Below are 50,614 nucleotides of genomic sequence, written 5' to 3'. Positions count from 1 at the left end.
GATTCCGAGTTGCAGGCTCATTCAACTGTTCGGGCTTCGGGTCAGAGTGAGAGGTGGATGGCGACTATGCTCCCACTCGTGCTCTAGGGCACCGCCGGCATCCAGTCTGCCATCCACCGCTCTCACACCTTGATTTTAAGAGGTCCTGAAGACACAAGCCGGCGTTGCCGGCGATGAGGCCGACACTGACAAAAGCCTTTTGGAGCCGAACACCTCAACACCCCTCGAACCGCGCCCCCCGCTTTTCAATGAACGCCTGCATCCCTTCCTTCTGGTCCCGCGACGCAAACAACAACGCATTGGCCTTGCGCTCCAACGCCAGCGCCGACTCCAGCGATGCATCCATCCCCGCCAGGATCACTTCTTTGATCTGCTCCACCGCCAACGCCGGCAGCGCAGCGATGCTCACCGCGAGTTCCAGGGCATGGGCCTGCACCCGGTCGTCGTCCACCAGGTCACTGACCAACCCCGCTACCCAGGCTTCCTCCGCCGTGATCGGCTGCCCGGTCAGGGCCATGCGCATGGCCTTGACCTTGCCCACCGCCCGCAGCAACCGCTGGGTCCCGCCGATCCCCGGCATGATACCGATGCGCACCTCCGGCTGGCAGAACCGCGCCGATTTCCCGGCGACGATCAGGTCGGCATGCATCGCCAGCTCGCATCCGCCGCCATAGGCATAGCCGCACACCGCGGCGATCACCGGCTTGGGACAGTGCTGGATCGGCGCCCAGACCCGCTCGGTATGCCGCTGCACGATGTCGATCGGGCCGACCCCGGCCATGCTGGTGATGTCACCGCCGGCGGCGAACACCTTGTCGCCCCCGGTGAGGACGATGCAGCGCACTTCGGGATCGCTGCCCAGCTCGCTGAAGCGCTGCGACAGCAAGGCCTGCAGCTCCAGGCTCAGGGCGTTGCTCGCCTGCGGCCGATGAAGGCGCAGCAGGGCCACGCCAGGGGCCGGAAACTCCAGCAACAGGGGGGAAAGGTCGGTAGCGGACATAAGCCTTCTCGCGCGTGAAAGTGCCATGCAGTGTCGATCGGCGAAGGTGCCGATTCATCGTCCGTTCAGACGAAGTTTGCCCGCCCCGATGCCCCTAGAGTGAGCCTCGTCAGTCGAACGAGGAACACATGATGGGGCAGCAACAGGGTCTTGATTACACGGGCAAGGTGGTCCTGGTCACGGGGGGGACCAAGGGTATCGGCGCGGGGATCGCGCAGGCCTATCTGGACGCCGGCGCCGAGGTCATCGTCTGCGCCCGCAACGCCCCCGAGCATCTGCCGGCCAGCGGCGGGCGCCGCGCGGCGTTCCGCGTGGTCGACGTGCGCGATGCCGAGTCGCTGCAGGCGCTGTTCGACGGCATCCAGCGCGATTTCGGCCGCCTCGATGTACTGGTCAACAACGCCGGCGGCGCCCCGGCGGCGGATGCGGCCACGGCGTCGCCACGGTTTCACGAGAGCATCATCCGCCTCAACCTGATCGCCCCGCTGAACGTCGCCCAGCACGCCAACCGGCTGATGCAGGCGCAGGCGCAGGGCGGCTGCATCGTCTTCATCGGCAGCGTGGCGGCCCAGCGGCCGTCGCCGGGTACCGCCGCCTATGGCGCGGCCAAGGCCGGGGTGCTGGCGCTGGTCACTTCGCTGGCGGTGGAGTGGGCGCCCAAGGTGCGCGTGGTCACCGTCAGCCCCGGCCTGGTCCTCACCGACCAGGCCCACCTGCACTACGGCAGCGAAGCCGGCATCGCCGCGGTCGGCGCCGGCATTCCCGCCGGGCGCATGGCCGATGCGGCGGATATCGCCAACGCCTGCCTGTTCATCGCTTCACCCCTGGCCAGCTACGCCAGCGGCTGCAACCTGCTGCTGCACGGCGGTGGCGAGCGCCCCAGCTTCCTCGCCGCGGCGCAGGCCTGATCGACCCCACGGCGGCGCCGTCGGGTGGCCGCCCTCACTTTGCAGGAGACGACTGTGGCTGATCCACAATTGCTGTCCGACGTGCGCGCCCTGGTGGGGCGCGAATACGGTCGGGTATATGCCTGGGACGAAGTCAACGCGCCGATGATCCGCCAGTGGTGCGAGATCATGGGCCTGGACAACCCCCTCTACACCGATTCCGCCGCGGCCCTGCAAGGGCCGCACGACGGCATCGTGGCGCCGCCGGCGATGCTCCAGGTGTGGACCATGGAAGGCCTGCACGCCAACAACTACCCGCCGGGCTCCACCGACGAAAACCCCTATGAAGTGCTCAAGCTGATCGAGGGCTACGGCTACGCCTCGGTGGTGGCGGTGAACTCCGAGCTGACCTTCAGGCGCCCGGTGCACCTTGGCGAGCGCCTGTACTACACCACCCGCCTGGACGCGGTGGGCGACGAGAAGACCACCGCCCTGGGCACCGGCTTCTTCGTCACCCTGGTGATGAGCCATTTCGTCGAGAAGCCGGACGGCGACGAGCCGGTGGGCGAGCTGCTGTTTCGCGTGTTCAAGTTCCGCCCGGCCAATGCGCAGGCGGCGGGCAAGCCGCCTGCGGCCCTGGAGAAACCCAGGCGGCCATTGCCGGGCGTCAGCGACGACACCCGCTTCTTCTGGGAAGGCTGTGCCGAGAACAAGTTGCTGATCCAGCGCTGCACCGCCTGTTCGACCCTGCGTCATCCGCCGGCACCGGTGTGCATCCAGTGCCATGGCTTCGACTGGGACACGGTGCAGGCCAGCGGTCGTGGCAGCCTGTATTCCTTCGTGGTCATGCATTACCCGGAGGTGCCGCCGTTCGATCACCCCAACCCGATCGGCCTGATCGAGCTGGAGGAGGGCGTGCGCCTGATCGCCGGGTTGACCGGGGTCAAGCGCGACGAACTGAAAATCGGCCAGCGCCTGCAGGTGCAGTTCCAGGTCTTCGACGAGCAGCAGACCCTGCCGCTGTTCCGTCCCGTGGCCGACGGGGAGTAAGCGCCCATGGATTTCGAATTGAGTGAAGACCAGCGCGCCATCGAGCAGATGGCCGACAGTCTGTTCGTCGACCACTGTGACGACGATGCGTTGCGCAAATGGGATCTGCGCGATGAGCCGCTGATGGCCGCGCTGTGGGATCTGTGCCGGGAAACCGGCCTGCACGCCCTGGCGATTCCCGAAGCGCATGGCGGCAGCGGCCTGGGCATGACCGAACTGATGCTGGTGCTGCAGGCCCAGGGCCGCGGGTTGGGCCAGGTGCCGCTGTGGCGTCATCAACTGGTGGCGGCGACCCTGGCGACCTTCGCCGCCGATGAATACGCGGCCTGGATCGAGCAGGCCGCCAGTGGCCAGACCCTGCTCAGCCTGTCCCTGGACGGCGTGCATGCCGCCCGTGGTATCGAGTTGCAGGCCACGCCGAATGGCGCCGACTGGGTGCTGGACGGCCGTGTCGCCGCGGTGCCGCTGGCGGTGCAGTCCGGCGCGGCGCTGGTGCCGGTGCTGCTGCACGGTCAGCCACGCCTGTGCCTGCTCGACCTCAAGTCGCCCACTGTGCAACTGACCCCGGCGGTGATGACCCACGGCGAAGCCGTCGCCGATGTGCGGGTGGAAGGCTATCGCCTCGGCCACCTGCTGCCGGTCAGTGCCCTCGACTGGCTGGAACCCCGCGCCATCGCCGCCCTGGCGGCGCTGCAACTGGGGGTCAGCGAGGAGCAGATCCGTCGCACCGTGGCCTATGTCAGCGAGCGTGAGCAGTTCCAGCGGCGCATCGGCAGTTTCCAGGCGGTGCAGATGAGCATGGCCGATGCCCATATCGCCCTCGAAACCCTGCGCAGCACCCTGTGGCAACTGTGCTATCGCCTCGATGCCGGGCTGCCGGCGCCCTCGGAAGCGCTGGCCACGGCCTGGCTGGCCTGCGAGGCCGGGCACCGCATCGGCCATATCGCGCAGCACGTGCATGGCGGCATCGGCGTCGACCTGACCTACCCGATCCACCGTTTTCTCTACTGGAGCCGCGCCCTGGGCCTTGCCCTCGGCGGTTCGGCGGCGTGCCTGGAACGTCTCGGCGACTGGCTGAGCGATAACGACAAGCTGGGATGGAAATATGACCTTGAAGAACACCAAGCGCTTTGAAGACGTGCGTCCCGGCGAAGTCCTGCCGGAGCTGGCGGTGCCGATCAGCGTGGCCCTGATCGCCGGCGGTGCCATCGCCACCCGCGACTACTTTCCCGGCCACCACGACCTGGAGGCGGCCCGCGAACTGGGTTCGCCCCATGTGTTCATGAACATTCTCACCACCAATGGCCTGGTGCAGCGCTTCGTCGAAGCCTGGGCGGGACCGCTGGCGCGCTTCGCGTCACTGAAGATCAAGCTCGGCGTGCCCAATTATCCGGGCGACTGCATGACCTTCAGCGGCAGCGTCAGTGGCCTCGACCCTGAGACCCGGACGGTGGAAGTGACCCTCGGCGGCAGGAATTCCATGGGCAACCACGTGACCGGCACGGTTGCGCTGGTGCTGCCTTAATTCTGCCCGGCCAGCTCCCACAGGGGCCGTGTCGCACAGCCGGTCATGTGCTGTTTCATTAGAGGAAAGACCTGATGAGTCAATCGTCGATTTCCGGGCGCGCCGCCATTGTCGGTCTGGGCGCGACCGAGTTTTCCAAGAATTCCGGACGCACCGAGCTGCGCCTGGCCATGGAGGCCACCCTCGAGGCCCTGCGCGATGCCGGCATTGATCCGTCCGAGGTGGAGGGCTTCAGTTCCTATTCGGTGGACAAGGTCCCGGAGTACGAGATCGCCCGCCTGCTGGGGTGCAAGGAGGTCAAGTTCTTCTCCCAGGTGCCCCATGGTGGCGGCGCCGCCTGCGGCCCGGTGATGCACGCGGCGATGGCCGTGGCCACCGGCGTGGCCAAGGTGGTGGTGGTCTACCGGGCGATGAACGAGCGCTCCTGGTACCGCTTCGGCACCGGCACCTATGGCTTCGCCTCGACGCCGATCTTCGAGAACGTCAACTACGGCTGGTACATGCCCCACGGTTTCCACACCCCGGCGGCCTGGGTCGGCATGTTCGCCCAGCGCTACATGCACACCTACGGCGCTACCTCCGAGGACTTCGGCCGGGTCGCGGTAGCGGTGCGTGATTTCGCCGCGAGCAACCCCAAGGCGTTCTTCCATGGCAAGCCGATCACCCTCGAAGAGCACCAGGCCTCGCGCTGGATCTGCGAGCCGCTGCACCTGCTCGACTGCTGCCAGGAGTCCGATGGCGCGGTGGCCATGGTCATCACCTCGGCCGAGCGTGCCCGCGACCTGAAGCAGAAGCCGGTGACCATCAAGGCCGGCGCCCAGGGCATCGCCAGCGGCCAGCAGATCATGACCTCGTTCTACCGCGACGACATCACCGGCCTGCCGGAGATGGGCGTGGTCGCCAGGGAGCTGTATCGCCAGTCGGGCCTGGGCCCGGAGGCGCTGCAGACCGCGGTGATCTACGACCATTTCACCCCGTTCGTGCTGCCGCAACTGGAGGAGTTCGGTTTCGCCAGGCGCGGCGAGGCCAAGGAGTTCATCCGCGCCGGCCACCACGCCCGCGGCGGCAAGCTGCCGATCAACACCCATGGCGGGCAGTTGGGCGAAGCCTATATCCACGGCATGAACGGCATCGCCGAAGCGGTGCGCCAGGTGCGCGGCACGGCGGTGAACCAGGTGGCCGATGTGGAGAACGTGCTGGTCACCGCCGGTACCGGCGTGCCCACCAGCGGCCTGATTCTCGGCGTGGCCTAAGGAGCCTTTCATGTTCGTCGACCTCACCCCCGAACAACATGCCCTGCGCCGCCAGGTGCGGGATTACTTCCAGGCCCTGATGACCCCCGAGCTGCGCGAGCAGTTGCGCGGCAAGGAGGGCGGCGAGCTGTTCCGCCAGACCATCCGCCAGATGGGCCGCGACGGCTGGCTGGCGGTGGGCTGGCCCAAGGCCCATGGCGGCCAGGGCTACGCCGCCACCGAGCAGTTGATCTTCTTCGAAGAGGCCAATATCGCCGGGGCGCCGTTGCCTTTCGTGACCATCAGCACGGTGGGCCCGGCGCTGATGGAGCATGGCAGCGCGGCGCAGAAGGAGCGCTTCCTGCCGGGCATCGCCGCTGGCGAGATCATGTTCGCCATCGGCTATTCCGAGCCGGATGCCGGCAGCGATCTGGCGGTGCTGAAGACCAGCGCGCGCCTGGACGGCGAGCACTTCGTGGTCAACGGCAACAAGCTGTGGACCTCGGGCGCCGAATCGGCCGACTTCATCTGGCTGGCGGCGCGCACCGACCCGCAACAGGCGCGGCACAAGGGCGTGTCGATCCTGATCCTCGACACCTCGCTGCCGGGTTTCTCCAGCACGCTGATCCCGACCACCAGCAACCCCACCGCGGCCACCTACTACGACAACGTGCGGGTACCGCGGGACATGCTGGTGGGCGAGCTGCACGGTGGCTGGAAGCTGATCACCGCGCAGCTCAACCATGAGCGCCTGGGCCTGGGCTCCTGGTCGGACAAGGTCGCCGGGCTGTTCCGCCGCATCTACCTGTGGGCCAGGGCCCGCGATGAGCAGGGCCGCCGGGCCATGGACAAGGCCTGGGTACGCAGTTCGCTGGCCGAGTGCTACGCGCGCCTGGAGGCCATGCGCCTGATCAACCTGCGCATCGCCGCCAACCTGGAGCACGACCGCATGGACGTGGCGCTGAGTTCGACCACCAAGGTCTACGGCTCGGAGTCGGCCATCGAGATCCTCCGCCGCCTGGCCGCGGTGATCGGCGCCAACGGCTCGCTGAGGGCGGGCTCGGCGGCGAGCGCCTTGCACGGTGAACTGGAATACGAGCTGCGGGCGTCGGTCACGGTGACCTTCGGTGGTGGCACCAACGAGATCCAGCGCGAGCTGATCGCCCAGTTCGGCCTGGGGATGCCGCGGACCCAGCGCTGAAAACCTATTGGCGCCAACGCTTCTGTAGGAGCTGGCTTGTCGTGTGACGAACCACTGCGAAGGACCGCATAGCGGTCCCAGACTTCACTGCTATCGGGGACCGCTGCGCGGTCCTTTCGCGGTGGTTCGTCACACGACAAGCCACGCTCCTACAAGGGCCGGCTCGCGCATTTCAATAACAACAAGGAACACCTCATGAGCACAATCGAGCAATTCCGGCACGACACCCGTGCCTGGCTGGAGGCCAACTGTCCGCCGTCGATGCGCACCGCGATGGGCGAGGGCGATGTGGTCTGGGGTGCCAGCCAGCCGCGCTTTCCCGGCGCGGACGCGAAGCTGTGGTTCGAACGCATGCGCGACAAGCGCTGGTTCTGCCCGGAGTGGCCGGAAGAATACGGCGGCGCCGGACTGGACGCCGAACAGCTGGCGGTTCTGGAAAGCGAGATGCGCCGCCTGAAATGCCGGCCACCGCAGATCAACCTGGGCATCTGGATGCTCGGCCCGGTACTGCTGGCCTATGGCAGCGAGGAACAGAAACGCAGCCTGCTGCCCCCCATGGCCCGTGGCGAGACGCGCTGGTGCCAGGGCTTTTCCGAACCGAATGCCGGCTCCGACCTGGCCAGCCTGAAGATGGCCGCGCGCGATGCCGGTGACCATTTCGTGGTGGACGGCAGCAAGATCTGGACCTCCTACGGCGACCAGTCCGACTGGATGTACGCGCTGGTGCGCACCGATTTCTCCGCGCCCAGGCACGAAGGCATCAGCCTGATCGTTCTGGACATGCGCAGCCCCGGCGTGAAGGCGGTGCCGATCGACCTGATCAGTGGCAAGTCGGCCTTCTGCCAGGTGTTCTTCGATGGCGTGAAGGTGCCCAAGAGCCAGTTGATCGGCCCGCTCAACGGCGGCTGGAACCTCGGCAAGTACCTGCTGCAGCACGAACGCAAGGCCATGTCCAAGTTCGGCGAGATCAGCCTGCCGTCGCATTTCGATCTGCCGGCGCTGGTCCGCGAGTATCTGCCCGCGCCACAGGGGCAGGGCGAACTGGCCCTGCGTGCCCGCGCGACGGCCTGCGCCATGAATGAACACGCCTACGACCTCACCGTGCAGCGCATGGGCGAGGAGGCCCGGCAGGGCGATGACGTCAGCGCGCTGATGGCGATCATGAAACTGGTGCACACCGAGCAGGAGCGGGACAAGTTCGAAGTGTTGCTGGACCTGCTCGGCGGTCACGCCTTCGGCTGGCAGAGCGCGGCCTTCAGCGAGCAGCAACTGGCGGTGACCCGCGGCTGGCTCAACAGCTACGCCCTGACCATCTCCGGCGGCGCCTCGGAAATTCAGCTCAATGTCATCGCCAAGCGGGTGCTTGGCCTGCCCGACGGAAAAAAAGGAGCGACCGCATGAACCTGCGTTACAGCGAAGAACAGCGCCTGCTGGCCGACAGTGCGCGGGACTTTCTCGCCGCCCGCGGCCCGGTGGCGGCGCAGCGCAGATTGCGCGACGAGGGCTCGGCGAGCGGCTTCGATGGCCAGCTCTGGCAGGACGCGGTGAATCTCGGCTGGAGCGCCATCGCCTTTCCCGAGGAACTGGGCGGCCTGGCGTTCGGCTGCATGGGCCTGGGACCGGTATTCGAGGCCATGGGGCACAACCTCACGGCCACGCCGCTGCTGTCCAGCGTCGTGCTCGGTGGTTCGCTGCTGCATCTGGCCGGCACTGCCGAGCAACAGGCGCGCTGGTTGCCGGGGTTGATCGCGGGCGGCCTGCGCCTGGCCCTGGCGGTGGACGAGCGGGCACGGCACAACCCGCTGGGGACCAGCCTCAAGGCGCAGGCCGAGGGCGATGGCTATCGCCTCGATGGCGACAAGTACTGGGTGGTGGATGGCAACGGCGCGGATGCCTACGTTGTCGCCGCGCGGACTTCCGGCACGCCCGGGGACGAGCAGGGCATCAGCCTGTTCCTGGTTCCCGCCGATACGCCGGGCCTGAGTGTCAGTGCCTTGCCGCTGATCGACTCGCGCAACTGCGCGCGCCTGCAGTTGCAGCAGGTGAAGCTGACCCGCGCGGCCTTGCTGGGCGAGGAAGGCCAGGGCTGGGCGGTGCTGGATGCGGTGCTCGATCGCGGTCGCGCGTGCCTGGCGGCGGAGTTGCTGGGCATCGCCGACAACCTGTTGCAGACCACCCTGGAGTACCTGCGCACGCGGGTCCAGTTCGATACCCCGATCGGCGCGTTCCAGGCCCTGCAGCACCGGGCGGCGCGGCTGTTCGTCGATCTGGCGCTGACCCGCAGCGCGGTGATGGCCGGGTTGTCGGCGCTGGATGACGAGCGCCTCGATACGGCGCAGCGCCGGCGCCTGGTCAGCCTGGCGAAGTGGAAGGCGGGGGACACGGCGATCAAGGTGGCCAACGAGGCGGTGCAGATGCATGGCGGGATTGGTGTCACCGATGAGCTGGATGTCGGGTTGTACCTGAAGCGCGTGCGGGTGGCGCAGGCGTGCCTGGGCGACCGGGATTTCCATTGCGAGCGCTATGAGGCCCTCGAGGCCTGATGACCCGCGCGCGCCCCCTGTAGGAGCGCGGCTTGCCCGCGAATGGACTGCGAAGCAGTCCCAATCGAGTTGCCACCTATTTGGGACTGCTGCGCAGTCCTTTCGCGGGCAAGCCACGCTCCTACAGGGGGGCGCGCCAATCCGTTTCATGGAGACACGAGCACATGAGCATCGAACACTGGCGCAGCGCCTGGCGGCAACTCACTGCCGCGGGTGCGCCGTTTGAAGTAGTGACCCCGGAGCAGGGCGGTCCACGCCAGTTCCGCCACGCCCCGCGAACCCTGCAGGAAGTCATCGAGTCGGCCCGCGTCCACGCCGACCGCGAGTTCCTCGTCTGGCAGGAGCAGCGCCTGAGCTTCAGCGATTTCTTCGACCAGGTGGACCGCCTGGCCGGTCAGTTGCTGGCCCGCTTCGGTCTGCAGCCGGGCGAGCGGGTGGCCATCGCCCTGCGCAACCAGCCGGCCTGGCTGGTGGCCTTCGCCGCCGTGCAGCGCTGCGGCGCGGTCTGCGTGCCGCTCAACAGCTGGGGCCTGCGCGACGAGTTGCTGCACGGCCTGGAAGACAGCGGCGCGGCCTTGCTGTTCTGCGACGAGGCGCGCCTGAACCTGCTGCGGGAGGACCTGACGGCGCGGCAACGGACCACCCTGGTGGTCGGCCTGTCGTCAGCCGCCGGTCTGCCGGACTGCTGCTTCAGCTACGAGGAACTGCTCGCCGCCGAACCTCTGGCCGCGCCGCAGGTGAGCGTGGACGCCGACGCCCCGGCGCTGATCCTCTACACCTCCGGCACCACCAGCCGGGCCAAGGGCGCGCTGTCCACGCACCGGGCGATCTGCCAGGCGCTGACTGCCCTGGATTTCCAGGGTGCGTTCTGCGCCATGAGCTCGCCGCAGCGGGTCGGCAAGGTGATCGCCAGCGGCTTCGCCCCGACCACCCTGATGGCGGTGCCGCTGTTCCATGTCAGTGGGCTGCACGCGCAGTTTCTCTCGGCACTGCGCGGCGGACGGCGCCTGGTGCTGATGTACAAGTGGGACGTGGACACGGCCATCGACCTGATCCGCGACGAGCGCTGCACCCAGTTCAACGGTGCGCCGGTGATGATGCAGCAGTTGCTCGCCTCGCCGCGCTTCGCCGGGGCGGACACGGCGAGCCTGTTCGGCCTGGGCCTGGGCGGCGGTGCGTCGTCCGCCGGGTTGCTGGCGGCCATGGCCGAGCGCAAGCCGGACGTGATCGGCGGCAGCGGCTATGGCCTCACCGAGAGCAACGGCATCGGCGCGGCGATCGGCGGTGAGCCGTTCCTGTACAGGCCGGCGAGCTGCGGCTGGCCGTTGCCGATCGTCGATGTGCGCATCGGCGACAGCCCCGCGCGCGCCGTGCCGGCCGGCACGGAGGGGATCGTCTGGCTGCGTTCGCCGACCCTGATGAACGCCTACTGGAACCTGCCCGAGGCCAGCGCCGAGAGCTTGCACGATGGCTGGTTGAATACCGGCGATCTCGGCTACCTCGACGACGAGGGTTTTCTCTGCATCAGCGGGCGGGTCAAGGAGCTGATCAACCGTGGCGGCGAGAAGATCTCGGCGGCGCAGATCGAGGCCTGTGTCGGCGACATGCCGGGGGTGGAGGAGGTGGCGGTGTTCGCCGTGCCGGACCCGGAACTGGGTGAGGCGGTGGCGCTGGTGATCCAGGGGCAGCGGCTGCCCACGGAGGACGAGGCGCGGGCCTTCGTGGCCGCCCGGTTGGCCGGGTACAAGGTGCCGGCCCATGTGTTCCGGGTCAGCGAGGCGTTGCCGAGGAATGCGACCGGGAAGGTGCTCAAGGATGTGTTGAGGCAGCGGCTTCTGGGGTGATCACACCCTTGCTATCGCTGGCTTGCCAGCGATAGCAGCACCACAGGTCCCACGACAGCAACCCGAATTCTTAGTCTTTCCGGACGATGTTTCCCCCACTGGAAAATCAACAATGGGGTCACACCCGAAAGCCTTATCAGCGAAGGAGGCAATACATGAAAACAACAAGAACAGGTGTCATGCTCGCGGTCGCTCTGGCCCTCAATACCCTGGCAGTCGCTGGCGCATGCGCCGCTGTATCGCCCGAAGAAGCCGCCCGCCTGGGCAAGGACCTGAACTGCGTCGGCGGCGAGCTGGCCGGCAATGCCGCAGGCACCATCCCGCCCTATACCGGCAAGTACCTGGGCGAAGTGCCGGGCTGGAACCATGTGAAATTCTCCGGCGACCAGCCGGTCGATCCCTACGCCGACGAGAAGCCGATCCTGGTGATCACCGCGGCCAACATGAGCCAGTACGAGGCGCACCTGAGCGACGGGCAGAAGGCCCTGCTGAAGAAGTACCCGACCAGCTACAAGATGAACGTCTACCCCGGCCACCGCGATTTCCGCTACCCGGACTACGTGTGCAAGCGTGCCATGGACAATGCCCTGAGCGCGAAGCTGGTCAACGACGGCCTGGGCATCGAGGGCCTTGGCCAGGTGCCGTTCCCGATTCCGAAGAGCGGCATGGAAGTGTTGTGGAACCACCAGTTGCCGGCCCGCGCCTACACCGAGGAAAAGATCTCCGACCTCGCCTCGGTTCTGCCCAACGGCAGCATCGGCTGGGGCCGCGCCCATGCGCGCAACCTGTCGCAGGCCAACTCGCCGAGCGTGGAGCCGAAGACCGAGGACGGCATCCAGGCCATGAGCTACAACACCACGCTCAAGCCAGCCCGTGACAACGGCGTGATCAGCATTTCCCACGAGCCGTACAACTTCGCCACCTCGGCACGCCAGGCCTGGTCCTACAGCCCGTCCACCCGCCGCGTGCGGCAGATGCCGGGCTACGGTTACGACCAGCCGATGATCGGCACCAACGGCACCATGACCGTGGACGAGGACCGCCTGTTCAACGGCGCCCCCGAGCGCTACACCTGGAAGCTGCTGGGCAAGCGCGAGATCTATGTGCCGGCCAATGCCTTCAGGCCCAACTCGGCGAAGTACAGCTACGCCGAGATCCTCACCCCCAACCACCCCAATCCCGAGGTGATGCGCTACGAGCTGCGCCGCGTCTGGGTGGTGGAGGCGGATCTCAAGGAAGGCTTCCGGCATGTCTACGGCAAGCGCGTGCTGTTCATCGACGAGGACACCTGGAACGCGGTGATGGCCGACAACTACGATGCCCGCGGGCAACTGTGGAAACACGCCATGATCAACTACTACTACCACCCCGACATGAGCGGCTGGCAGGCCGGCTCGCAGTTCTTCATGGACCTCAACTCCGGGCAGTACACCGGCTATGGCATGACCAACGAGGCGAAGAAGGGGCCGATCCTCAACGAAGGCAAGTACACCCCGGACATGTACACCGCCGACGCGGCGAGGGCGGTCGGGCGCTGATCCGGTATCGCTGAACCTCGGCACGCCCCGCGCACCTGATATTTTTGTCAGTTGTGCGGGGCGTTCGCGCTGATTAACGTTTCCCCCATCCGCTTTTCCAACCCTGTGGTGTCCACGCCGATCCGGCGCCGCCGAAGGAGCCTGTGCATGAAGCGCAACTGGAAGGAACTGGGTGAAATCTGGTCGGGGCGTGCGTTGCAGCAAGGCGAGCAGGTCACCGTGAACGTGTTCGACAAGGCGCTGGGGACGTTGCTCGAGCAGTTCACCTTTCGCCCCAAGCGTGAGGAGCATCGGCCGCAGATGATCTGGGTCGCGGACCTGTGCCGTCATCTCAACCATCACTCGACACTGATCCGCGCGGGGGTGGAGGACGAGAGCGGTGAATGGGACGTCCTCGAGAGCGGCTACCGCAACAAGTACTGGAACATCACCTCCCGCGAGCTGGTGGTGATCAGCACCGTGCCGCGTGCCTTCAACTGGAGCACCGAGCGGCGGGTGGCGCTGCATTCCCTCGAAAAGCTGCCCCAGGGCACGAAATTGCGGATGAATGTGCGCACCCGTTCCGGCGAGTTGCTGGAAACCGTGTCCTTCACCGTCTCGGACCCCAAGCGCCTGACCTCGGGTCTGTGGACCAAGGATTTCTCCATCCAGATCAACAACACCAGCCGTTTCGTCAGGGCCGGGCGCAACAATGGCGAAACCGTCGAACCCTACTGGGAACACGACGCCAACTGGATCTGGATCCCGTTCAACGGCGAGTTCCTGTCGGTAACCTGGTCGCGGGACGGTCTCAAGGATGTCGGCAAGATCGAATCCGACCGCGACGCCCAGGACGGCGAGCGCATTTCCTTCTTCGTCTTCGACGATGTCGCCGACAAGCTGCTGGACCGCATCACCCTGGTGGCCAGCGCGAGCAAGAAGCGCCTGGGCAAGGCGCAATGGCCGGCGGACCTGGCCAGGCAGATCAACGCGTCGTCCGGGCATGCCGGGGCAGGGGTGCGCTCGGGCACTGCCTTCACGCCCAAGGACAGCGTCAACGAGAACGTCATCAGCCAGCGCTACGCCGAGTTGCGCACCTTCACCACGGCGTTGCACCTGGACAACTGGGAGGAGGCGCGCACGCTCAGTGCGTCCTACGACATGCAGGCCGGGTGGCGCTCGATAATCACGGTAACGACCGAGAACCAGGGCAATTTCTGCGAGGTACTGACCTTTACCCCCGACCCGGCGCGGCTCAAGGCCGCGCAGTGGGCCAAGGACGCGGCGGCGTACATCAACCAGCACAGCCTCTATCTCAAGGCCGGGGTCAAGACCACCACGAGCAAGACCTTCGTTCCCACGGAGAGTGCCGACAGCAACCTGATCTGGCTGCCCAGGGACGCGAAGCTGAGCGTGCGGATGGGGGTGGGCAAGCTGACGGAGCTCGGCTACATCTCGTCGCAACGGGAGCTGAGGGCGAACGAGGGCTGCAAGGTGTTCGTGCTGGATGACGGCAGCGAGGAGATCCTGCGGGAGATCAACTTCACGCCGACGAACAAGCGCACAGGCACGTCGCTGGCGCCCAAGGACCTGGCCAGCCGCGTCAACGGCCAGACCCAGCTGATCGTGGCGGGGGAGCAGAAAGACTCGGAAAAGCCGACCCCTGTCGCCAGCGGCTACCTGAACACGATCTGGGGCTGCGCCAACGAAATACGCGCCTTCCACACGTTCCCCAGCCTGAAGAACTGGGACAAGGGCCCGCAGCTCGGCAAGCTCGACCTGAAGATCAACCAGCAGGTGATCGTGCGGGTGAAGGGCAGCAAGACCGGGCGGATCTTCGAAAGCGTCGCATTCTGGCCGACGGCGGGACGCTACGGCCTGCAGGCCTGGACGCAGGACATGTCGAAGGAGATCAACGCGCGCTGCAGGTTTGTCCGGGCTGGCGAGGAAAAGCCGGAGCTGTTCATCATGGAGCCGGCGTTCAGCATGGGCGCAAACTACCTGTGGACGCCGAAGGGGTCGGGTCTGCAAGTCGAGGTGGAGATCATCCCGGGTATCGCACCGGTGCTGCCCGGCATGAGCAGCGAAGCGAAGCAGTTGTTCGACCACTACGCCGAATCCAGTCGGCGGATTTTCGTCGATCCTCGTTCGGGGTTGCCGAGGTTGCAGATTCCGCTTGCCGACCTTTACGCCGATGACAGCTTGAGCGATCCGCTGAAGGTCAGCCTGGCGTACAACGCCGGGGAGGGAGTTCATCTGCAGTTCGGCAAGGCCTGTCTGTCCGCCGAGCTGCCGCAGGCCTGGGCGGCCAATGATTTCATCCTGACCTTGCGCGATGGCCGGCGCGTGCGGGTCAGCAACACCCAGGAGGATTTCAACGGCGGGGACTTCAAGATCAGCCCGATCCATACCAGCACCCTGGTCGGTATCCAGTGCACCGGTGTTTCCGTGACCTACAAGGACGGAACCCGGGACGCGTTCGCGTTTGCGTCGTTCAACAAGACCAGCATGACCCTGCTTCTGTGCGAGTACACCCTGGCCTCTGGACGGTCCTTGAAGTTCGTCTACGAGGCAGGAGGACTCAAGGTGCTAAAGGGCGAGACGGTCCTGCTGGAAGCCAAGCGGATCCGAATGAAGAGCAAGGTGATCGAGATGCTGGGCTCGGTCGTCGTGTTTCCCGGGAGCAAGACGGAAAAGAGGACGTTCACCCTTAGGGAAAAGTCTGAGAAAGAACCCGATATCCTGATCGAGGAAGACGGTTTGGCGAGCGCTGGCAAGACCTGCTACACCGTCAGCCAGGACAAGGCTGGCAGGCTCACCGGCATCAGGGTCGAGCCGCAGCATGACTTCACCGTGGACAAGAAAACCGAAACCGACAAGACCCTCTGCAAGGAAACCCTGGAATACACGGGCGACGGCCGGGTCAAGCGCCACGATATCTGCCCGGGCGAGCAGATGGACGACCTGGTCCATGAGTACACCTACACCGCCGAGGTGACGCGGGTGATCGCCTATTTCCGCATGGCCGCGCCAAGAACGGCGATCGAGCGCAACTACCGCTTCCAGAACCAGCACTCCAGCCTCGAAGACTACGGCAGCGACGAGGTGCAGATCTGTCGCAAGCACCATCACCGGCTGGACGAGAAGAACAAGTGCATGCTGTCGGTCACCCAGGTGTGGGAAGGCGATGTGCTGGTCGACGACCAGGAAATGCGCATCGATGCCATCGGCAACCCGATCAGCCGTCGGGACAACGACCAGACCACCCGTTACACCTATTACAACAACTACCAGCAGTTCGAGGTCCGCCAAACCGAGGAGAAGGTGCAGGACTGGAGCCTGTTCGGCTGGCTGTTCAAGGCGCTCGACTTCATCAATCCGATCGGCCTGGCGTTCGTCATCGGCGGTTCCGGCGGGATGACCTGGGGCACCTACATCAAGACCACGGTCGCGATGAAACCGGCGAAGAACGACTACGCCAAGGACGCGTTCAACCTGCCGGTGGCCATCGACCATTGTGGCAGTGACGCGACCTTCGCCGGGGAGGTGGAGTCCGAACTGCTGACGCAGAAGGTCGATGGCGTGGAGCAGGCCCAGCGCCTGACGTACTTTGCCTATGACCAGGTCGACGGGCGTACCCGGGTGAAGAAGAAGCTGACGGTGCTGCAGCCCGATGCCATTGAAGTCGATGTCGAGGCGGCCCAGTTGAAAGCGGCTACCGCGGCCGCCGCCGAGTTCATCAAGAGCCTCGACGGACAGATCGCCGCCACCAGTGGCAACGACAAGAAAGGGTACGAGACGCTCAAGGCCGAGCTGAAAAAGAGCCTGGTGGCCCAGAGCAAGGAAAACAAGCTTGGCTACAAGCTCAAGACATGGAAAGGCGCATCCATGTCCCTGGACACCTTCGACTACCACACCGACGCGCAGCAGCCGGGGTTCGGCACGGTCAAGTCGATCGAGACGGTGCTGCTCACGGACAAAGGCGCCAGGGTGGAGTCTTCGCTGCGCACCACGACGTTCGACTACACGGTCGATGGCGACCTGCTGACGATCAAGACCACCCTCGCGCGCGCGGGCGAGACCAGCATCGTCTCCAGCCAGACGCGCTCGCGGCTGACCGGCAGGCTGCACGGCAGCGTCGACAGCGAGGGCGTCGAGACTGCCTTCACCTACGACCCCCAGGGCAACCTGACGAGCGAGACGGCCAGCAAGGACGGCAAGACCCGGCACAGCATTACCTGCTCGCTGCAGCGCAAGCTGGTTGCCCGCTGCGACCTGGTCGAGGGCGGCACCACCACCCGGCTGGAAAGGGACTCCCTGGGCCGCCGCACCTCGCTGTCGCTCAAACCGGCGGGTGCGAGCAGCTTCCTCGAGACCCGACGCTGGGAGTACGACAGGCTGGGTCGGGTCAGCAAGAGCACCGAGAGCGATTATGGCAAGGGCAACCGCAAGGTCTCGCAACGCGAGGTCAAGCGCACTTACGCGCCGCTCACGGGCGCGATCTCGATCAGCAACGTCCTCAAGGACGGCAATGGCAAGGAACTGGCGAACGTATCCCAGACGCAGCAGCCATGCGTGAAAGGCGAACGCTTCGTGCAAGGGCGCTTCAGTGTGGAGCGGCAGTTCAACAGCGCCAGGAAGGTGTTCGTCGAGCACTATGCATCGAGCGACGGCGGCGCCTGCAAGATCGAACGCAGCCTGTCCGCCGAGGGGCTGCTGAAGTCGATCCGCTATCTGAAGATCGACAAGTCCGGCAAGGAAACCGAGCACGACGCGATCGTCTTCGAATACGACAAGCACGCCCGGATGACCAAGGTCTCGCCCAAGGAAGGCGCGGCATCGTCCTTCACCTACGACGCCGCCGGACGCCTGCTGAGCACCACCCGCGACGGCACGGAGCTGGGTAATCGCTATCCCGACAGCAGCCTGGCGGCGGTGGCGGCGGAGGGTTATGTCAAGCGTGCGGGCAAGGAGCATGCCCTGGGCAGCCAGACGGTCGACCTGCTCGGCCGCGTGTCCAGCCAGACCGTCCGCCAGTTGCTGACGGAATTCAGCTACGCCGGGGTCAGCACTGCGGCGCAGCCCAAGGCGCCGGGCGCTGCGCCCGCGGCGCTGGATGGCTATGCCAGCAGCACGGAGGAGAGCACCCGCACCCACAGCCAGACGGCGACCGAAACCTCGACACTGCTGTTCAGCACCAGCGGGCGCGTGCTGTCGTTCAACGACCTCACGGGCGCAACCACCGGCTACGAATATGATTTCTTCGACCGGGTGACCCGCTCGGTCAACGAGCACTGCGAGTCGGTTTTCACCTATGCCGACAATGGCCTGCTGGTCAGCGAGACCGTCAAGGCACTGAAGGCCGGCAACCTGACGATGACGGTGAGCTACCACTACGATGAACTTGGCCAGGAAGTCCGCCGCACCTTCACCTGCGCCGGCATGGACAAGCTGGACTTGGAGCGTACCCTGCTGGCGGACGGGCGCCTGCGCAAGAGCACGTTGAAGTCGACGAAACAGGTGAAGGACAAGACGACGCAGACCGAAGTGCATTCGGACAGCTATACCTACGACAGCAGCCTGCGGTTGAGCCAGTGGGAGCCCTCGGACACCCTGGCGCTGTCGTACAGCTACGACGCCCTGGGCAACATCGAACTGCAGGAGCAGGCGGGTTCGCTGGATCGCCACCGGTTCTACTACATGACCACCGCGGCCGATAGCTTGCTGCGCACCCAGAAGTTCCGTTCCGCGCGGGAGATTCCGGTGGGGCTTGCCGGTCCGCCCATCAGCCACGACAGTGCCGGCAGGCTGACCCTCGATGGCGACCGGCAGATCAGCTATCACGATAATGGTCAGGTGAACACTTATTCCCTGGACGCAGGCGCTAGCCAGTACACCTTCAGCTACGACAGCGAGGGACGGGTGCGCGGCGGCACCCGCGGTACCCGGACGGAGACCTTTCACTACCGCGGCGACCGGGTCTATGCGGTGGTTCGCGGCGATTCGGCCAAGGGCGGCGTTGCCAAGCGTACCCTGGTGCTGCGCAACGAAAGTCGTGGGTGCCTGATGCAGGACGCCAATGCCGACGGCAAGGAAAGCCGCTCGTTCGAGCTGCGCGATGCCAACGGCACGGTGTTCGCCAGCCTCGACCTGGCGACGAAAGCCATCACCTGGTTCCGCTACGAGCCTTATGGCAAGCGCTACTCCGGCAGCAAGAGCGACAACTGGCTGGGCTTCAAGGGCGAGGCGCTGAACCTGCTGGACCTTCATTACCTGGGCAATGGCTATCGCCTGTACGACCCGGAGTGGGGACGTTTTCTCAGCCCCGACAGCTGGAGTCCTTTCGGTGCCGGTGGCGCGGCAGCCTACGCCTATGGCGATGGCGACCCGGTCAACAAGCATGATCCCAGCGGGCATCAGGTCGTCGCTCAGTACGAGCGCTGGGGCACGATGCCATTTATCCAGACCACGGCGTTTCGCGTGGCGGTCGGTGCCATGGGCGTGCTCCTGGCGCCCTTCACCGCGGGTATGTCGGCGCTCGCGGCCATCGCTACCACGGCCCTGGCGGCGGTTTCCTTCGTCCTGGATGTCACCTCGCTCCTCCTGGCGGAAAGCGATCCCGCGCTGTCCAGAACCCTGGAAGCCTGGGGGCAAGTATTCGCCATCTGCAGTGCGGCCGCCGGGGCTGCAATGACGGTCAACGGCTGGAAAGGCATGCCGAGGAAATGGCTCAGCCAACGTGGCGGTGGAGCGACGCCCCGCTCACGGCTCTACGAGGTACGCGCGCCCAAGGACCTGCAAAGGGTGCTCCAGGCTCGTGAAGCCTACCTGTCGAAGCTGGCGACCGGTTATGCGGACGCCAGGGCGGCGGGAGGGAATGCCGTGCGTGCCTTCGAGGAAGCGACCTTCATGCCGGCCGGGGCCCTCGGCACCGAGCAGGGCGTCAATGCCCTGAGCACCTATGGCGCGGGCCGCCTGCAACGTGCGGGTCAAACCACGCGCAACCTGTTCGTCGGCCTGGCCCGGCAGTTCGATGAGTCGCTGCTCGATGCCTGGGGCAAGACCCTGGACATGTACTCCGGGCCCAACACCCTGGTGCAGTCGTTCGTGCCGCGTCCACCGGAGGCGACCACGCTGGTCTCGATCGTCGCGGGGCCCCTTGGCGGGCGCGAGCGGTTCCCTGCGTAGCAGCTTGCAAGAGGCTCTGGTCTGCACCACACAAAGGCATTGCGTGGCAAAACGATCCTCTGTACCGTCCGCAACCTTGCGCATGCTGCATGTGCGTTGTCTTGCCCTACTGATGCTTGAGAACAGGAACTCCCCCATGAGCCTATGGAAGAAACTGGTGACCGCCGTGCGCGGCGGCGCCTCCGAGGTTGGCGAGGCGATCGTCGATGCCAATGCCATCCGCATCCTCGAACAGGAGCAGCGCGATGCTGACGCCGCCCTGGTCAAGGCCCGCAACGGCCTGATCGAGATCAAGGCCAAGCACAAGCTGGCGCAGCAGCGGGTCGATGGCCTGCAAAGCGACATCGCCAGTTGGGAAGGCAAGGCCCTGGCGGCCTTGAACGCCGAACAGGAAGGCCTGGCCACCGAATGCGCCGGCCGTGTTGCCGAGCTGGAAACCCAGATCGCCCAGGAGCGCGAGATGGCCGCGCAGTTCGACAGGCAGGTCGGGTTGTTGCAGGCGCAGATCACTGAGGCGGAAAGTCGTCTGAAGGGCCTGCGCCAGCAGACCGAGATGGCCAAGGCGCGGGAAACCGTGCAGCAGGCCCGGGTCGCCACCGCCAGCGCCACCGGTGGCGCCAATGGCAAGGTGGAGACTGCGCTGGACTCCCTGGCGCGGATCAAGCAGCGCCAGGACGAGCGTGACGCCAAGCTGGACGCGGCGCGGGAGCTGGCCGAAGTGAGCAGCGGCGACGATCTGGAGAAGCGCCTGCAAGCGGCCGGGATCGGCGCGCAGCAGACCGGCGCCAATGATGTGCTGGCGCGCTTGCGGGCCAAGCAACAGGACAGCAAAGCGGCCCTCTGAGGCGTTTTTGGGGACCGCTTTGCGGTCCTTCGCGGGCAAGCCACGCTCCTACAGAGTCGCGCGTCGCCCTGTAGGAGCTGGCTTGCCTGCGAAGGCCTGCACAGCAGGCCCGGCAATCCCAAGGATTAGTAATGAGCTGGATCAAACGCATGCTCGGCTTGCAGGCCCCCCTGCCGACCGCGCCCGTCACCACCACCGCCCCGCAGGCCCCCCTGGGCCTGGCCCCCGAACGCATGCTGTGCCTGGACAAGCACCTGTCACTGCTCCTCGCCGACGCCTCGACCCTGGTTCTCCCGGGCGACGAGAAGGTCTGGGCCACCGGCACCCTCGACCTCGGCCAGGGCACGCGCCTGGAGCGCTTCTACCTGGACGACGAGGACTATTTCCTGCAGGTGGTGATGCACGGCAACGGCGCCGAGGACATCGAAGACATCATCCTGTTCGGCTACCACCAGGTCACCCCGATCAACAGCCGTGACGAACTGCTGCGCCTGACCGGCCCGCAGTCGCTCATCGGCCTGCCGACCTTCGCCCTGGACGGCATCGAGTACCAGCGCCAGTGGGGCTCGGAAGACGGCCAGACCGAGCTGGTGCCCATGCAAGAGCAGGTGAGCAACCCGGAAGCCCGCTACCGGGTAAGCCACCACAGCATGCTCTATGCCCGCGACATCGACCTGGTCAACCGCCGGGAATTCCTGCTGTTCTCCGTCGAGGAAGACGAGGAGGGCAACGTCGCGCTGTCCACCGCCGTCGGCATCACCCTGCAACTCACCGATATCACCGTTATCTGACAAGGAAGCACCATGCTCGAAGCACTCCGACTGTCGCTCGATGCGACCGCCGTATTCGGATTCGTCCTCTACATCGTCGTCGCCCTGGCACTGTTCGCCCTGTTCCAGTTCCTCTACACCCTGATCACCCCGCACAAGGAGTTCGACCAGATCCGCCAGAACAACCCGGCGGCGGCCATCGCCCTGGGCGGTTCGCTGATCGGTTTCGCCCTGCCGGCGAGCAATGTCATCGCCTACAGCATCAGCGTGGTCGATGTGGTGGTCTGGGCGCTGATCGCCGCCGTCGTGCAACTGCTGGCCTTCGTCGGTACCAGCCTGGTGCTCAAGGGCCTGGCCAAACGCATCGTCGAGGGCGAGCTGGCCGCGGCCATCTATGCTGCCGCCGTCGCCATCAGCGTCGGCTTCCTCAACTCGGCCTGCATGACCCCGTCGGCCTGAGCCAGGAGAAGCCCATGAGACGCCCTAGTTCCACCAAGCTGCTGCTGGTCGGCGCACTGCCCCTGGCCATCAGCGGTTGCAGCGACCCCGAGCAGACCGTCACCTGGTCGGTGAAGGACAACTTCAAGAACGTCCAGGCCTGTGTCGACGCCAAGTTCCCCGTGGACGTGTGTTCCGACGCCTATATCCAGGCCATGGTCGACCACCGCAAGGTCGCCCCGGTCTACGCCGACCGCGCCGCCTGCGACGCCGACTTCGTCGAGGGTTATTGCCAGCCCACCTCGGACGGCCAGTTCATGCCGCAGATGGCCGGGTTCGAGCTGGCCATGTCCGGCGAGATGCCGAAGGAGCAGGCCGAGCAGATCCAGCAGCAGGCCGCGCAACAGGGCGCTTCGTCCAGTGGCATCGGCGGCACCGTTGCCGCGGCGGGTGCTGGCGCCTTGGCCGGCATGCTGATCGGCAATGCCATGAGCAACCGCAGCGCACCGCGCTACCAGTCGCAACCGGTCTACCAGAACCGTGATTCCCGCGGCAGTTACCAGACCTCGACCCTGTCGCGGCAGATCGAGCAGGGCAAGACCTTCAGCCGCTCGACCCAGCCGCAGCGCTACAAGCAGGACGACAAGCAAGGCAGCTCGTCCGGTTACTACGGCGGCTCCGGCTCGTCGCGCTCCACCAGCAGCACGTCCGCATTCCGTTCCAGCTCGGGTTCCAGCGTCAGTTCCAGCATTTCCCGCGGCGGCTTCGGCCAGCAGGCCAGCGCACGCAGCGGCTGGGGTGGCAAGAGTTCCGGCTTCGGCGGCTGAGGGCAGGGCACGATGAAGAAGATCAGCATCAATGAACGGCCGGACTGGCAGGGCATCGTCGAAAGCGAAGGCTTCGATTTCCATACCATCGACGGCGAGCGCTACTGGGACGAGCGTGGCTATTACCAGTTCAGCGAGCGGCAGATCAGCGACGACCTCGAAGCACCGACCCAGGACGTCCATGCCATGTGCCTGGACGCGGTGGAGCGGGTGGTGGCGTCGGAGGAACTGCTGACGCGTCTGGCGATTCCGCCGGCGTTCTTCGATCTGGTCCGCGACTCGTGGCGGGAAGGGCATCCGCACCTCTACGGTCGTTTCGACTTCATCTACGACGGCAACGGCCCGGCCAAGTGCATCGAAGCCAACTACGACACGCCCACCAGCCTGCTGGAAGCCGGCTCGGTGCAACTGCTGTGGCTGGAGCACCAGGTCGCCGCCGGCGTATTGCCGGCAGCGGCGACCCAGTTCAATACCATCGCCGAAGACCTGGTTCGGGCATTCGACGCCTTTCCCAATGACGCACCGTTCCACTTCTCGGCCATGTCCGGCTCGCGGGAGGACCGTGGTACCACGGATTTCCTCCGGCGCATGGCGGCCCACAGCGGGATCGACGCGCGGCATATCGATATCGAGGACATCGGCCTGCGCGACGGGCAATTCGTCGACCTCGATGGCCAGTGGATCCAGCGCCTGTTCAAGCTGCATGCCTGGGAGCACATCTTCCACGAGCCGTTCGGCAAGGCGGTGCCGGGTTGCGATACCCAGTTCGTCGAGCCGGCGTGGAAGTCGATCATCAGCAACAAGGGCATCCTCGCCTTGCTCTGGGAGTTCAACCAGGGTCATCCGAACCTGTTGCCCGCGTTCGTCGACCGCGAGCCGCAACGGCCGGTGCCGGCGGGTTGGGTGCGCAAGCCGTATTTCTCCCGCGAGGGGGCGAACATCGAATTGCGCACACCACAGGGCGAGTTCGTTGCCGAGGACGGGCCCTATACCGACGCGCCCTACATCCTCCAGGAATTCGTGCCGTTGCCGCGTTTTGACGACAGCTACACCCTGGTCGGTTCCTGGGTGATCGGCGACGTGGCCGCGGGCATCGGCATCCGCGAGGACGACAGCCTGATCACCAAGGACACCAGCCGGTTCCTGCCGCATGTGGTGCTTGACTGATGTCTTCATCGCTGTGGTTCGGGGTGCCTTGCGGGGGAACCGCATCAAGGCCGCCAGGTGCCTGTCTTGAGTCTTGCAGCGCTCTGAAGATCGAGCGCCGCCCGCGCGGCGCTTCGCTGTGCATGACGATGTTTCTCTAGCGCTCTTGAGATCGAGCGCCGTCCGCACGGCGCTTCGCGACGGTTCGGCGCCCCGACAAGCTCGCTCCCACAGTTTGTTGCAACGAACCTATGTCTGATAGACCGCCATTGACCGCTTTGTGTGTTCGACTCGATACCGAGTCGAACCCAACAGCCTCCCCGCGATACATCGCCGAAAAAACAAAGGCTGACAACTCAAATCCAACAGGCCATGGCACGTTGCAACCGATGTGGGAGCGGGCATTGCCCGCGATGCGCCGTGCGGACGGCGCTCGATCTCAAGGGCGCTAGAAGAGCATCGTCATGCACAGCGATGCGCCGCGCGGGCGGCGCTCGATCTTCAGAGCGCTGCAAGCCTCAAGACAGGCACCTGGCGGCCTTGATGCGGCACCCCGACAAGCCTTCAAAGATGTGTAGATACGAAAGCTGTCGGTCCGCCAGCCATTGAGCTAGCATCCCCCTCTTTGCCACTCACGAGGGGAATGCCATTGGATTCATTGACCCAGGCCGTCCTGGGCGGCGCCATCCAGGGCGCCGTGCTCGGCAAGGTGCAAGGACGTCGTTCACTGGCATACGGGGCCATGCTGGCGACGCTGCCCGACCTCGACGTGGCGATCCGCTACACCGACCCTGTGTCGTCGATGACCTACCACCGCGGCTTTTCCCACTCCCTGTTCGTCCTCACCGGCCTGGCCCTGCTGCTGACCTGGCTGACCCTGCTGGTGGTCAGGCGCCGCCGTCCCGATGCGGGTTACAGCGGGCCGCGACTGTTCCTCGGTTACTGGCTGGTGCTGATCACCCATCCCTTGCTCGATGCCTTCACCGTCTACGGCACGCAACTGTTCTGGCCGTTCCAGCCCACGCCGCAAAGCTGGGCGGCGGTGTTCATCATCGATCCGCTGTACACCGTGCCGCTGCTGCTCGGGGTGATCTACGCCGCAGTCAGGGGCCTGGGCGACCGTACCCGCGCACTGCTCGCCGGGCTGCTGCTGTTCAGTTGCGCCTACCTCGGCTTCGGCCTGCTGTCGAAGAACATCGCCGAGCAGCGTTTCCACGCCGAGATGAATGCCCGGCAGATCCAGGTCAGCCAGTTGCGCGCAGTGCCCATGCCGTTCAATACGCTGCTCTGGCGGGTGATCGCGAAAACCCCGGAGGGTGACTACATCGAAGGGGTCAGTGGCCTGTTCGACGACCAGCCCCCGGAATGGCAGCGCCAGCCGTTGAACCTGGAGGCGGCGAACCTGCTCGATGGCGTGCCGCTGCACGAGAGGCTGCGCTGGTTCACCGGCGACTGGCTGCGTTACGACGTGGTCGGCGATGCGCTGGTGGTGAGTGACCTGCGCATGGGCATTCCCGGCAACTACACCTTCCGCTTCCGCATGGCCCGCTGTGACGGGCAGGGACGTTGGCAGACGCAAACCCCCAGCGCATGGCCGGGGGCAGGCGTGGGTTCGATGCGCGATGCCGAGGCGCTCAAGCTGATCTTCACCCGCATCGTCCGGCAGCAGCCGCCGCTGCCACTGGCCGAGTGGACCCGGCAGTACCTGGCGGGCCCGGAGGCGCTGGCCAGGTGCGCCTTTGCCGGGTGACCGGCTGGCCCCGAGTGACGTAGCACCACCCGGCGGAACTGGCATTTTTGTCAGTTGCGTGCAATTGCGCGGAGTTCTTCAATCCCCTTGTGCGCCTCGCACGACACGGAAAGAGGGCTTCAATGATGGATTGCCAGTTGTCCCGACCTGCAGGCGAAGATCAATGCGGTACCGCGGGCTGTGAAGGCCGTGGACGCTGACGGCGTACTCGTCTGGGAGAATGGCAAGGTTGTGGTGACCAACCAGGCCGCGATCGATACGGCGACGGATACCGTCAAAAAGGCCTGCGATGCGTGCGGGAGCCGGTGCGTGCGCTGAAGGTGCCGGCGCCAGGGCACCATTCGGCGGAACTGATATTTCTGTCAGTTGCGACCACAGGCCAGTGCTCACGTAATGGGTCATCACGACCCACCGCGCGGAGCAGCACATGGACTATCCAACCTGGGAAAGCAACGGCGCCATCGATTCGGACCGCAGTGCCCTGACCTCCACGCGCCTGCAGGCGGTGGTGGTCGACAAGATGACCGGCGAATTGCTGGAAAGCACGGTGTTCACGCCGAAGAAGGCGCGCCTCGGTCAGCACCAGTGGCCCAAGGATTTCGCGGACCATATCAACCGGCACCTGAAGCTGGCGTGCGCGGGTGAGTTCGGCACGGATGGCCTGGTCACCCTCGAAAGCACGTACCGCAACGAGTTGTGGGCGGCACCGGGGGTACGGGTGTTCGCCACGCACCTGCGGACCGCGTACTGGGAAGCCATTGGCTGGTTGACCGGCACCCATGACCTGGAAGCCGACCATATCCTGATCACCGAGGTCCGTTCGAAGCACACCGACACGCTCTACGAAACCCTTGTCTACCAGCCTGGCCCGATCGCGGGGGAGGGCTGGCCCAGCGAGCTGGCGAAGTTCATCAACAAGCACAGCCTGTTCGTCGCCGCCGGCAAGGAGATCAGCGCCGAGGCGGCTGCCGCCATCAGCAGTGGCAGCGTGCTGTACGCGCCGCTGCCCTCGCGCAACAAGAACCAGGTGCATGCGCCGGTGGGCTCCGACCTGACCTTCAGGGTGCTCACCGAACGCTGGAAGGACGTCGGCCAGATCCGCTCCGACCGCGGCTGCCTGGCGGGGCGGCAACTGACGGCGGTGGTGATCGACAACAGCACCGAGGAAATCCTCGAACGCACCAGCTTCACCCCGCCGGCGGCCAACCGCGGGTTTTCCAGCTGGCCCAAGCTGTTCGCCGATCACATCAACAAGGAACTGAAGCTGGCCCGGGCCGGCAAGTTCGATACGACCGATCCGGGCACGACCTGGAGCACCTACAGCAACAGGTTGTGGACCGCGTTGCCGGGGACCCGGGTATTCACCACCGGGCTGCATGCCGATGCCTGGGAAAGCGTCGCGACCATCAACGGCGGCGCCTTGACCCTCACCTCCGTGGTCACCGTCCAGGCGTGCAGCGCCCTGACCGGAAAAGTCCATGAAACGCTCAACTTCACGCCGGGCAGCGAGCGGCTGGACGCCGCCCTGTGGGGCCAGGACCTGGCCCGTTACATCAACGCCAACAGCCTGTTGCTGCGCGCTGGCCGGCCGTGGAAAAAGGGCGAGTATCCGTCCGCGACCCTCGAGGCGGCGGACAACGACACCGATATCTGCTACCCCACCCCAAGCCGCGGGCTGAACCTTGTCTGGGTGCCGAAAGGCTCCGGCCTCGCGGTCAACCTGAGCATTGGCGAGTGGGAGAAGTCCACCCTTGGCATCGATTCGGATCGGGCGGCGATGGAAGGGCGGCCGATCACCGCGGTGGTGATCGACAGCGTCTCGGAAGAGATCCTCGAAACGACCGTGTTCATCCCGCAGAAGGACCGCCGCGGCAGCGTGACATGGCCGAAGGATTGCGCGAACCACATCAACCAGCACTCACGCTGGATGCGCGTTGGCGAGTGTGACGAGAAGGGCTTCAGCGGCAAGGAAAGCACCTGGGACAACTACCTGTGGACCCCACCCGGCATCCGCGGCTTCATCGCCGGCTGCTGGAATGCCGCGTACTGGGAAAACATCGGCAGCCTCAACGGTGGCGCGTTGGGTACGCAGGCGGTGGTCAGTGTCCGGGTGTGCAGCCGGGTCACTGGCAAGGTCTATGAAACCCTCAACTTCAGCCCGGCCAAGGACCGCTTGCGCCCCGACCAGTGGGGGCAGGACCTGGCGCGGCATATCAACCAGCACAGCGTCTTCCTCCGCGCCGGCCGCGAATGGCGTGCCGATGAGCTGGACGCCGCGGCCATGAAGAGCGAGGGCCAGGAACTGTTCTACCCGACCGGCAGCAGCAGCGGCTCCAATATTCTCTGGGCGCCCAAGGGCTCGCTGTTGAGTGTCGAGATCAGCGGCGATTGCCTCCAGGTGCCGGGTGCGGCGCCGGCGATTCCCTATCGGGTGGAAGTCGACAACTTCAGCGGGGTGTATTCGTGCAAGGTGCCGTTGGCGACGGTGGTGGGGAACAATGGGGCGGGGCCGGAGTTCAAACTGGAGTTTGACGTTTCCAGGAGCAGGGCTGAACTGAATGTGAGTTCGATATTTGAAGTTATTGATGTAGAGGGCGGAAAAACCATCGGTCGAACGCTAAGGTTAAGAACCGCGAACGGTATTTATCACAGCATAGAATTGACGGATAGCGATGATGTTTCATTGGTTTTGGGGGATGTTAATTTAAGTTTGAGTCCCGGTCGCTGGGTTCTGGAGTATGCTGGGGGTGGCGTTGAGTATTTTACAGGTGTTCGGCATTTTCAGTACGGCGAAATGGATGATTATCATCGTGAGGGTTTTTACCTTCCCAAGAGGATCGAAAATTGCGCCGGGTTAGGATTGAGTCTTTCCTGGGAAGACTCGAAGTATATGAAATTTCATATCGCTGTGCTGTCAAAAGAGAACGTGCCTATTGTGGCTCCCGTTGTAGCGGTTTTGAAGTCTGTGATTGATGATTGTGGGCAGACTTTAGTAAGGGGTGAGTATACAAAGACTTCATATGGCCTGATCGTTTTCCCTGATCGATCCGATCTTAAGATGAGATGTGATTTGAGTTTTTCAGATTACGATTTTGACAAGAACTTCCTTGAAAATGTTTTCGGTAAGGTTTCTCAGCCTTTCAGTAGCGCCAGGCCGGAAAAAATAACATTCACCTACGCGAACGCCGAAAAGGCGGATTTGAAATTTTCGTTCAATGATTCGGATTTGAAATCGATCACTTCCTCAGCCTCGGACATGCTTGACGAACTGACGAGCGACAAGCTTGGGCGAGTGACGAAACACGTCAGGCGCAATGCCTCAGACACCGTGAGTAGTTGTTCTTACGCATACAATGAGAAAGACAGAAGTACGGTGCTCACCAAGGAAAGCGCTGACATCAAGGCAACCGAGGAGTATCACTACGAAGCCACCGTCAATCGCCTCAAGAAGCACGTGATGAAGAGCGCGGGCTGCGAACTTTCCAAGGAGTACACCTATACCTCGGATACCAAGGCCAAGACCCACAAGGTGGAAATGAAGGTCACCCATGCCAAGGACAAGAAAACGCGAACCGAGACAACAGCCTTGACACTGGATGAACACGGTAATGTGATCAAGCGCGAAGAAGACGGTTTCATCACGGAATGGACCTATTATCGGGGTGATCCTGAAGTCAAGGGAAAGGAGATCTCTTCAAGTCGTGTGGAAAAACAGACCTCCGGCATCGGCCTGGTATTCGGTTGGGCCATCGATTACATAAATCCTGTCGGCTGGTGCAACAGCATCTTCAACGACAAGGGGCTGACCTGGGGCACCGACTATGAACGAGAAAAGTACTTTTCCGCGCGCGCCACGAAGCATGAGAAAAAGGTATTCGGTCTTCCGCTGGAATTGAATTATCCGGGCAACCTGCAGTTCTTCACTCGCGACGTGGAGTCCGAGCGGCTCTACACCATGAGCGGCGACAAGCGCGTCGATCTCAAATGGACCTTCTACAGCTACACGACACTCAAGCATTTCAAAGGCGACGCACGATTGCTGGGTATGGTCGTCGACAAGAAGGTGATCATCCACAACCCGGTTTCCGCCGACAACAAGAAAATCGACAGCCACGCCGGCGGCGAACGGCATAGCTACACCTATCACGCCAATACAAGTGCTGTCGGCTGCTACGGCGAGATCGCCACGAGCGAAATCATCCTGATCGGCAAGGATGGCAAGGACATCGCCGACTCCAAACGCAAGGAAAGCTACAACACGCTGGCCGCCACCACTGATCATTCCACGCACATCCATTACGACGAAGTCACCCAGGAAAGCGTGACGAGCGCGGGACTGACTTCCTGGCTGTTCAAGGACCTCATGACCGGCAACGTACGCCGCGAGATGCATGGCGGCGCGGGCCAGGACAAGTACATGGACTATGACGCCCATGGCCGTCTGAAGACCCTGAAGTTTCTCAAGGAGAGTCACAGCGACGTGCTGCAGACGTACACCCATGGCTACTACCGCCACGGCGATCTGCGCCAGGAGGTGGTGACCTCCGACGCCGGCAACAGCGTGCGCAACGTCCTGGACCTGTCCGGCAGGCTGGTGCAGCACCAGCGCCTGATCAGCGCCGCCACCGGCTGGCGTACCCTGCAAGCCTATCGTTACGACGGCCTGGGCCGGGAAACGGAGTGCATCGAATACGACCATGGCGCCGATGGTCGTTTCCTCAGCCGCTCCGTCACCAGCATCGCGTATGACCATTGGGGGCGGGCCAACCGGGTGAGCACGGACGGCCAGTGCCAGTGCAGCGACTACGACCCGGTCGCCCTGACCCTCACCGAGTGGAGCGAAGGCCTGGACAAGAAGGTGCACGGGGGCAAGACCGTCACCCATTTCAACGCCAATCAAACGCCCGCCTCGGTGCAGATCCAGGATGACAACGGCAAGGAACTCGGCAAGCAGAGCTTCACCTACACCCGCAAGACCGAGATCAGCAAGATCACCAGCACCCGTGGCGATACCGCGTTCGAATACGACGCCTTCGGGCGCACGGTGCTGGTGCAACAGCAGGACGTGAAGTTCCACAGTACCTATCCAGCGCACACGCGGGCGCCGGTCGCAGCCAAAGCCAGCATGCAGTGGAACAAGGACAGCGCCGAGCAGTCGCTGGAGCTGGGCACGCAGACAGTGGACGTGTTCGGCCGCGTCACCGGGCTGCAGCGTGGCGGCTTCAAGCAATCGTACAGCTACAGCGTCGCCGGGCGCCTGGGCCAGCCTGGTGTCATCGCTGGCGATCTGGCCACCCATCGGCCGAAGGAGGAAGCGTTGTTGCTGGACGAGTGCACCTTCGGCGTCTGCGAAAGCTTCACCGGGCAGGTCGCGCAGACCGCGCTCGACACCAGTAGCCACTACTCCTTGCAACGGCGCTTGCTGCGGGTCGTCGATGCATTCGGCCAGCACACGCACTATCACTACACCCGTGAAGGCATCTACCGCGCCCAGGCCAACCACGAGATGAGCAGCCAGGTGAGGCGCGGCAGCAATGGCCGGGTCGAGGAGGAGTGCTCGCGGGTCGCCGGATCGGGGCATGTCGTCCGTACGACCTTTACCTACGATGGCCGGGGCAGGGAGAGCCAGCGCCGCATCGAGGTCAGCGGATTCGAGGAGCTGAGTCTCCAGCGGACCTACGACGAGAACGGGCGGCTGAAACGCGCGCTGACCTGCCAGGGCAGCAAGAACACGGTGATCCGCGACGAGAACTACACCTACAGCACCAGCGGCAGCCTGCTCAGGTACACCTGCGCCGGGTCGCACAAGCCGTTGACCTTCGACTTCGAACAGGAGCAGATCGACTTCGAGCACGATCCGGCCGGAGGCGTGAGCAAGTCCACCCTGAAAGTGACCCGGGAGGCGTATGGCACCCACAACGTGATCAACGCCTGCACATACGGCGGTACGGGCATCAGCGCCGAAACCCTCAGCGAACTGAGCGTCAAGCGCGAGGGGCGAAAGACCGGGCGGGTCATCACCTGCGGCAGCGACACCAGCGGCCGCCTGGAAACGTTGAAATACATGTACGAGGGCAGCACCACGAACGGCGAGTACAAGCTCGCCTACAACGTCAACGGCCGCCTGCACCAGATCCAGGACGTGAAGAACGACTACACCACGGCCTACACCTATGACATGGCCGGCAAGCTGGTGGGGCGCAAGGACAGCCTGCGCACGGTGGACCTGCTGTATCGCAACAACCTGCCCTATGCGCAGATCCGCCACACCCATGCCAGCGACACGGTGCAACGCATGGTCCTGGTGAACCAGAGCGACGCCTGCGAACTGCAGCGCATCGACACCACCCGGGCCGGCAAGGCCGGCGACAGCGCCTATACCCTGGAGATCAAGGATGCCCATGGCAGCATCATCGCCAGCTATGACCTGTCCGGGAACAGCACGCGCTTTCTCAGCTACACCCCTTACGGCGAGCGGCCGACCTCCCACGATGACCTGTCATGGCGTGGCTTCAACGGCGAGGTGCTCGACCCGGAAATGCTCGGCATCTATCACCTGGGCCAGGGCTACCGGGTCTACAGTCCGTGGATGATGCGCTTCATCACGGGCGACAGCGAAAGTCCGTTCGGCGTCGGCGGGGCGAATGCCTACGCCTACTGCTATGGCGATCCGGTCAACTACTGCGATCCCAGCGGTCATCAGGTGATTGGCCGCTACACCCATTCGGAGAGGGCCTATTTCAGTGATCCGCTGGTCGAGGCCATCGTCACGGGTGTGATCGGCCTTGCCTTGGGCGGCGCTGGCGGGCTCGCCGCCTTCGGTGTCATGGGGGCGGTGGTGGCGGGCGGCCTGAGCGCGGCGTCGACCGGGCTGGGCGTCGGTGCGCTCTACGTCGGCAAGAGCAATCCCGACCTGGCGGGGATGATGCAGATGTTCGCCTTTGCCCTCGATTTCGACGGCACCTTTGGCAGCGTGGCGTCCAGGCCGGGGCTCCGCGGCGCGGGCATCAGGCCGCGCTCGAGCCTGGAGCTGCCCGCGAGCGGCAATCTGGCACGGACCAGCAACCGACCTGACGGCGTCAGGTCCTATGTCCTCAAGAGCGATGGCGGAGCGGATCTGTTCGTCCTGCACACCCACCCCAAGAACAAGCACCTGTTGATCGATGCGCACGGCAGTTCGATTCATGGTTTCCACTACGCCAACGGCAATGTTCCGCCGAGAGTCTTCAGTACCGATGTCACCCCGGAAATCGGCTTCTATGCCGACCATGGGTTCACCACGACATTCCCGAAAAACAAGGGCTACCTTGATGTACTCAACGGCAAGGCTGCGCCGAGCAATTTCTACCAGGGCACCTATCCGAACTACATCCTCAGCGAATTGAGCACCGAGTTCGTCGCCAGGGAGCGGGGCTTGAACCTGAAGAACGCGAAGCTGCTGAAGAAGGACCTGTTCGACCTGGTGCAAAAGGGCTGGACGGGAATGGACTACCTGACCCCGCTGTCACCGGTGGCGCTGGATCGGGTATTCGCGATTCTCAAGCGCGAAGGCTTCAGCTATCAGATGGTTTCAGGCCTGCACTGCCGCGGCCGTCTCATGCATGACCGCTGGCATGCAGCGGCACGCAAGGCCATTCGCCAGCGGCTTTACCAACTGGAGCGGGACTATGGCTTGAACCCGATCAAACTCGATTGAGCCTTGCGCAGCCGGGATGCGTGGTCGGCCCTTGGTGGTCAGCGACCTGCGCATGGGCATTACCGGCAACTACACCTTCCGTTTCCGCATGGAAACCCAGTCAAGGCCGCCAGGCACCTGGTGGCCTCGATGCGATTCCCCGTCAGACCCTCAACGTCGTCCAGCTACCACGACAACCCCAGATCCCGCCCCTGCACCGTCTGCAGATCCCTTTCCGGAATTTCCCACACCACCAGCTTCGGCGGCGTCTGCGCGAAGGCCGGGCTGTCGAAGTAGGCCTTGGCCGCGCCGGAGAACTCGCCGCCATCCTTGGCGAAGTTGCCGATCGGCGCACCCAGCGCCTGTTGCAGAAAACCGGCGAAGTTGGAATTGCGCGAGAACGAGGTGCCGATCAGCGCCACGTTGGGCAGGTTGTCGTCGCCGAACAGGTCGTCGAGGCTGTCGCCGCTGGCATCGGCCTCGGGCGCATGTTCGCTGATGGTCGTGGCGGCCACGCGTTCCTCGGCCGGTTGCTGGGGCTGCGGCAGCCAGTCGAGGCCGGCCAGGCGCACCAGGTCACCGGGACGGGGCGCCGGCGCTCCCTGGGTAACATCGAAATCACGACGCGGGGTGGCCTGGAAACCCAGGCTGGCGATCTTCCCGGCGACAGCTTGCGCGGCCGCACGGGCCCCGGCTTCGCTCCAGTGGGTGTCGAGGCGGAGGAAGGCGTCGGCGCCCAGGGGCTGCAGGGCAGGGGCGAGGTCGAGCACGGCGATGCCCGAGGCCTGCAGCAGCGCGCTCCAGTCCCGCACCCGCGCTTCCAGGCTGGGCGGACGCGGCAGGTCGCACAGCTGGCTGGCGGCGATGCGGCTCTTGTCCGGCACCACGCTGACCAGCAGTTCGATACCGCGCTGCTTCAGGCGATCACGCAGGGCGACCACCGCCTCGGCCTTGGCCCGGGCATTCTGCGCCGCGTGCCGGTCGATCTTCAGTTCGTCACTGATGAACAACCAGTCCGGACAACCTTCGCGCACCCGCGGGCCGCTGTCGCCGAACAGCAGCCAGCTGCCGCCGCGCTCCAGTTGCGCGGCGTGCTCGGGCAGCGGCGCCTTGGCCAGTTCCTTGGCGATGCGGTGGGTGATTTCGCCCTCCAGCACCTGGTCGTTGGATAGCGCCTTGCCCGGCAGCAGCTCCAGCTTGCCGCTCAGCAGCAGCCAGCCGCAGGAGAGCAGGCCGGCCGTGAGGAAGGTCGCGAGGACGGCACCGGCCAGCGGGCTGGTGCGCAGGGCGATGGCGCTCGGTGGCGTCGGCGCGGTGGACGGCGGTGGGGTCTTGGTCGTCATCAGAACTGGAAGTACAGGAAGGGCACAGCGTCACGGCTGGCGATCAGGGAGAACGCCAGAAGGAAGCCGGCCACGGGCCAGAGGGCAGCCAGCACCGCGTACAGCGCGCTGTGACCGTAACGTTGTTCGAGGCGCGCCTGGTACAGCGGCGCGATGACGCAGAACACGCCCAGCGCCGCCGCCAGGCCATGCACCGGACGCACGCTGGCGGCCAGCGCCTCGCCGAGGGCGAAGCCGTGCAGGCCGAACTGGCCGGCGTACATCGCCAGGGCGGTGGCGAAGTCCGGGGCGCGGAACAGGGTCCAGGCCAGGCAGACGAAGAGCAGGGTCAGGGTGTGCGACAACGCCTTGGGAATCGTCGGCAGGCTGGAACGGCTCCAGGCCCGGTCGATGCACAGCGCCACGCCGTGGGCGGCGCCCCAGAGCAGGTAGTTCCAGCTGTCGCCACCGTGCCAGAGGCCGGCGATGGCCATGGTCAGGAACAGGTTGCGGTAGGTGTTCCAGGTGCCGAAGCGGTTGCCGCCCAGGGCGATGTACAGGTAGTCGCGCAACCAGCTGGACAGCGACAGGTGCCAGCGCCGCCAGAAGTCCTGGATGCTGCTGGCCAGGTAAGGCCGGTTGAAGTTCTCCGGGAAGTGGAAACCGAGCATCAGGCCCAGGCCGATGGCCATGGCGCTGTAGCCGGCGAAGTCGAAGAACAGCTGCAGCGAATAGGCCAGGCAGCCCAGCCAGGCGTCGAGGAACGACGGGTTTTCCAGGTGGAAAGCGATGTCCACCAGCGGCGACAGGGTGTCGGCCACCAGCACTTTCATGCACATGCCGATCATGAAGCGCCGCGCGCCGAGGGAAAAATTCTGCCGGTTGAAGTAGCGCTCGTTCAGCTCGCGGCGGACCCAGTCGTAGCGAATGATCGGCCCGGCGATGGAGTGGCCGAACATCGAGATGTAGGTGGCGAAGTTCACCAGGCTGCGTTCCACCGGCACGGTATGTCGGTGCACGTCGACCAGGTAGGAGATCGCCTGCAGGACGATGAACGACAGCCCCGCCGGCAACGCCACGCGCTGCCACTCCAGCGGCAGGTAGCCGTAGTGGGTGATCAGCTCGCTGTACGTCGCGGCAAGGATGTTGGCGTACTTGTACCAGCACAGCACCAGGGTATTGAACACGATCAGCGCCGCCAGCAGGCGCACGCGACCGCGGCCGTCCTCGCGGCTGCGGTCCACCAGCAGGCCGCCGGTCCAGGCGATCACCGTCAGCACCACGTGCAGCAGCAGGAACAGCGGGCTCAGCCAGCCATAGAAGAACCAGCTCCCGAGCAGCAGCACGAGGTTGCGCCCGCGCGCCGGACTGAGGGCATAGACCAGCATGAACAGCGGCAGGAACAGGGTGAGGAACTCGAGTGAGGCGAAGACCATGGTGCGGTGGACGTCCTGTCAGTTGGCCAGCGTGTCGGTGGTGCTGAGCAGTCGCGGACCGCTGGCGCCCGGCAGGAGCATCACGCTGTAGCGTTCGCCGGCCTTCAGCTCGCCCAGGTCCAGCGGCGTGCCGACATTGGCGTTGGCACAGACCAGTTGCACCGAGAGCTTCACCGGGTTGATCGAACGGCGCTGCACGCTGCCGTCGGCGGCGTCCTTGAACAGGTCGGCAGTGCGTCCGGCCGGGCGCAGCGCGGCGCCCTGGCAGGCCGGGTCGAGGCTGACGAAGGCCAGCGAGGCCTTCAGCGCGTTGAAGTCGTCCGGTTGTTCGCGGACCACGCGCTGGGTGATCTTGCCGCCGTCGGCGAAGGCGAACACCGTGGCGAATTCGCCCGGCGCCACCTGCAGGTCCAGCGCGGCGTTCTGCCCGTCGCGACTGAGGGTGCCCTTGATCGCCTTGTTCGCCGGTACCGGCAGATAGGCGGAGACCTGCTGCGCGTCGTTCAGGTCGAGGCTGGCCTTGGAGCCGCTGGCCTCCATCTTCAGCACGCCGGGGGCAACGTTGACGAAGCGCAGGAACGCCGAGTCTTCGCTGGGGCCGGTGGGGTACAGCGCGACCTCGGCGCTGGCGGCGCCGGCCAGGGCCAGCAGGGGCAGGGCGATCAGCCCGCGCAGCCGGCTCATGGCTTGGCCCCTTGCACGGCCGGGGTTTTCAGCAGGGCTTCGGTGATGGCCTTGCTCCAGCTGGCGTAGCCCATGGAGGTCAAGTGCTGGCCGTCGATGGTGGCCCACTGGCCCTGTTTGGCGAAGGTCAGGGAGTCGATGTAGTCGCACGGTGCGACGTTGCTGGCGAGGAACTTCGAGGTCAGTTCGACGCGGGCGAAGGTCTTGCCGTACTTGCCGCCTTCGGTGCCCCAGGTCGGTCCGACCCACACGCACTTGGCGCCGGTTTCCTTGATCGCCTTGGTCAGGGCGGTGGTCTGCTGCCAGATCCAGGTCTTGGGGAAGGCCGGCTTGGTGTAGTCGGCCATGGTGGACACCAGGCTGTCGATCACCGGACGCCGCGACAGGTTGAGGTTGTAGCGCAGGTTGCCGTTCTCGGTGAATGGCCGGTCGAGGCTGATGCCGCCCACCACGTTGGTTTCCTGGAAGCCGATCGGGCTGCTGCCGAGGTCGGCCTTGAGGCCCAGGGAAGGCATTTCATAGGCCACGGCCAGGCCGACACCGGAGTCCATCTGCGAGCCGACGCTGGCGTCGGCGGCAATCGGTAGGCCCTGGGTGAAGCCGCCGAAACGGGTATAGCCGGAGTCGTTGGCGTTCAAGCCGCCGGCATTCAGCGACACCGGTGTCACCCGCACGGCCATGCGGTCGTCGCGGACCGGGAAGCTGATCTCCAAGGGTGTCTCGACGTCGGTGATCCGGCTCAGCCCGGACTCGCCGTTGTTGCCACGGAAGGTCACACCCTGCTTGATCTGCGGGCTGCGCGCCTCGCGCAGGCTGTCCAGCTCGCGCTCGATGGTCGCGCGCGGATCCGGGTTGACCACCGCGGGCTCCAGCTCTTCCTGCACCACCGCGCCGCGCCGTTGCACCGGCTGCGCGTCGTTGCTGGCGAGCAGCACCGGCTCGTCGAAGCGCTCGGCCTCGGCGGCCTGGCTGGCCGCCTTGCGGGTCTTGCTCTGTACCCGCGCCGGCTCGGGGATCTCGCTCAGGGCCAGTTCGTTCAGGCGCGAGGCCTTGCGCTGGCCGGGCTGACCGACGAAGGGGTTGGCGGCGACGACCTCGCCGAACGGGTTGTCGATGTAGGTTTCCTTCGCCGGTTGCAGGGCCAGGGCCTGGGCATACAGCTCCTGGGCCTTGCCCAGTTTGCCGCGGCTCTTGTACCAGGCCGCCGCGGTGGTCAGTACGTCGGGGTTTTCCGGCGCCAGCGCCAGGCCGCGCTCGATGGCCTGTTCGGCCTTGTCGCCCTGGCCGTTCTGCTGATAGGCGATGGCCGCGCCCATCTGCACGTCGGCGTTGTCGGGCTGGGTGACGAGCAGCGGCTCGAACAGGTCGACGGCCTTCTGCGGCTTGCGGTTGTCCAGGTACATGCGCGCCAGCGACGACACCGCCTGGGCATCGTCCGGGCGCTGGGCCAGGGCCGGGGCCAGGGTGTCGTAGGCGGCGACCAGGTCGCCTTTCTCGCGCAGCAGGTCGGCCTGGCGCACGGTGTACTGGAACAGCAGGTCGTCGTAGCTGCGCTGCTCGCCGGCGGACAGCGGCAGGCCACGGGTCTCGCGCAGGATCTGGCTGACCTGGACGTCGTCGCCGGCCTTGAGCAGGGCCGCGCCGTAGGCGATGCGCAGCGCCGCGCTGGGCTTGCTGCTCTGGGCGATGGCGTTGCGCAGCAGGCCCACCGCGCGATCGGTGTAGCCGATATCGATATAGGCACTGGCCAGCGCCGCGTACAGGTCCGGGCTGCCGCTGACGCCGCCTTCGGCGCGTTGCAGCAGGCTCAGGGCCTGGCTGCGCTTGCCTTGCTTGGCCAGCGCCGACGCCTGGCTGGCCAGCAGGCGCAGTTCGATTTCATCGGCCAGGCCGCGCATCGGCGCGCTGCGCTCGCTGGCGGGAATCCGCGCGAGCAGTTGCTCGGCCTTCTGCCATTGCTCCTGGCGGCTGGCGAACAGCGCGCCGGCGTAGAGGGCGTCGGCGTCGTTGGGGTTGGCCTGGAGCAGTTCGTCCATGGTCTGCCGCGCTTTGTTCGCGGCATCGGTCCTCAGGTAGAGCTCGGCCAGGTCGGAGCGTGTCCAGGGGTTGCGCGGGTCGTCGCGCACCGCGTCTTCCAGGGCTGCCCGTGCGCCCTGCAGGTCGCCACGGCGCTCGGCGTCCTTGGCCTGGCCGACGGCGATCGCCGCGCGCAGCCTGGCCATGTCGCCGAGTCGGTCACGCTGGGCATCGCTGAGGTTGTCCATCAGGCGCTGGGCTTCGCCGAGCTTGCCGTTCTGCGCCAGGACGCTGACCAGGCCGCGCAGGCCGTCGGGCTGGCCGGGGTCCAGGCTCAGGGCCTGGCGGTAGGTGGTTTCGGCGCGTTCGAACTGGCCTTCGGCGGCCTGCAGGTCGGCGAGGTTCAAGTGGCCCTGGACTTCGCGGGGGTTGCTGGCGATGGCGCGCTGCAACAGGCTGCGCGCCTGTTGCGGGTCGCCGCTGTCGCGGGCCGCGGCGGCTTCGTCGAGCAGGGTCCAGTAGCGGTTGGCCTGCAACGCGGCCTGCCAGCGGCTGGCGCTGCCTTGCTTGATGGCCTGGCGGAACAGCGCGTCGGCATCGCTCAGGCGACCCTGGCGCTGGCGCACCAGACCCAGGCCGCCGAGGGCGTCGGCATCCTGCGGCGCTTCGCGCAACCGGGCCTGGAACGACTGTTCGGCGGCGGTCAGGTCTTCGCTTTCGAGGGCCTTGAAGCCGCGTTGCAGGTGCGGATTCTGCTTGTAGGTGGATTGCGCCTGGCGTTGGCCGCTGCGCATCTGCTCGCGGACTTCCTCGTCGTCCGGGTAGGCCTTGAGGTAGTCCTCGAACAGGGCCATGTCGGCCTTGCTTCCGCCGAGCCAGGACAGCCCCTGGCGCCAGGCTTCCACGGCCTGGCTGCCGATTGCCGGATCGTCGCGGAACGAGGCCAGCCGACGCAGGCCGTCGGCACGGGTGCTTTCGTTGCTCAGCAGCAGCTTGGCCAGGGCCAGCTTGACCCGCGGGTTGTCGCCGTCCTGGCGCAGCAGGCGCTCCAGGCCCTGGCGCGCTTCCTGCCAGCCGCCGTCGGTGTAGCCGAGGGTGCTGTAGAACTCCAGGGCGAGCTCACCCTGGGGCGCCTTGCCATCGAACAGTTGGCGGTAGGTGCGCACGGCCTTGCCGCCTTCGCCGGACTCGACCTCGACCCGTGCCTGGTTCAGACGCTCGCCGCTGGTTTCGCCGTGCAGGCGGATTTCCTGCTCCAGCAGCAGGGCCTGGCGGGAGTCCGGATGGGCCGTCTGCAACTGCTGCAGGTAGCGCTTGGCACCGTCCGCACGGTTGCTGTCCAGCTCCAGCAGGCCGAGGTTGTAGATGGCGTCCGCCTGCTGCGGATCGATCAGCAGCAGCTTGCGCCAGGCCTCGCTGGCCCGCGCGTTGTCCTTGCGCGCCTGCCAGTACTGGCCCTGTTCGAGCAGGGCCTTGCCGTTCTCGTTCAGTTCGGCGTGGGCACCGTTGTGGATCAGCGCGGCCAGCAGGCCGACGGCTAGGGTTTGGCGGCGCGAGCGCATGAAGTCTCCCAGAGAGGTTGCAGCTTCCCGTCGGCGAGGAAGCGGTAGTGTTCATCCATGTAGCCAAGGGCGAACAGGCTGAGCACTACGTCGTAATAAGGCGGTTGGCGGGTCTGCACGGCGGCCGGGGTCAGGCTCTGCGCCAGCAGGGTGTCGACCCGGGCGCGCTGCTGCTGCTCCAGCCAGGGTTGCTGGCGGGCCTTGAAGTAGGGGAGCAGGGCGGCGGAGAAACCGAAGGGGCCGTCGCCGGTGCTGGTATTGCTTTTCACCTGGACCTTTTCCGGCGGCGTGCCCTGGGTCGCGACGCTCTGCGCCATGCCGCCGAGGCTGTCGAGGATCGGTTTGGCCAGGGGTTCGCTGGTCGGCGTGATGCCGGCCCAGAGGTAGGTGCGGATGGCGTCGTAGCTGCCCAGCTCGCCCTTGACCGGATCGACCACGAACAGCCCCGTGCCGGGGCCGGTGCCGCGATAGCCGACCCAGTCGGCGACGTAGCCGTTGTAGCTGCCGTTCTTCATCAGGGTCGCGGTGGACCTGGCGATCTCGTTCCATGGTCCCTGCGGATCGGCCACGGCCATGCGCCGCAGCACCGGCACCGGCAGGTAGCTGGGGTTCAGGTGCCAGAAGTGGTCCGGCTTGGCGAAACCCTGGGCGCCGGGCAGGAGCATCTTGCCCAGGCCGGGCAGGTCGGCGACTTCCTTGGCCTTGATGTTGTTCAGCAGCAGGTTCGCTTCCTTGGCGTAGCTGTCGTCCTTCCACAGCCGCGCGGCTTCGAACAGGGCGTAGGCGAACCACAGGTCGGCGTCGGACGCCGAATTCCTGTCGAGCAGGCGCCACTGGCCCTGTTCATCCTTGCCCCACCACCAGCCGGGCAGGTTGTTGACGATGTCGCTGCCGGCCAGGTTGTTCTTGGCCCAGGCCCAGAGGCGGTCGAAGTTGTTCCGGTCGTTGGCCACCAGGGCGAAGAACATGCCGTAGGACTGGCCCTCGGAGGAGCTGTGCAACTGCGGCGTGCTGGCGTCCAGCACGCGGCCGTCCGGTTGGATGAAGTGCTGGGTGAAGCTTTGCCACAGCGGCCAGTCGGCGACGCCGCAGGCCTCGGCGGCCTGGCTCGGCGCCGCGGGCAGCAGGCAGGCGGCCAGCGCGCTGGCCAGCAGGGTGGGTTTGACACAAGCCATGGTTCATTCGTCCTTGAGGCGCCGACGGGCTACCGCGCGCAGCGAGAAATAGGCCGCCAGGCTGACCAGGGCGATGCCCGCGACGGTCAGGCCGAGCAGCAGGAAGACATGCCGCGAGAGCAGCCACTGGAGGTACTTGAACGGGCTGAGCTGGCCGACGTAGTAGGACTCTTCCGCCACCAGCGACTGGATGCTCTTGCCCTTGATCACCACCAGGCTGCCCTGCAGGGACTGGGTGTAGTGCTCGCCGCCGATCAGGGCGTCGGTGATCTCGCTCAGGTGCTGTGCCTGCGGGCTGTTCAGCAGGACCACGCTGCGTCCGCTTTTCAGGGGCGACTCGAAGCCGCTGAGCCAGGATGCGCCGCTGTCGCCACTCAGGGTCAGGGCGCCGCGGGCCTTGCGCAGGTTGGCCACCGGGTCCGGGCTGATCCATTCGCGCAGGCGCAGGGGCAGGTCGGAGAATTCGATATAGCGCTTGTTGTCCACGGTCTTGCTCGGCAGGTGCTCGGCCCAGGCTTCCAGCAGCGGCTGGTTGGCGCCGGAGGCCAGCACCAGCAGGTCCTTGTCGGCCAGCGCCGCGACGCCATCGGCCTGGGCCACGCTGACCGCGGTGGCCGGGTAGCCGGTGGACTCGCCGAAGCGCCCGAGCACGGTCAGGTAGGCGTTCCACTCGGCCTGACCGGCACCGTTGGGCAGGATCACCGCGGTCTGCGACAGGTCGGCCATGCGCGTGAAGGGGAAGCCGCTGTCCTTGAACACACCGAGGTTGGGCATCGCCATGAAGTGCTCATAACCGCTCAGGTCGAACGTCGAGTCCGGGTCGATGGCACCGCGCATGTTGTCGATGATGATGTCGTTGCATTCGCCCTGCTTGGTGTAGTCGTACATGTAGCGGAACTGCAGGCGCGACTGCAGGGCCACCGCGTCCAGCGGCAGCAGGATGCTGGCCTCGCGGACCAGGCTGTCGTCGGTCTTCAGCGTGGCCAGCAGGTTCTGCGCGGTGCCCATGTCGTTGACCGACGGCAGGTTCAGCGAGCGGATGAAGGTGTCGTTGAAGCTGACCATCAGCGACGAGTTGCTGGCGTTCTGCGGCGGCGTGTAGCGGTACTTGAGGTTGAGCCGCGCACCGGCCTCGCGCCAGTTGAACAGGTCCGGCGGCAGGCGCACCGGCACGGTGATCATCGCCGGGGCGTAGCCGGCGACGTTGAGCTGGCGCTGCGGGACCAGCTCGCCGAGGCGCACCGGGCGGTCGCTGGGCAGCCAGTTCGGCGCATCGTAGGGCTTGCGCGGGACGAGAATGTCCACGGCGTCGATCTGCACGCTCTGCCCGGACAGGTTGCGGCTGCCCACCACCAGGGCGGTGGCGGCGCGCTTGATCTCGCTGCTGTCGCGGCCGGCGATCACCAGCAGCTTGCCGAAGCGGTCGTTGGGGTTGCTGACGATGGCCAGGCTCGGGCCCTGCACCGCCGGCAGGTCGAGGCCGCCGAGGTGGCTGGCCTGGCTGCTGTTGACCATGACGATGCCGTTGCCCTTGGCCGGCAGTTCCTGGATGGTCGTGGAGAAGCGCGCGCCACGGTAGCTGGCCAGGGCGCCGAGCCACGACGATACCGCGCCGGCGGCTTCCAGCACGCTGTTGTCCGGTGCCGCGGCGAACACGAACGGCAGCTCCAGGGCGCGCCGGTCGCGGCGATCGAAGAACGGCAGGGGCAGGGCGGCGAGGTCGTTGGGCAGCTCGACCTGGGACACCTGGATGCTCAGCTGGCTGTCGCTGCTGATCTTGGCCCACAGGCTGGAGTGCAGCGGGTCTTCGCACTGCATGGTGTAGTGCCCGACCAGTTGCACGCTGAGGCGGTTGAACTCGGTGATCAGGTACGGCGGGATCGTCACCGTCTGCTTCTGCACGCTGCCGGCGGTTTCCTTCGGCAGCGCCAGGCTGGCGGCGACTTCGTCGTTGACCATGATGTTGATCTGCGACAGATCGGTGAGCAGGGCCGGCGAGTAGGAATACTGCAGGCTCAGCTGGGCCCCGGTCACCACCTCGTCGGCACGCATGTCGAAGTTGACCGTGTCGGACGAGTCGATGCCGCGCAGACTCATGGTGTAGTCCTTGCCCAGCTCCTTGAAGGTCATGCGGTAGCCGGAGGTCTCGGCTGCCGCGACCGGCATCTCTTCCGCCGCCGGCGGCTCGGGCGCGACGGGCGAGATCTCCTCGGCCTGGGCCGCGCCAGCCAGGAGCAGGGCGCAGGCCAGCAGTGTGCGCGGGTAGCGCAGGGCATTCACGGGGTGGGCACTGGGAGCCTGGACGGTCATTGCGTTTCCATTACCGGTTCGGAAGGGGAAGAAGGGTTCTTGCGGAAATAGCGGCGGTGACGCAGCGCGGCCAGGGTCGCCCTGGACAGGTCGTACATGCCGCGCAGGCCCACCCGGCTGACATCGCGCAGGGCATGCAGCGGCGTGTCGGTCTTGGCGCCGCCCCAGGTCGAAGCCCAGGTATCGGCGCGGGAGAAGGTCAGACGGACCATGTCGCTCTGCTGGCGCAGGGTCAGTTCGCGGAAGCGCAGGCCGGCCATGCCGTTGCGCGAGAACATCACCCGCGCCGGCAGTTCGCAGGTCTGGCCGCCGCGGTACAGGGTGACCTGGACTTCCAGGTCCTTGCTCAGGGCCAGGTCGGCCGGCAGCTTGAGCCCCATGCCGCTCTGCGAGAAGTCGACGGTGCAGCACTCGACGACGCGGCCGTCGGGCAGGTTCAGGCGCACCGGCAGCTCGGCATGCACCCGCGGCTCGGTGCGGACCTGGCGCGATTCACTGGCGACCGCCACGGCGGCGCTGGTCATGATCACGTTGTACAGGGTCCAGCCGAGGTTGATGATCAGGGTCACCGTGGCGTCCGGATCGCCGATGATCAGCTGGACCACGCCGCAGACGATGCCGATCAGGTTCAGCACGAGCAGGACGATATAAGGCCGGGCCAGCTTCCAGTCGAAGTAGTCCTTCTCGATGATCCCGCCCTTGTCGGTGACGTTGAAGCCGCCGATCTTCGGGTTGATCAGGGCCACCAGCACCGGACGCATGATGTACCAGGCCAGTACCGACTCGTAGACCTCGTTCCAGAACGAGTGGCGGAAACGCCCCTGGATTCGCGAGTTGGTCAGGCTGGCGTGGAAGATGTGCGGCAGCACGTAGGCGGTGATCATCAGCGCCGAGGCGTGGAAGATCTTCGCATCGAAGATCAGGAAGGCCAGCGGTGCGGTGAGGAACACCAGACGCGGCAGGCCATAGAAGAAGTGCAGCATGGCGTTCACGTAGCAGACCCGCTGGCCGAAGCTCAGGCCCTTGCCGGTGAACGGGTTGTCGGTGCGGAAGATCTGCGCCATGCCCCGCGCCCAGCGGATCCGCTGGTTGATGTGGCGCGACAGGCTCTCGGTGGCCAGGCCCGCGGCCTGGGGAATGGCCAGGTAGGCGGTGTTGTAGCCCCTGCGGTTGAGCTTGAGCGCGGTGTGGGCGTCCTCAGTCACGGTTTCCACCGCCACGCCGCCGACTTCCAGCAGGTGGGTACGGCGGATCACCGCGCAGGAGCCGCAGAAGAAGGTGGCGTTCCACAGGTCGTTGCCGTCCTGCACCAGGCCGTAGAACAGTTCGCCTTCGTTGGGCACCGAGCGGAAGGTGTCGAGGTTCTTCTCGAACGGGTCCGCGGAAAAGAAGAAGTGCGGGGTCTGCAGCAGCGACAGCTTCGGGTCGGCGACCAGCCAGCCCATGGTCACCTGGAGGAAGGAGCGGGTCGGCACGTGGTCGGCGTCGAAGATCGCCACGAATTCGCCGTCGGTGATCTTCAGTGCCTCGTTGAGGTTGCCGGCCTTGGCGTGGCGGTTGTTGTCGCGAACGATGTAGCTGACCCCGATCTGCCGGGCGAACTCGCGAAACTCGTCGCGGCGGCCGTCATCGAGGATGTGCACGCGCAGCTTGTCCCGCGGCCAGTCCATGGCCTGGGCGGCGAGCACGGTGAGTTTGACGATGCTCAGCTCTTCGTTGTAGGTCGGCACGAACACATCCACCACCGGCCACTGTTCCGGCGGCAGGCTGAGGATCTTCGGCTTGCGCTTGAGCGGCCAGGCGGTCTGCATGTAGCCGAAGGCGAGGATGACCAGGGCGTAGGTCTCGGCGGCCACCAGGCCGTAGCCGAAGAACATGTCCAGCCAGTTGTCGAAGCCGAGGGTGTCGGTCAGGCGCCAGTACACATAGCGCAGGGTGGCGATCAGCGACAGCGCGATCATCGCCAGCACCGTCAGGCGCCCGGGGATCTTGCGCAGGATCAGCAGCAGGGTGAAGCACAGCAGGGCGAAGGCGAACTGATGCTCCAGGTCCAGCGGCGCGGTGACCACGGCGACGAGCAGGAGCAGACCGACCACGGCGGCGGCGATCTTCAGGGTCAGCTTCAGGCCATGCGGCAGCTGTTCCAGGCGGGCGAACCAGGCTTGCGCCCGCGCTCCCCTGGACGTCGGCAGGGCCGGCGTCGGTTTGAGTTGGGCGGTCATGAGGCGCTGGTTTCTTCGCGGTGCTGCTCGATTCGTTGGGCCAGCGCTTCGGCGACGTTGCGCAGAGCCTGGCAGGCGGGGCTGTCGGTTTGCTGGAAGGGGTCGTAGTCGAACGCCAGGGCTTCGCCGAGCTGGTGGTCCAGCGGTATGGCGGCCAGCCACTGGCTGCCCAGTTGCTGACGCAGGACTTCGCTCATGTCCTGGCTCAACGGGTTGCGCGCGTCCACCTGGTTGACCAGGAAGGCGCAGTCGGCGGGGCGCAGGGCCGCGAGCCAGCTTTGCAGTTTGTCGAGGACGATATAGGACGCGGCGTCGGCCAGGGTTACGGCGAGCACCTGGTCGGCGATCGCCAGGACCTGATGCAGCCACGGCGAGGCGCCACTGGCGGTGTCGATCAGCAGCAGGTCGTCCTTGCCCAGGTCAAGGTCGGCCAGTTGTTCCATCAGGTACGCCGGATTGGCCACCAGTTGCGCTTCAAAGTCGCGCTGATCGGCGGCGTTGCTCGGACCGAACGGCAGGCAGTCGATGCCGGCGACGGTCTGCACGCAGACCTCGCTCCAGCCGCCATCGTCCAGGCGCGCCTGGTTGATGCCGGCACTGGCGCGGGGCACCTGCAGATGGCTGACCAGGGCGTTCTGCGGGTCGAGATCGAGCAGCACGGTGCGTCCGCCGCTGCGCTTGAGCAGCCTGCCGAGCGACGCGACCAGGGTGCTCTTGCCGACACCGCCCTTGGCTGACACCACGGCGATGACCCGGGCCTTCGGCCGCTGTGCCGACTGCGTGCGCAGGGCCCGGTCGAGGGCGCGGCGGTTGTGTTCCTCGGCGAGGGCACGACGTTCGCGAGCCAGGGCCTGGAGGCGATCACGCAGGGAGCCGGCGGGCGCCTCCACGGGCACGGGCACCGCGACAGCGACCGCCGCGGGTTCCGCGAGCCGCGCACGCGGCGCCGGCGCTACGACCTCTGCGGGCGTGGCGGGGCTGGGGGCTGGCGCGCGCTTGAGCTCGACCAGGTTGATTGCGACAGGCTTCACCGAGCTCGGTTCGGCCGCTGGCGCAGCCGACTCGAAATACTCGAATTCAGTGTTTATTTCCCTATAACTGTCGGCACTTGCTCCAAATCTGTGGAACAGCTTTCCAATATCGTCCGCTTGACTCATGGTTGTACTTCCAGCCTACGGCTATCTGGATTACAGAAGGGCAGATCAGGACTTCCAAGTGCGTAAGGGTGTGATATCAAAATAATTGTGTCAATAATTTGTTTATTTACGGTTGCTGTTCGCAGGTTTTGCGTACAACAAAAATAAAGCGCCGTATTTTTGACTTTATTCTGAACCGCTCTGGCTCGGCCCGCATCCGGTGCATCGGCCCGAAATCCCAAAAGTTGAATGCTACTTAAGGAGATCCCCTACAGCGTTTGCAGGGGTTGGCCCTGATGTCGTGTAGGAAAAATCGCACAGATGATATCAAGATTTCCTACATTTTGCGCAAAGAGCGGGTTGTTGCCGGTCGGATCGCGACAGATGCATCGAGGCCTGCACCGCCCCCGTGGGAGCGATGCAAGGTGTGAAACAGGCAAGAACAGTGCCTGATGGCGCCTCAGTGGGGCGCGCGAGGAATGGTCTTCAGCAGGTCTTCGGCGCTGATATGGCCGACCACGGCGCTGCCCGGCTGCGGCAGGTCGAGGATGTGGCCCTTCATCTTGCCGATCACATGCATTTCGCATGGCTTGCAGTCGAACTTCAGGGTCAGCACTTCATCGCCATGCACCAGTTGCATCGGCGCCACCTTGGTGCGCACGCCGGTCACGCCCTTGGCCTGTTTCGGGCACAGGTTGAAGGAGAAGCGCAGGCAGTGCTTGGTGATCATCACCGGCACTTCGCCCGGTTCTTCATGGGCCTCGTAGGCCGCGTCGATCAGCTCCACACCATGGCGGTGGTAGAACTCGCGGGCCTTGTGGTTGTAGACGTTGGCCAGGAACGACAGGTGCGACTCCGGGTACACCGGCGGCGGCGTGGTTTCCGCCTTGCGGCCACCCCGCGGATGGGCGGCGACACGGGCTTCGGTCAACGCCTCGATCACCTCGCGGCGCAGGGCCTTGAGCTGCGAGTTGGGGATGAAGTACGCCTGCGGCGCATCCAGCTCGATGTGCTCGGCGTGGTACTGGGTGGTGCCCAGCTGGCCGAGCAGGTCATGCAGTTGCTCCAGCGCCTGCTGCGGCTTGTTGGCGGCGCCGAACGGGCCGTCCAGGCGTGCGCTGGCGCTGATGCCTTCCTCGCTGGTGGCCGTCAGGTCGAGGCCGTCCTCGCGCAGGCGGGCGCTCCAGGACAGGCCGATCCGCCGCTCGGCGGAGGTCTTGAGCAATGCCTGCTGCCAGTTGTGGTCGAGGTTGCGGCTCAGCGGATGGTTCGGCCGCAGCTTGTACAGGCCTTCCGGCATTTCGTTGGGTTCGACGCGGTAGCGGTAGCGTTTTTCGCCGTCTTCGTCGAATTCGCCCTTCGGCTCGGCGATGTTGGCGCGGAAACCCACCACCTCGCGCTTGACCAGCACGTTGAGGCCGTCACCGTTGGACAGCGGCTCATGGGTCACCACCTGCATGTCGCGCTTGCCGACTTTCTCCACCACGCCCACCAGCAGGCCGGTGAAGGTCGGCGAATCGAAGGCGCCGATGTCGATCTTGCGCTCGCTGACGAAGTAGTCGGTGCTGCCGCGGTGGAAGGTCTTGTCCGGGTCCGGGACGAAGAAGTGCGCGGTACGTCCGCTGGAGGCGCGGGCCAGGTCCGGGCGGTCTTCGAGGATGTTGTCCAGCAGTTGACGGTAATAGGCGGTGATGTTCTTCACATAGCCCATGTCCTTGTAGCGCCCCTCGATCTTGAACGAGCGCACGCCGGCCTCCACCAGGGCGCGCAGGTTGGCGCTCTGGTTGTTGTCCTTCATCGACAGCAGGTGCTTCTCGTAGGCGATCACGCCGCCTTTTTCATCCTTCAGGGTGTAGGGCAGGCGGCAGGCCTGGGAGCAGTCGCCACGGTTGGCGCTGCGCCCGGTCTGCGCGTGGGAGATGTTGCACTGGCCGGAGAAGGCCACGCACAGGGCGCCGTGGATGAAGAACTCGATCGCCGCGTCGGTCTCGTCGGCGATGGCGCGGATTTCCTTGAGGTTCAGCTCGCGAGCCAGCACCAGCTGGGAGAAGCCTGCCTGATCGAGGAATTTTGCCCGGCCCAGGGTGCGGATGTCGGTCTGGGTGCTGGCGTGCAGCTCGATCGGCGGGATATCCAGTTCCATCACCCCGAGGTCCTGGACGATCAGCGCGTCGACCCCGGCGTCGTAGAGCTGGTGGATCAGCTTGCGTGCCGGCTCCAGCTCGTTGTCGTGAAGGATGGTGTTGATGGTGGTGAAGATGCGCGCGTGGTAGCGCCGGGCGAACTTCACCAGCTCGGCGATCTCGCTGACTTCGTTGCAGGCGTTGTGCCGCGCGCCGAAGCTCGGGCCGCCGATGTACACGGCGTCGGCGCCATGCAGGATGGCCTCGCGGGCGATGGCGACATCGCGGGCAGGGCTGAGCAATTCCAGGTGATTCTTGGGCAGGGACATAATGTTTTTTTGGGCTTTGGCACGGTCAAGGCGCGCATTGTAGCGGCGAAACGTCCGACGGGCATCCCAATGCTGCCCGATGGCGGTCCCACAGGTCGTGGGACCGCTGTCTGTCAGGCCTTGGCGGCCATGGCGGTGACTTCGACCTTCATGCCTTCGACCGCCAGTTCCGCCACGCCGACCGCGGCGCGCACCGGCCATGGCTGGCTGAAGAAGCGCTGGTAGACCTCGTTGAAGGCCGGGCGGTCGGCCATGTCGGTCAGGTAGATGGTCAGGTGCAGGACCCGGTCCATGGCGCTGCCGGCCTTTTCCAGGGCGACCTTCAGCGCCTGCAGGGTGCATTCGCTCTGCGCGGTGATATCGCCCAGTTCCAGGCTGCCGTCGGCGCGGGTCGGGATCTGGGTGGACATCAGGATGCCGTTGAAACCGGTGACGTCGGAGGAGATCGACTCCGGGTCCGGGTCGGGGATGTAGGTGATGTCTGGGTTGATCATGGAATTCTCGGTGTATGCAGTGCACGGCCGGACAGTTTACGGGGTGTGGGGCGTTCGGGCGAATCTCCTGGGGGGCGCATCGAGGCTGTCAGGTGCTTGTCTTGAGTCTTGCAGCGCCCTCCAGATCGAGCGCCGCCCGCGCGGCGCATCGCTGTGCATGACGATGCTCTTCTAGTGCCCTTGAGATCGAGCGCCGTCCGCACGGCGCTTCGCGAGCAAGCTCGCTCCCAGTGTGCCCGGCATGGGCCAAAATCAGTCACCTGAAAGCGGTGGCCAGACTGAGTGACGATAACTGTAGTGAAACGCAAGGTGGACGCCGTGAGGCCAAGCTGAAAGAAGCGCGTAGCGAAGGCGCGACCGCAGGAACA

30 protein-coding genes and 1 pseudogene are annotated in these 50,614 nt (G+C 65.5%); 18 read left to right on the top strand and 13 right to left on the bottom strand.

Features of this window, described 5'->3' with window-relative positions:
• Positions 1-214: 214 nt before the first annotated feature.
• Positions 215-1,000, bottom strand: a complete 786-nt coding sequence (locus CHB99_RS28045) for an enoyl-CoA hydratase (RefSeq protein ID WP_042127294.1) — start codon at positions 998-1,000, stop codon at positions 215-217.
• 131 nt (positions 1,001-1,131) lie between these two features.
• Between CHB99_RS28045 and CHB99_RS28040 the strand changes: the two genes are divergently transcribed.
• From CHB99_RS28040 to CHB99_RS27960, 17 genes are all read left to right on the top strand, one after another.
• Positions 1,132-1,908, top strand: coding sequence for an SDR family oxidoreductase (locus CHB99_RS28040; protein WP_042127292.1), 777 nt, complete (start codon positions 1,132-1,134; stop codon positions 1,906-1,908).
• Positions 1,909-1,962: 54 nt separating this feature from the next.
• Positions 1,963-2,937 (top strand): bifunctional MaoC family dehydratase N-terminal/OB-fold nucleic acid binding domain-containing protein, encoded by a 975-nt coding sequence (locus tag CHB99_RS28035; protein WP_084702841.1) that lies wholly within the window; start codon positions 1,963-1,965, stop codon positions 2,935-2,937.
• A 6-nt stretch (positions 2,938-2,943) separates the two neighbouring features.
• The gene (locus CHB99_RS28030; protein WP_042127288.1) at positions 2,944-4,071 is read left to right on the top strand and encodes an acyl-CoA dehydrogenase family protein; all 1,128 of its coding nucleotides are present in this window, start codon (positions 2,944-2,946) and stop codon (positions 4,069-4,071) included.
• Positions 4,043-4,462 carry a MaoC family dehydratase gene (locus tag CHB99_RS28025; protein WP_042127286.1) on the top strand — a complete coding sequence of 140 codons (420 nt, stop codon included), beginning with the start codon at positions 4,043-4,045 and terminating at the stop codon, positions 4,460-4,462. Before CHB99_RS28030 ends, CHB99_RS28025 begins: the two co-directional genes overlap by 29 nt.
• 74 nt (positions 4,463-4,536) lie before the next feature.
• Positions 4,537-5,715 (top strand): lipid-transfer protein, encoded by a 1,179-nt coding sequence (locus tag CHB99_RS28020; RefSeq protein WP_042127284.1) that lies wholly within the window; start codon positions 4,537-4,539, stop codon positions 5,713-5,715.
• A 10-nt stretch (positions 5,716-5,725) separates the two neighbouring features.
• On the top strand, positions 5,726-6,895 hold the full coding sequence (locus tag CHB99_RS28015; protein ID WP_042127282.1) for an acyl-CoA dehydrogenase family protein: 1,170 nt from the start codon (positions 5,726-5,728) through the stop codon (positions 6,893-6,895).
• A gap of 195 nt (positions 6,896-7,090) precedes the next feature.
• On the top strand, positions 7,091-8,296 hold the full coding sequence (locus CHB99_RS28010; RefSeq protein ID WP_042127280.1) for an acyl-CoA dehydrogenase family protein: 1,206 nt from the start codon (positions 7,091-7,093) through the stop codon (positions 8,294-8,296).
• Positions 8,293-9,438 (top strand): acyl-CoA dehydrogenase family protein, encoded by a 1,146-nt coding sequence (locus CHB99_RS28005; RefSeq protein WP_042127278.1) that lies wholly within the window; start codon positions 8,293-8,295, stop codon positions 9,436-9,438. The genes CHB99_RS28010 and CHB99_RS28005 overlap by 4 nt, the downstream gene beginning before the upstream one ends.
• 164 nt (positions 9,439-9,602) lie before the next feature.
• Positions 9,603-11,282 (top strand): class I adenylate-forming enzyme family protein, encoded by a 1,680-nt coding sequence (locus tag CHB99_RS28000; protein ID WP_042127274.1) that lies wholly within the window; start codon positions 9,603-9,605, stop codon positions 11,280-11,282.
• Positions 11,283-11,461: 179 nt separating this feature from the next.
• The gene (locus tag CHB99_RS27995; RefSeq protein ID WP_042127272.1) at positions 11,462-12,820 is read left to right on the top strand and encodes a DUF1329 domain-containing protein; all 1,359 of its coding nucleotides are present in this window, start codon (positions 11,462-11,464) and stop codon (positions 12,818-12,820) included.
• Positions 12,821-12,967: 147 nt separating this feature from the next.
• Positions 12,968-19,987, top strand: coding sequence for an RHS repeat-associated core domain-containing protein (locus CHB99_RS27990; protein WP_042127270.1), 7,020 nt, complete (start codon positions 12,968-12,970; stop codon positions 19,985-19,987).
• Positions 19,988-20,123: 136 nt separating this feature from the next.
• Positions 20,124-20,831, top strand: coding sequence for a PspA/IM30 family protein (locus CHB99_RS27985; protein ID WP_042127268.1), 708 nt, complete (start codon positions 20,124-20,126; stop codon positions 20,829-20,831).
• Between the two features lie 131 nt (positions 20,832-20,962).
• Positions 20,963-21,622, top strand: a complete 660-nt coding sequence (locus tag CHB99_RS27980) for a DUF2491 family protein (RefSeq protein WP_042127266.1) — start codon at positions 20,963-20,965, stop codon at positions 21,620-21,622.
• A gap of 12 nt (positions 21,623-21,634) precedes the next feature.
• The gene (locus tag CHB99_RS27975) at positions 21,635-22,060 is read left to right on the top strand and encodes a DUF350 domain-containing protein (protein WP_042127264.1); all 426 of its coding nucleotides are present in this window, start codon (positions 21,635-21,637) and stop codon (positions 22,058-22,060) included.
• Between the two features lie 14 nt (positions 22,061-22,074).
• Entirely contained in the window at positions 22,075-22,866 is a 792-nt protein-coding gene (locus CHB99_RS27970) for a DUF1190 domain-containing protein (protein ID WP_042127262.1), read from the top strand.
• Positions 22,867-22,878: 12 nt separating this feature from the next.
• Complete coding sequence (locus CHB99_RS27965) at positions 22,879-24,033, top strand: glutathionylspermidine synthase family protein (RefSeq protein WP_042127260.1); 1,155 nt, start codon at positions 22,879-22,881, stop codon at positions 24,031-24,033.
• A 628-nt stretch (positions 24,034-24,661) separates the two neighbouring features.
• A complete protein-coding gene (locus CHB99_RS27960; protein ID WP_042129651.1) occupies positions 24,662-25,762 on the top strand; it encodes a metal-dependent hydrolase in 1,101 nt (366 codons plus the stop codon).
• 274 nt (positions 25,763-26,036) lie between these two features.
• Here CHB99_RS27960 and CHB99_RS30275 read toward each other — a convergent pair whose 3' ends face one another.
• The gene (locus CHB99_RS30275; protein WP_245655664.1) at positions 26,037-26,795 is read right to left on the bottom strand and encodes a hypothetical protein; all 759 of its coding nucleotides are present in this window, start codon (positions 26,793-26,795) and stop codon (positions 26,037-26,039) included.
• Positions 26,796-26,801: 6 nt separating this feature from the next.
• Between CHB99_RS30275 and CHB99_RS27955 the strand changes: the two genes are divergently transcribed.
• A complete protein-coding gene (locus CHB99_RS27955) occupies positions 26,802-33,458 on the top strand; it encodes an RHS repeat-associated core domain-containing protein (protein WP_245655665.1) in 6,657 nt (2,218 codons plus the stop codon).
• Positions 33,459-33,622: 164 nt separating this feature from the next.
• Here the strand turns inward: CHB99_RS27955 and CHB99_RS27950 are convergent, their stop codons facing one another.
• The 11 genes and pseudogenes from CHB99_RS27950 to CHB99_RS27905 all read right to left on the bottom strand — a co-directional run bounded on the left by CHB99_RS27950 (position 33,623) and on the right by CHB99_RS27905 (position 50,246).
• The gene (locus CHB99_RS27950; protein ID WP_042129636.1) at positions 33,623-34,780 is read right to left on the bottom strand and encodes an alginate O-acetyltransferase AlgX-related protein; all 1,158 of its coding nucleotides are present in this window, start codon (positions 34,778-34,780) and stop codon (positions 33,623-33,625) included.
• Positions 34,780-36,195, bottom strand: coding sequence for an MBOAT family O-acyltransferase (locus tag CHB99_RS27945; RefSeq protein WP_042129638.1), 1,416 nt, complete (start codon positions 36,193-36,195; stop codon positions 34,780-34,782). Before CHB99_RS27945 ends, CHB99_RS27950 begins: the two co-directional genes overlap by 1 nt.
• An 18-nt stretch (positions 36,196-36,213) precedes the next feature.
• Positions 36,214-36,879 carry an alginate O-acetyltransferase AlgF gene (locus CHB99_RS27940; protein WP_042129640.1) on the bottom strand — a complete coding sequence of 222 codons (666 nt, stop codon included), beginning with the start codon at positions 36,877-36,879 and terminating at the stop codon, positions 36,214-36,216.
• The gene (locus CHB99_RS30735; protein WP_428977853.1) at positions 36,876-37,655 is read right to left on the bottom strand and encodes a cellulose synthase subunit BcsC-related outer membrane protein; all 780 of its coding nucleotides are present in this window, start codon (positions 37,653-37,655) and stop codon (positions 36,876-36,878) included. The genes CHB99_RS27940 and CHB99_RS30735 overlap by 4 nt, the downstream gene beginning before the upstream one ends.
• 276 nt (positions 37,656-37,931) lie before the next feature.
• Positions 37,932-40,457: pseudogene (locus tag CHB99_RS27935) on the bottom strand (tetratricopeptide repeat protein); the annotation flags it as partial.
• Positions 40,433-41,632 carry a cellulose synthase complex periplasmic endoglucanase BcsZ gene (gene bcsZ, locus CHB99_RS27930; protein WP_052419550.1) on the bottom strand — a complete coding sequence of 400 codons (1,200 nt, stop codon included), beginning with the start codon at positions 41,630-41,632 and terminating at the stop codon, positions 40,433-40,435. The pseudogene CHB99_RS27935 and the gene bcsZ, both read right to left, overlap by 25 nt.
• A 3-nt stretch (positions 41,633-41,635) precedes the next feature.
• On the bottom strand, positions 41,636-43,942 hold the full coding sequence (gene bcsB / locus CHB99_RS27925; RefSeq protein ID WP_084702977.1) for a cellulose biosynthesis cyclic di-GMP-binding regulatory protein BcsB: 2,307 nt from the start codon (positions 43,940-43,942) through the stop codon (positions 41,636-41,638).
• Positions 43,939-46,164 (bottom strand): UDP-forming cellulose synthase catalytic subunit, encoded by a 2,226-nt coding sequence (gene bcsA, locus CHB99_RS27920; RefSeq protein WP_042129642.1) that lies wholly within the window; start codon positions 46,162-46,164, stop codon positions 43,939-43,941. Before bcsA ends, bcsB begins: the two co-directional genes overlap by 4 nt.
• Positions 46,161-47,195: a cellulose biosynthesis protein BcsQ gene (bcsQ, locus tag CHB99_RS27915; protein WP_084702980.1), complete on the bottom strand. Its 1,035-nt coding sequence runs from the start codon at positions 47,193-47,195 to the stop codon at positions 46,161-46,163. The genes bcsA and bcsQ overlap by 4 nt, the downstream gene beginning before the upstream one ends.
• Positions 47,196-47,760: 565 nt before the next feature.
• Positions 47,761-49,752: a peptidase U32 family protein gene (locus tag CHB99_RS27910; RefSeq protein ID WP_042129647.1), complete on the bottom strand. Its 1,992-nt coding sequence runs from the start codon at positions 49,750-49,752 to the stop codon at positions 47,761-47,763.
• A gap of 113 nt (positions 49,753-49,865) precedes the next feature.
• On the bottom strand, positions 49,866-50,246 hold the full coding sequence (locus CHB99_RS27905; protein ID WP_042129649.1) for a RidA family protein: 381 nt from the start codon (positions 50,244-50,246) through the stop codon (positions 49,866-49,868).
• Positions 50,247-50,614: the final 368 nt, after the last annotated feature.

Source organism: Pseudomonas japonica (assembly GCF_900188455.1).
GTDB classification, from domain to species: Bacteria; Pseudomonadota; Gammaproteobacteria; order Pseudomonadales; family Pseudomonadaceae; genus Aquipseudomonas; species Aquipseudomonas japonica.
This window is presented reverse-complemented; position numbering and strand designations above follow the sequence as displayed.

Excerpts from the sequence above, each read along its gene's own strand:
- CHB99_RS30275 (WP_245655664.1), bottom strand. The coding sequence starts at position 26,795 with ATGCACCTGGTTCTTGTTGCGCGAGGGCAGCGGCGCGTACAGCACGCT.
- CHB99_RS28040 (WP_042127292.1), top strand. The coding sequence starts at position 1,132 with ATGGGGCAGCAACAGGGTCTTGATTACACGGGCAAGGTGGTCCTGGTC.
- CHB99_RS28010 (WP_042127280.1), top strand. The coding sequence starts at position 7,091 with ATGAGCACAATCGAGCAATTCCGGCACGACACCCGTGCCTGGCTGGAG.
- CHB99_RS28015 (WP_042127282.1), top strand. The coding sequence starts at position 5,726 with ATGTTCGTCGACCTCACCCCCGAACAACATGCCCTGCGCCGCCAGGTG.
- CHB99_RS27940 (WP_042129640.1), bottom strand. The coding sequence starts at position 36,879 with ATGAGCCGGCTGCGCGGGCTGATCGCCCTGCCCCTGCTGGCCCTGGCC.
- CHB99_RS28025 (WP_042127286.1), top strand. The coding sequence starts at position 4,043 with ATGACCTTGAAGAACACCAAGCGCTTTGAAGACGTGCGTCCCGGCGAA.
- CHB99_RS27945 (WP_042129638.1), bottom strand. The coding sequence starts at position 36,195 with ATGGTCTTCGCCTCACTCGAGTTCCTCACCCTGTTCCTGCCGCTGTTC.
- CHB99_RS28045 (WP_042127294.1), bottom strand. The coding sequence starts at position 1,000 with ATGTCCGCTACCGACCTTTCCCCCCTGTTGCTGGAGTTTCCGGCCCCT.
- CHB99_RS27910 (WP_042129647.1), bottom strand. The coding sequence starts at position 49,752 with ATGTCCCTGCCCAAGAATCACCTGGAATTGCTCAGCCCTGCCCGCGAT.
- CHB99_RS27970 (WP_042127262.1), top strand. The coding sequence starts at position 22,075 with ATGAGACGCCCTAGTTCCACCAAGCTGCTGCTGGTCGGCGCACTGCCC.
- CHB99_RS27995 (WP_042127272.1), top strand. The coding sequence starts at position 11,462 with ATGCTCGCGGTCGCTCTGGCCCTCAATACCCTGGCAGTCGCTGGCGCA.
- CHB99_RS27980 (WP_042127266.1), top strand. The coding sequence starts at position 20,963 with ATGAGCTGGATCAAACGCATGCTCGGCTTGCAGGCCCCCCTGCCGACC.
- CHB99_RS28030 (WP_042127288.1), top strand. The coding sequence starts at position 2,944 with ATGGATTTCGAATTGAGTGAAGACCAGCGCGCCATCGAGCAGATGGCC.
- CHB99_RS27950 (WP_042129636.1), bottom strand. The coding sequence starts at position 34,780 with ATGACGACCAAGACCCCACCGCCGTCCACCGCGCCGACGCCACCGAGC.
- bcsZ (WP_052419550.1), bottom strand. The coding sequence starts at position 41,632 with ATGGCTTGTGTCAAACCCACCCTGCTGGCCAGCGCGCTGGCCGCCTGC.
- CHB99_RS27975 (WP_042127264.1), top strand. The coding sequence starts at position 21,635 with ATGCTCGAAGCACTCCGACTGTCGCTCGATGCGACCGCCGTATTCGGA.
- CHB99_RS27905 (WP_042129649.1), bottom strand. The coding sequence starts at position 50,246 with ATGATCAACCCAGACATCACCTACATCCCCGACCCGGACCCGGAGTCG.
- bcsA (WP_042129642.1), bottom strand. The coding sequence starts at position 46,164 with ATGACCGCCCAACTCAAACCGACGCCGGCCCTGCCGACGTCCAGGGGA.
- CHB99_RS27985 (WP_042127268.1), top strand. The coding sequence starts at position 20,124 with ATGAGCCTATGGAAGAAACTGGTGACCGCCGTGCGCGGCGGCGCCTCC.
- bcsB (WP_084702977.1), bottom strand. The coding sequence starts at position 43,942 with ATGACCGTCCAGGCTCCCAGTGCCCACCCCGTGAATGCCCTGCGCTAC.
- CHB99_RS27965 (WP_042127260.1), top strand. The coding sequence starts at position 22,879 with ATGAAGAAGATCAGCATCAATGAACGGCCGGACTGGCAGGGCATCGTC.
- CHB99_RS28020 (WP_042127284.1), top strand. The coding sequence starts at position 4,537 with ATGAGTCAATCGTCGATTTCCGGGCGCGCCGCCATTGTCGGTCTGGGC.
- CHB99_RS28000 (WP_042127274.1), top strand. The coding sequence starts at position 9,603 with ATGAGCATCGAACACTGGCGCAGCGCCTGGCGGCAACTCACTGCCGCG.
- CHB99_RS27990 (WP_042127270.1), top strand. The coding sequence starts at position 12,968 with ATGAAGCGCAACTGGAAGGAACTGGGTGAAATCTGGTCGGGGCGTGCG.
- CHB99_RS28005 (WP_042127278.1), top strand. The coding sequence starts at position 8,293 with ATGAACCTGCGTTACAGCGAAGAACAGCGCCTGCTGGCCGACAGTGCG.